Source organism: Devosia sp. (genome assembly GCF_014860165.1).
Lineage (GTDB): Bacteria > Pseudomonadota > Alphaproteobacteria > Rhizobiales > Devosiaceae > Devosia.
This window is the reverse complement of sequence record NZ_JACZKG010000082.1, coordinates 1-51,798: the sequence shown is the minus strand read 5'-3', so window position 1 is coordinate 51,798 and position 51,798 is coordinate 1. Positions and strand designations below refer to the sequence as shown.

55 protein-coding genes and 3 pseudogenes are annotated in these 51,798 nt (G+C 60.2%); 29 read left to right on the top strand and 29 right to left on the bottom strand.

The features are described 5' to 3' along the window. The 4 genes and pseudogenes from IH615_RS21260 to IH615_RS21245 all read left to right on the top strand — a co-directional run. Positions 1 to 108: pseudogene (locus IH615_RS21260) on the top strand (DUF736 domain-containing protein); the annotation flags it as partial. Between the two features lie 113 nt (positions 109 to 221). Beyond that, a complete protein-coding gene (locus IH615_RS21255; protein WP_291365159.1) occupies positions 222 to 449 on the top strand; it encodes a CopG family transcriptional regulator in 228 nt (75 codons plus the stop codon). Further along, positions 446 to 895, top strand: coding sequence for a TA system VapC family ribonuclease toxin (locus IH615_RS21250; RefSeq protein WP_291365157.1), 450 nt, complete (start codon positions 446 to 448; stop codon positions 893 to 895). The genes IH615_RS21255 and IH615_RS21250 overlap by 4 nt, the downstream gene beginning before the upstream one ends. Before the next feature lie 187 nt (positions 896 to 1,082). Continuing rightward, positions 1,083 to 1,232, top strand: a complete 150-nt coding sequence (locus IH615_RS21245) for a hypothetical protein (RefSeq protein ID WP_291365155.1) — start codon at positions 1,083 to 1,085, stop codon at positions 1,230 to 1,232. A gap of 85 nt (positions 1,233 to 1,317) precedes the next feature. Here IH615_RS21245 and IH615_RS21240 read toward each other — a convergent pair whose 3' ends face one another. From IH615_RS21240 to IH615_RS21225, 4 genes and pseudogenes are all read right to left on the bottom strand, one after another. Next, positions 1,318 to 1,590, bottom strand: coding sequence for a WGR domain-containing protein (locus IH615_RS21240; protein WP_291365153.1), 273 nt, complete (start codon positions 1,588 to 1,590; stop codon positions 1,318 to 1,320). Between the two features lie 251 nt (positions 1,591 to 1,841). Next, on the bottom strand, positions 1,842 to 3,752 hold the full coding sequence (traG, locus tag IH615_RS21235; protein WP_291365151.1) for a Ti-type conjugative transfer system protein TraG: 1,911 nt from the start codon (positions 3,750 to 3,752) through the stop codon (positions 1,842 to 1,844). Then, positions 3,742 to 3,951 (bottom strand): annotated as a pseudogene (traD, locus tag IH615_RS21230) (conjugal transfer protein TraD); the annotation flags it as partial. The pseudogene traD and the gene traG, both read right to left, overlap by 11 nt. A gap of 7 nt (positions 3,952 to 3,958) precedes the next feature. Further along, positions 3,959 to 4,204, bottom strand: coding sequence for a TraC family protein (locus IH615_RS21225; RefSeq protein ID WP_291365149.1), 246 nt, complete (start codon positions 4,202 to 4,204; stop codon positions 3,959 to 3,961). 247 nt (positions 4,205 to 4,451) lie between these two features. On the opposite strand from IH615_RS21225, the gene traA reads away from it, so the two are divergent. From traA to IH615_RS21205, 4 genes are all read left to right on the top strand, one after another. Beyond that, positions 4,452 to 7,754, top strand: coding sequence for a Ti-type conjugative transfer relaxase TraA (traA, locus tag IH615_RS21220; RefSeq protein WP_291365147.1), 3,303 nt, complete (start codon positions 4,452 to 4,454; stop codon positions 7,752 to 7,754). Continuing rightward, positions 7,754 to 8,290 carry a conjugative transfer signal peptidase TraF gene (gene traF / locus IH615_RS21215; protein ID WP_291365144.1) on the top strand — a complete coding sequence of 179 codons (537 nt, stop codon included), beginning with the start codon at positions 7,754 to 7,756 and terminating at the stop codon, positions 8,288 to 8,290. The genes traA and traF overlap by 1 nt, the downstream gene beginning before the upstream one ends. Further along, positions 8,202 to 9,437: a conjugal transfer protein TraB gene (locus IH615_RS21210; protein ID WP_366485410.1), complete on the top strand. Its 1,236-nt coding sequence runs from the start codon at positions 8,202 to 8,204 to the stop codon at positions 9,435 to 9,437. Before traF ends, IH615_RS21210 begins: the two co-directional genes overlap by 89 nt. Positions 9,438 to 9,803: 366 nt before the next feature. Beyond that, the gene (locus IH615_RS21205) at positions 9,804 to 10,688 is read left to right on the top strand and encodes a hypothetical protein (protein WP_291365142.1); all 885 of its coding nucleotides are present in this window, start codon (positions 9,804 to 9,806) and stop codon (positions 10,686 to 10,688) included. Positions 10,689 to 10,806: 118 nt separating this feature from the next. Here the strand turns inward: IH615_RS21205 and IH615_RS21200 are convergent, their stop codons facing one another. After that, positions 10,807 to 10,932 (bottom strand): hypothetical protein, encoded by a 126-nt coding sequence (locus IH615_RS21200; RefSeq protein ID WP_291365140.1) that lies wholly within the window; start codon positions 10,930 to 10,932, stop codon positions 10,807 to 10,809. A gap of 128 nt (positions 10,933 to 11,060) precedes the next feature. Here IH615_RS21200 and IH615_RS21195 point away from each other — a divergent pair, with 128 nt between their 5' ends. Both IH615_RS21195 and IH615_RS21190 read left to right on the top strand, forming a co-directional pair. Beyond that, positions 11,061 to 11,378, top strand: coding sequence for a VOC family protein (locus IH615_RS21195; RefSeq protein ID WP_291365138.1), 318 nt, complete (start codon positions 11,061 to 11,063; stop codon positions 11,376 to 11,378). Between the two features lie 748 nt (positions 11,379 to 12,126). Further along, positions 12,127 to 12,711, top strand: a complete 585-nt coding sequence (locus tag IH615_RS21190; protein WP_291365136.1) for a DUF930 domain-containing protein — start codon at positions 12,127 to 12,129, stop codon at positions 12,709 to 12,711. Positions 12,712 to 12,793: 82 nt separating this feature from the next. Here IH615_RS21190 and IH615_RS21185 read toward each other — a convergent pair whose 3' ends face one another. The 6 genes and pseudogenes from IH615_RS21185 to IH615_RS21160 all read right to left on the bottom strand — a co-directional run bounded on the left by IH615_RS21185 (position 12,794) and on the right by IH615_RS21160 (position 16,670). Beyond that, complete coding sequence (locus tag IH615_RS21185; protein ID WP_291365134.1) at positions 12,794 to 14,113, bottom strand: cation diffusion facilitator family transporter; 1,320 nt, start codon at positions 14,111 to 14,113, stop codon at positions 12,794 to 12,796. A gap of 8 nt (positions 14,114 to 14,121) precedes the next feature. After that, positions 14,122 to 14,388 carry a metal-sensing transcriptional repressor gene (locus IH615_RS21180; protein ID WP_291365132.1) on the bottom strand — a complete coding sequence of 89 codons (267 nt, stop codon included), beginning with the start codon at positions 14,386 to 14,388 and terminating at the stop codon, positions 14,122 to 14,124. A gap of 102 nt (positions 14,389 to 14,490) precedes the next feature. Next, on the bottom strand, positions 14,491 to 15,042 hold the full coding sequence (locus IH615_RS21175; protein ID WP_291365130.1) for a tyrosine-protein phosphatase: 552 nt from the start codon (positions 15,040 to 15,042) through the stop codon (positions 14,491 to 14,493). 67 nt (positions 15,043 to 15,109) lie between these two features. Beyond that, positions 15,110 to 15,310, bottom strand: coding sequence for a hypothetical protein (locus IH615_RS21170; protein WP_291365128.1), 201 nt, complete (start codon positions 15,308 to 15,310; stop codon positions 15,110 to 15,112). A gap of 6 nt (positions 15,311 to 15,316) precedes the next feature. Then, positions 15,317 to 16,068 (bottom strand): annotated as a pseudogene (locus IH615_RS21165) (hypothetical protein). 41 nt (positions 16,069 to 16,109) lie between these two features. Continuing rightward, positions 16,110 to 16,670 (bottom strand): Chromate resistance protein ChrB, encoded by a 561-nt coding sequence (locus tag IH615_RS21160; RefSeq protein ID WP_291365125.1) that lies wholly within the window; start codon positions 16,668 to 16,670, stop codon positions 16,110 to 16,112. Positions 16,671 to 16,731: 61 nt separating this feature from the next. On the opposite strand from IH615_RS21160, the gene IH615_RS21155 reads away from it, so the two are divergent. The 5 genes from IH615_RS21155 to IH615_RS21135 all read left to right on the top strand — a co-directional run bounded on the left by IH615_RS21155 (position 16,732) and on the right by IH615_RS21135 (position 20,143). Then, positions 16,732 to 17,328, top strand: coding sequence for a cation transporter (locus IH615_RS21155; RefSeq protein WP_291365123.1), 597 nt, complete (start codon positions 16,732 to 16,734; stop codon positions 17,326 to 17,328). A 406-nt stretch (positions 17,329 to 17,734) separates the two neighbouring features. Continuing rightward, entirely contained in the window at positions 17,735 to 17,905 is a 171-nt protein-coding gene (locus tag IH615_RS21150; protein ID WP_291365121.1) for a hypothetical protein, read from the top strand. Between the two features lie 74 nt (positions 17,906 to 17,979). Continuing rightward, on the top strand, positions 17,980 to 18,462 hold the full coding sequence (locus IH615_RS21145; protein ID WP_291365120.1) for a L,D-transpeptidase family protein: 483 nt from the start codon (positions 17,980 to 17,982) through the stop codon (positions 18,460 to 18,462). Further along, positions 18,459 to 18,752: a heavy metal-associated domain-containing protein gene (locus IH615_RS21140; RefSeq protein ID WP_291365118.1), complete on the top strand. Its 294-nt coding sequence runs from the start codon at positions 18,459 to 18,461 to the stop codon at positions 18,750 to 18,752. Before IH615_RS21145 ends, IH615_RS21140 begins: the two co-directional genes overlap by 4 nt. A gap of 1,088 nt (positions 18,753 to 19,840) precedes the next feature. After that, entirely contained in the window at positions 19,841 to 20,143 is a 303-nt protein-coding gene (locus tag IH615_RS21135) for a transcriptional repressor TraM (RefSeq protein ID WP_291365117.1), read from the top strand. 10 nt (positions 20,144 to 20,153) lie between these two features. Here the strand turns inward: IH615_RS21135 and IH615_RS21130 are convergent, their stop codons facing one another. The 13 genes from IH615_RS21130 to IH615_RS21070 all read right to left on the bottom strand — a co-directional run bounded on the left by IH615_RS21130 (position 20,154) and on the right by IH615_RS21070 (position 31,103). Beyond that, positions 20,154 to 20,861, bottom strand: a complete 708-nt coding sequence (locus IH615_RS21130; protein WP_291365116.1) for a LuxR family transcriptional regulator — start codon at positions 20,859 to 20,861, stop codon at positions 20,154 to 20,156. Between the two features lie 107 nt (positions 20,862 to 20,968). Further along, on the bottom strand, positions 20,969 to 22,264 hold the full coding sequence (gene trbI, locus IH615_RS21125) for an IncP-type conjugal transfer protein TrbI (protein WP_291365115.1): 1,296 nt from the start codon (positions 22,262 to 22,264) through the stop codon (positions 20,969 to 20,971). A gap of 9 nt (positions 22,265 to 22,273) precedes the next feature. After that, a complete protein-coding gene (gene trbH, locus IH615_RS21120) occupies positions 22,274 to 22,738 on the bottom strand; it encodes a conjugal transfer protein TrbH (RefSeq protein WP_291365114.1) in 465 nt (154 codons plus the stop codon). 1 nt (position 22,739) lies between these two features. Further along, positions 22,740 to 23,579, bottom strand: coding sequence for a P-type conjugative transfer protein TrbG (gene trbG / locus IH615_RS21115; protein WP_291365113.1), 840 nt, complete (start codon positions 23,577 to 23,579; stop codon positions 22,740 to 22,742). Next, positions 23,576 to 24,238, bottom strand: a complete 663-nt coding sequence (gene trbF / locus IH615_RS21110; protein WP_291365112.1) for a conjugal transfer protein TrbF — start codon at positions 24,236 to 24,238, stop codon at positions 23,576 to 23,578. The genes trbG and trbF overlap by 4 nt, the downstream gene beginning before the upstream one ends. A gap of 27 nt (positions 24,239 to 24,265) precedes the next feature. Beyond that, complete coding sequence (gene trbL / locus IH615_RS21105; RefSeq protein ID WP_291365111.1) at positions 24,266 to 25,441, bottom strand: P-type conjugative transfer protein TrbL; 1,176 nt, start codon at positions 25,439 to 25,441, stop codon at positions 24,266 to 24,268. 2 nt (positions 25,442 to 25,443) lie between these two features. After that, positions 25,444 to 25,641, bottom strand: a complete 198-nt coding sequence (locus IH615_RS21100) for a hypothetical protein (protein WP_291365110.1) — start codon at positions 25,639 to 25,641, stop codon at positions 25,444 to 25,446. 1 nt (position 25,642) lies between these two features. Next, on the bottom strand, positions 25,643 to 26,434 hold the full coding sequence (trbJ, locus tag IH615_RS21095; RefSeq protein ID WP_291365109.1) for a P-type conjugative transfer protein TrbJ: 792 nt from the start codon (positions 26,432 to 26,434) through the stop codon (positions 25,643 to 25,645). Between the two features lies 1 nt (position 26,435). Beyond that, positions 26,436 to 28,847 (bottom strand): conjugal transfer protein TrbE, encoded by a 2,412-nt coding sequence (locus tag IH615_RS21090; RefSeq protein WP_291365108.1) that lies wholly within the window; start codon positions 28,845 to 28,847, stop codon positions 26,436 to 26,438. Between the two features lie 10 nt (positions 28,848 to 28,857). Beyond that, entirely contained in the window at positions 28,858 to 29,157 is a 300-nt protein-coding gene (locus IH615_RS21085) for a conjugal transfer protein TrbD (protein ID WP_291365107.1), read from the bottom strand. Continuing rightward, positions 29,158 to 29,514 carry a TrbC/VirB2 family protein gene (locus tag IH615_RS21080; RefSeq protein WP_291365105.1) on the bottom strand — a complete coding sequence of 119 codons (357 nt, stop codon included), beginning with the start codon at positions 29,512 to 29,514 and terminating at the stop codon, positions 29,158 to 29,160. After that, on the bottom strand, positions 29,504 to 30,478 hold the full coding sequence (gene trbB, locus IH615_RS21075) for a P-type conjugative transfer ATPase TrbB (protein WP_291365104.1): 975 nt from the start codon (positions 30,476 to 30,478) through the stop codon (positions 29,504 to 29,506). The genes IH615_RS21080 and trbB overlap by 11 nt, the downstream gene beginning before the upstream one ends. 7 nt (positions 30,479 to 30,485) lie before the next feature. After that, positions 30,486 to 31,103: an acyl-homoserine-lactone synthase gene (locus IH615_RS21070; RefSeq protein WP_291365103.1), complete on the bottom strand. Its 618-nt coding sequence runs from the start codon at positions 31,101 to 31,103 to the stop codon at positions 30,486 to 30,488. Between the two features lie 414 nt (positions 31,104 to 31,517). On the opposite strand from IH615_RS21070, the gene repA reads away from it, so the two are divergent. The 6 genes from repA to IH615_RS21040 all read left to right on the top strand — a co-directional run bounded on the left by repA (position 31,518) and on the right by IH615_RS21040 (position 36,572). Then, the gene (repA, locus tag IH615_RS21065; RefSeq protein ID WP_291365101.1) at positions 31,518 to 32,738 is read left to right on the top strand and encodes a plasmid partitioning protein RepA; all 1,221 of its coding nucleotides are present in this window, start codon (positions 31,518 to 31,520) and stop codon (positions 32,736 to 32,738) included. A gap of 117 nt (positions 32,739 to 32,855) precedes the next feature. Next, entirely contained in the window at positions 32,856 to 33,863 is a 1,008-nt protein-coding gene (repB, locus tag IH615_RS21060; protein WP_291365100.1) for a plasmid partitioning protein RepB, read from the top strand. Positions 33,864 to 34,053: 190 nt separating this feature from the next. After that, a complete protein-coding gene (gene repC / locus IH615_RS21055) occupies positions 34,054 to 35,397 on the top strand; it encodes a plasmid replication protein RepC (RefSeq protein ID WP_291365098.1) in 1,344 nt (447 codons plus the stop codon). Further along, positions 35,394 to 35,717: an antitoxin Xre/MbcA/ParS toxin-binding domain-containing protein gene (locus tag IH615_RS21050; RefSeq protein WP_291365096.1), complete on the top strand. Its 324-nt coding sequence runs from the start codon at positions 35,394 to 35,396 to the stop codon at positions 35,715 to 35,717. Before repC ends, IH615_RS21050 begins: the two co-directional genes overlap by 4 nt. 151 nt (positions 35,718 to 35,868) lie before the next feature. Further along, positions 35,869 to 36,162, top strand: coding sequence for a plasmid stabilization protein (locus IH615_RS21045; RefSeq protein WP_291365095.1), 294 nt, complete (start codon positions 35,869 to 35,871; stop codon positions 36,160 to 36,162). Further along, positions 36,159 to 36,572, top strand: coding sequence for a type II toxin-antitoxin system VapC family toxin (locus tag IH615_RS21040; protein WP_291365094.1), 414 nt, complete (start codon positions 36,159 to 36,161; stop codon positions 36,570 to 36,572). The genes IH615_RS21045 and IH615_RS21040 overlap by 4 nt, the downstream gene beginning before the upstream one ends. Positions 36,573 to 36,859: 287 nt before the next feature. On the opposite strand, the gene IH615_RS21035 is transcribed toward IH615_RS21040, so the two are convergent. The 3 genes from IH615_RS21035 to IH615_RS21025 all read right to left on the bottom strand — a co-directional run bounded on the left by IH615_RS21035 (position 36,860) and on the right by IH615_RS21025 (position 39,048). Beyond that, complete coding sequence (locus IH615_RS21035) at positions 36,860 to 37,546, bottom strand: nucleotidyl transferase AbiEii/AbiGii toxin family protein (RefSeq protein ID WP_291365093.1); 687 nt, start codon at positions 37,544 to 37,546, stop codon at positions 36,860 to 36,862. Beyond that, positions 37,543 to 37,806, bottom strand: coding sequence for a hypothetical protein (locus IH615_RS21030; protein WP_291365092.1), 264 nt, complete (start codon positions 37,804 to 37,806; stop codon positions 37,543 to 37,545). Before IH615_RS21030 ends, IH615_RS21035 begins: the two co-directional genes overlap by 4 nt. Before the next feature lie 75 nt (positions 37,807 to 37,881). Next, on the bottom strand, positions 37,882 to 39,048 hold the full coding sequence (locus tag IH615_RS21025) for a site-specific integrase (RefSeq protein ID WP_291365161.1): 1,167 nt from the start codon (positions 39,046 to 39,048) through the stop codon (positions 37,882 to 37,884). A gap of 124 nt (positions 39,049 to 39,172) precedes the next feature. Here IH615_RS21025 and IH615_RS21020 point away from each other — a divergent pair, with 124 nt between their 5' ends. From IH615_RS21020 to IH615_RS20990, 7 genes are all read left to right on the top strand, one after another. Then, positions 39,173 to 40,129, top strand: a complete 957-nt coding sequence (locus tag IH615_RS21020) for a DUF1403 family protein (protein ID WP_291365091.1) — start codon at positions 39,173 to 39,175, stop codon at positions 40,127 to 40,129. Positions 40,130 to 40,143: 14 nt separating this feature from the next. Then, the gene (locus IH615_RS21015; protein ID WP_291365090.1) at positions 40,144 to 40,818 is read left to right on the top strand and encodes an SMC-Scp complex subunit ScpB; all 675 of its coding nucleotides are present in this window, start codon (positions 40,144 to 40,146) and stop codon (positions 40,816 to 40,818) included. Between the two features lie 319 nt (positions 40,819 to 41,137). Next, positions 41,138 to 42,316, top strand: coding sequence for a dsDNA nuclease domain-containing protein (locus IH615_RS21010; RefSeq protein WP_291365089.1), 1,179 nt, complete (start codon positions 41,138 to 41,140; stop codon positions 42,314 to 42,316). Then, the gene (locus tag IH615_RS21005; protein ID WP_291365087.1) at positions 42,313 to 42,882 is read left to right on the top strand and encodes a hypothetical protein; all 570 of its coding nucleotides are present in this window, start codon (positions 42,313 to 42,315) and stop codon (positions 42,880 to 42,882) included. Before IH615_RS21010 ends, IH615_RS21005 begins: the two co-directional genes overlap by 4 nt. Then, positions 42,879 to 44,792 (top strand): hypothetical protein, encoded by a 1,914-nt coding sequence (locus tag IH615_RS21000; protein WP_291365086.1) that lies wholly within the window; start codon positions 42,879 to 42,881, stop codon positions 44,790 to 44,792. Before IH615_RS21005 ends, IH615_RS21000 begins: the two co-directional genes overlap by 4 nt. A 164-nt stretch (positions 44,793 to 44,956) precedes the next feature. Continuing rightward, positions 44,957 to 46,144 (top strand): SIR2 family protein, encoded by a 1,188-nt coding sequence (locus tag IH615_RS20995; RefSeq protein WP_291365084.1) that lies wholly within the window; start codon positions 44,957 to 44,959, stop codon positions 46,142 to 46,144. Then, positions 46,141 to 48,807, top strand: coding sequence for a hypothetical protein (locus tag IH615_RS20990; protein ID WP_291365083.1), 2,667 nt, complete (start codon positions 46,141 to 46,143; stop codon positions 48,805 to 48,807). The genes IH615_RS20995 and IH615_RS20990 overlap by 4 nt, the downstream gene beginning before the upstream one ends. 102 nt (positions 48,808 to 48,909) lie before the next feature. Here IH615_RS20990 and IH615_RS20985 read toward each other — a convergent pair whose 3' ends face one another. Next, a complete protein-coding gene (locus IH615_RS20985) occupies positions 48,910 to 50,253 on the bottom strand; it encodes a hypothetical protein (protein ID WP_291365081.1) in 1,344 nt (447 codons plus the stop codon). Further along, entirely contained in the window at positions 50,250 to 51,485 is a 1,236-nt protein-coding gene (locus IH615_RS20980; RefSeq protein WP_291365079.1) for an AAA family ATPase, read from the bottom strand. The genes IH615_RS20985 and IH615_RS20980 overlap by 4 nt, the downstream gene beginning before the upstream one ends. A 237-nt stretch (positions 51,486 to 51,722) precedes the next feature. Between IH615_RS20980 and IH615_RS22280 the strand changes: the two genes are divergently transcribed. Next, the coding region (locus IH615_RS22280) for a transposase (RefSeq protein ID WP_366484651.1) at positions 51,723 to 51,798 on the top strand (76 nt) is incomplete at its 3' end.

The window sequence follows — 51,798 nt, the reverse complement described above, 5'->3', positions numbered from 1 at the left end:
TCGGTCTCGCTGAGCGCCCCCGAATTCGGGACCATCTACGGCAACATCGCCAACGCCCCCGGCGATGACGACGCCAAGAAAGTCATCATCTGGAACCCGGCCAACTGAGCCAACACCGGCCCCGCCAAAAAGCGGGGCCGGCGATCGGGCGTCCTACCTCTTGATCGATGGGAGATTTCCACCATATGATGCGTGATGTTTGATGCGAAGGAAACTCGCCGATGAGAACAACTCTGGCGATCGACGATGACGTCCTCACCGCGGCCAAGGCGCTTGCCAGGCAGCAGCATCGAAGCGTGGGCGAGGTCATCTCTGATCTCGCAAGACGTGCAATTCGCCGCCCGCAAGCCGCCGGGCAGCGCAACGGCATCCCACTCCTCTCGCCCCGGCCGGATGCGCCGTTGGTTACGCTGGAACTCGTCAATGCTTTGCGCGACGAGCTGCCGTGACGTTCCTGCTAGACGTCAATGTACTCATCGCGTTGATCGACCCAGGTCACGTTGCCCACAACGACGCCCATGCGTGGTTTGAAACGACCGGAGAAGGGGAGTGGGCAACTTGCCCGCTAACAGAAAACGGAGTCATTAGGATCGTCGGCAGCCCGAAGTATCCCAACTCTCCTGGCTCACCTGCTGAAGTTGCCGAGATCGTCAGAAAGCTAAGGGCACTTCCAGGCCATCAGTTCTGGCCGGACGATTTGACCCTTGTCGGTTCCGAGCATGTCGACGCAACGAAGATAGTGACGTCGGGACAGGTCACGGACACTTACCTTCTTGCTCTCGCCAAGGCAAAAGGCGGCCAGCTGGCGACATTTGACCGTAGGCTGTCTGTCGCAGCGGTGAAGGGCGGGAAGTCTGCTTTGCACCTCATCAGCACGAATTCGCAGCCGGCCTAAGCCCACCAACAGGTCACAAAGAAGACGATCCAGGAACGACACGAGCGCCCCGTCTTTCACATATTTCGGTTTGTTTGTGGACGCAGATGGGCCCCCGACAAGTCTGTTCAACACTTTGGATGAGGCTCGCAGCGCCGCCGAAGAGTTTAGCAGAGAGATTGTCGCACTTGGCGAACCGATCCCCGACATGTCGATTGTGAAGGTCGTAACCGTGCCAATCGATCAAGTCAGTCTCAGGAACATTCTCAACAAGTCGGGCGACGACTTGTTCCAGACCAAGGAGATGGTGGAAAGTGTCGCCAAGACCGTTAGGTCCGGCGCGGCGCCGGTCGGCTAACCTTGCTGAGGTGGCCCGCCAGTGATCCTCACGATATGTGCATTTTCCACGCATTAGGCCGTGAGGTCCCTATGCAAACGGCGTCTCAGGTTGTGCTAACCGACGACTTGAATGGCGTGACGTCGGAATAACCCCGGCGGCGCTTTGACCGCTCGATAGAATTTTTGATCTGCTTGGCCTGCTGCGTGTCGTCAAGAAGCTCCACCTTGCACTGACCCCTGGTGCCGATCCGTCCCCATTCACGGACCACCGAGCTGCCACCGAACAGGGTCGGTTGGATCGACAGCACGTAGAACCGGGCCATGTTCCGGCTAGGGTCAATGCGGCGCAGGTAGGTATCTCGGGCTTCGTCTGTCATCGGAAGATTCTGACCGCCGGCGGACTCGCCGTCCAATCAGAGTTTGGAATCGCCAGGTCGAAAGCGATTCAGATTGGTGATCGATGAAATTGCCGCCGGCTCTCTTTCCTTTGTCGTTTTCCAGCCCACGGGGCCGAAGCGGATCGTACGATCCGCGCAGCATAGCGGAGGCCGGAACGCGCATTTCGAATGGCGCCGAAGAGACGGCCGGAGCCCTGTGGAAAACGGCATTCGACAAAAAGTCTGCTGCCTCAGGGTGGCCCGAATCTGTTCGGGTCCACCTGGCTCCGCAGGTCTTTACGGCGAAACCAGATCGCGCGGCCACAGCGGATCGGCGGATTACCGGCGGTAAAGACGATCTGCTCGTCGGCGCGCATTTGTAAAACTTCGTGCGGCAGGATCAGTGGTCGCCGCGACAGTTGCTTTGATCGGGTTCGCGACGATCCTGAGGACCTGGTGCTAGTGCTGACCTGGCTGACCTCGACCGTCGTGTCGCCGCAGCGCTTGGAGATGTAGTCAGCAGTCTCAGGATCGTTGATCGCGGCGAACGACATCCAGGACGCGCTTTCGAACCATTTGCTCGTCGCGTCGCGGCCACCGTAGGCCTCGCGCATCTGGCCGATTGACTGGAACAGCAGCACCAACGTGATGCCATATTTGCGGCCGGCGTCACGCGCGGTTTCTAGAATACGCATGAAGCCAAGGCGGGCCACTTCATCGAGAAGGAACAGCGTCCGACCCTCGATCTTGCCGTTGCGATTGTAGATCGCGTTCATCAGAGCGCCGATGATCACTCGGGCGAGGCCCGGGTGGTTCTCTAGGGTCTTGAGATCGAGATTGATGAAAATGTCGGTGGTGCCGGCGGCCAGGTCATCGGTTGAGAACGTGTTGCCAGAAACGAGAGCGGCATAGTTTTCGTAGCTCAGCCAATGGGTTTCTTTGGCGGCTGAGGCATACACGCCTGAGAAAGTCTCGGGCGTCATGTTGATGAAGGGCGCGACGTTCTCCTTGACGAAGGTCGATCCGGAACCGTCATAGATCGACTGCAGCCGCTGGCGCAGTTTGGGTTCGGGCTCCGCAAGGTTGGCACGGACACGGCGCAGCGTTTGGTCCGCCGCATCGACGTGCCCCGACAGGCACACATCGGCGATCAGGGCGGTAAGCAGTTGCAGCGCTGCGCCACGGAAGAAGTCATCGCGGGCCGAGCCGATGCGCGGCGCCTCGGTGATAATCCACGAGGCGACTGCGGCAATGTCCTCCTCCTTGCTGCCACCGAACCGGCCAATCCAGTCGAGGGCATTAAAGCCGATGGTCGGGTTGGCGGGATCGAGCGCGACGACGGTTCGCCGCGCTGCCCGGCGATGCCGGCTTACCATCGGAGCGACCTCATTGGACGGATCGAGCACCACGAGGCCATGTCCCCATGTGAGGGCGGTCGGGATGGTGACCGAGGTGGTCTTGAAGCCGCCCGATCCAGCAAAGATGATGCCATGGGTCGAACCAAAGGCGCAGTCAAAACACAGTAGCGGCGCCTTGCCGCCCGCTCCCCAGCTCTCCCTGTCATCAGCGCGGAAGGCACGCTCCGCCACGACATCGGTATCGACCCTGTAGCCCTCTCCGATAACGATGCCGCCAGCTACTGGGAACAGGTTTTTCGTTTCCGCCTGGCCCATCCAATTAGATGCGCCATGGATCGCGCGAGGGCCAGATATCCGTTTTGGTGCTTTGCCGGCGAAGGCCTGATTGCCACGAACGCCTACCCGCAATCCGAATAATCCGGCTCCAAACGCGATCGCCGCGCCGACGGCTGTGGCCGGATCGGCGTAGCTCAGAAGTGTGTCGGGCGGCACAAGATCGGCAAAGCTGGCCAGCCTGTTCGCCTCGCGCCAGACAGCGATCCCAGCGGCGATCGCCGCACCTCCGGCAACGCCCCAGCCAGCATAGCGGATTGCCGGCGACCCGACGGTCCCGAACAAAATCACGACGGCCAGGACGGCTGCGATTGCATAAGGCAGGGCAATCCCAAGGCGGCCGAGGATTAGTTGGGTGTCAGCGGTCGTTCCCAGACTTGCCGTCCATTGCTCTATCCCCGTCATCATCAATACGATCGCCGTCATCAGCAGGATTGGGATCAGCAGCAACGTCAGCTTCTTGGGGGTCATTGCGGAAGGCTTCCTCTCCTATGGTCAACAGGCGAGCGCGCTCTTCGGCGTTACCGGCCAGATTGCGCTTGGCTTCGATCAGCAGGCCGAGCAGCAGAGCCCGCTTCTCGTAGCGAAGCCCGGCCTTGGCAATCAGACCGCCCAGCTGGATCTTCTCCCTGGTGTCCTTCTTGCGGTCGTGGGTCCTGGCCAATTGCATCATCCGCTCAGTTCGTTTGAGTCCCGCTCTCAGGCGCGCCAGGAGCGGGCGCCTTCGCACCGGCAGCCTTGCGAAACCTGATGGACAGCTCCTCGAACGATTTGACGAGGTCGCTGTCTACGATCTCGATGTCGCCTAAGCCGGCTCTGAGCGCGAGACGTCCAATGCGCTCGGCTTCCTTTGTCTCTGCCTGTTTGAGCTGATCCTGAAGCCTGGCAATTTCGTCGCGGAGTTTGATGACCGGTTTTTTCACTGTCGTTTTCCCTCAGTTCAAGATTGTCCCGAAGAACGAGGCGATCTTCCCTGCATGGGCGCGCGAGCGCAGCCTATCAAATCCGATAGGTCGGCAGCGCCGACGCTCTCTGCGATTATCCCGCCGTTCCGAAGGAATGGTTCCAAGGGCGCAGTAATACGTTGCGAGGCAACGTTGCGGGCTCCGCCGAAAGGCAAGGACCAGTTCGGGTGAACATCGATCTCTCTTTCGCGGAAGCTGCGCTGCCTTGGCCATCACCCACTTCACGCCTCAGCTCATCAGCCGTGGTTCCGGTCGCAGCGCGGTCGCGGCCGCCGCCTACCGGCACTGCGCGCGGATGGAGCACGAGGGCGAGGGTCGGGTGATCGACTACTCGCGCAAGTCGGGCATGGTGCATGAAGAATTTGTCCTTCCGCCCGACGCTCCGGTCTGGGCGCGGACCATGATCGCCGACCGCTCCGTGGCGGGCGCAGCAGAAGCGTTCTGGAACCGGGTCGAGAATTTCGAGAAGCGTGCTGATGCTCAACTGGCCAAGGAGTTCATTCTGGCACTGCCAGTTGAACTCAACACTGCGCAGAACATCGCGCTGATGCGCGCGTTTGTTTCCGAACAGATTCTGGCCCGTGGCATTGTCGCGGACTGGGTCTACCACGACGTTCCAAGCAATCCCCATGTCCATCTGATGACGAGCCTACGGCCACTGACCGAAGCCGGTTTTGGAGCCAAGAAGGTTCCGCTTGTCGGCGACGATGGCATGGCAGTCCGCACGAAATCTGGCCAGATCGCTTATCAGCTCTGGGCTGGCGACAAGGATGACTTTCTCGCCTTGCGGCAGGGCTGGTACGACTGCCAGAACCATCACCTGGCGCGCAATGGCCATGACGTGCGGGTCGATGGCCGCTCCTACGCGGAGCGCGGCATCGACATCGCGCCGACCATCCATATTGGCGTTGCCGCCAAGGCAATTCAGCGGCAGGCGGAGCTCGAGGGGCGTGACGCTGAGCTCGACCGGCTGCGGCTGTTCGAAGCGCAGCGCCAGAAATCGGCCCACAAGATTGAACGCAATCCCGCCGTCGTGCTCGACATGGTCGCCCAGGAGAAAAGTGTCTTCGACGAGCGTGACCTGGCAAAGGTCGTCCATCGGTATATCGATGGTGTCAGCAGCTTCAACACCATCATGGCGCGGATACTCCGAGACCCTGAGATCGTCCGGTTGGAACGAGAGCGCGTCGATCTCGACACGGGTGAAATCCTACGATCCCGCTACACCACTCGCGCCATGATCCGCATCGAAGCGGGCATGGCGGACACTGCAATGCGGCTTGCCGAACGCAGGGGCTTCGCCGTCGACCGGACAGTCCTGACAACACTGTTCCAGCGGCATACCCGGCTCTCCGGCGAGCAACGCTCTGCGATTGAGCATGTGACCGGAGACGAACGGATCGCCGCCGTAGTCGGTCGCGCCGGAGCCGGCAAGACCACCATGATGACGGCGGCGCGCGAGGCCTGGGAAGCGGCCGGTTATCGCGTCGTCGGCGCCGCCTTGGCCGGTAAGGCAGCCGAGGGACTGGAGAAGGAGGCCGGCATTGAAAGCCGGACCTTGTCCTCCTGGCAATTGCGCTGGAGCAAGGGGCGGGACCTGCTCGACGAGCGTACGGTGTTGGTGCTGGACGAGGCGGGCATGGTGTCCTCGCGTCAAATGGCGGAATTCGTATCGGCCGTGTCGGCGGCCCGCGCAAAACTGGTTCTGGTCGGGGATCCAGAGCAGTTGCAGCCAATTGAAGCCGGCGCGGCCTTCCGTGCCCTGGTTGACCGCATCGGCTATGCGGAACTGGAAAATATCTATCGCCAGACGCAGCAATGGATGCGCGACGCGTCGCTCGATCTAGCGCGCGGTAATGTGCGCGAGGCGATCACGCGGTATTCCGGTCAGGGGAGAGTGTTTGGCTCTGCTTTGAAGGCCGAGGCCATCACCGCCCTGATCGCGGACTGGAACCGCGACTACGATGGCGCGAAGTCGACTTTGATCCTCGCTCATTTGCGTCGAGACGTCCGGGAACTGAACGTTCTTGCGCGTGACAAGCTTGTCGAGCGAGGGCTGGTCGAGGCCGGCTATGCGTTCCGCACAGAGGATGGCGAACGCCACTTCGCCGCCGGTGATCAGATTGTTTTCCTCAAAAATGAGGGATCGCTGGGCGTCAAGAACGGCATGATCGCGCGCGTCGTTGAAGCGAGCAAGGGGCGGATTGTTGCGGAGATCGGTGACGGCCCAAGCGAGACGCGGCACCGGGTCGAGGTCGAGCAGCACTTCTACCGCAACATCGATCATGGCTATGCCACGACCATTCACAAGAGCCAGGGCGCGACCGTCGATCGGGTGAAAGTGCTGGCGACCCTGTCACTGGACAAGCACCTGACCTATGTCGCAATGACCCGCCATCGGGAGGATGTCGGGCTCTACTATGGCAGTCGTTCCTTCGACAAGGTCGGTGGTCTGGCCAAGGTCCTTTCCCAGCGCAATGCCAAGGAAACGACGCTCGACTATGATGGAGGCCGGCTCTATTCCGCGGCGCTCCGATACGCCACGACGCGCGGCCTCCATGCCGTCCGCGTTGCCCGAACCCTGGTCTCCAATCGTCGCCACTGGATCATCCGACAGAAGGCGCGACTGGAAGAGCTGGCAGTGCGACTAGCCACCATCGGTGCGCGTCTCGGCGTGATCAAAACCTCTCCGTCCCCAGCCAGCATGAGGAGTGAGCCGATGATCCCCGGCATAGGCAGTTTTGCGAAAACCGTCACCGATGTGGTCGAGGAACGCCTGTTGGCCGACCCAGCATGTAAGCGCCACTGGGAGGAAGTATCGGATCGTTTCCGCAACACATATGCCGATCCGGCAGGGGTGCTAGCAGCGATGAAGTTCGATGCGGTCATCAACGATCCGGAGCACCGCAAAGCTGTTCTCGACAAGCTCGAACAGGAGCCAGCAACGTTTGGACCGCTCAAAGGCAACGCAGGTCTGCTGGCTTCGCGACAACAGAAAGCAGACCGTGCAAGCGCCGAGCGGAGTGGCCCAATTATGCGGCTCGAAATCGAACGCTATCTGCAGGCACGGGCTAGTGCCGCGGTCCGGATCGAAGCCGAGGAGCAGACGTCGCGGGCACGGGTCCGCGTTGATATTCCAGCGTTGTCGTCAGAAGCGGTTGCGACATTGGAAAAAGTCCGCGACGCCATCGACCGCAATGATCTGCCGTCGGCGCTCGGCTTTGCCCTGGCCAACAGAATGGTCAAAGCCGAGCTGGATGGATTCAACGCCGCCATTGCCGAGCGCTTCGGGGATCGAGCCTTTCTCGGCATCAATGCTAATCGGCCCGATGGCTCCGCCTTCAATGCCATGGCCGCGGGTCTCAAGCCTGCTGAACGCGAAAAGCTCGCAACGGCCTGGCCGGCCATGCGGGCCGCTCAAAAGCTCGCCGCGCATGAAAAGACCGAGCAGGCCATCAAGGAACGCCAGGCGATTGAGAAACACCGCACCGTGACGAGAGGGTTGTGATGGTGCGGCAGCGAAAGATTGCTATCGGCGCCCTGGCACTGGGCGCTGGTATTCTCTCGGCTCTGGCCGCCGGCGGGTTTTGGGGCGGGCTGCGTCTCAATCTTACGCCGAGTTATCCACTCGGCATTTGGCGGATCCAGCCGATTGACCGAGAGGCGGTCATTGGCGATCTGGTGTTCATCTGCCCACCCGATACACCTGCATTTGTGCTGGGGGTCGAGCGCGGCTATCTGCCCGCCGGTTTGTGTCCGAGCGGCACCGCCCCGTTGATCAAGACGGTGGTCGCCGTCGTCGGCCAGGTCGTCGAAGTCGGAGACTCTATCGTCATCGACGGGATCGAGCTGCCGAATTCCAGGATCCGTTCAATGGACGCTGAGGGCAGGCCGCTATCCGTTTTCGCCGGTGGGCAGGTCCCGCCCGGTTCCGTTTTCCTCCATTCCGATTTTGATGGCTCCTATGACTCCAGATACTTCGGACCCCTCCCGGCCAGCGGCATTCTTGGCTTCGCTGCGCCGGTTCTTGTACTCGCCCCATAGAAGCGGACGCCATTCCATCTTGGTGGTGGCGTCTGCGACGCTGGGCATTGTCGGGTGGAGTGGCAATCCATTGACCTTGCCGATGGCCATGGTCTTCCCCGCTTTGTGGAGTTTGGCGGGTTCGCGGGTCGGCGCAGCGGTCATCGCAGCCGCGTATTTTCTTGGAGCCTCGCGCGGCCTGCCGGAAGGTGTTTCGATTTTCTTCGGCAGTGATCTGCTCCTCGGCCTGGTGCTTTGGGTGATAGCGTCGGTTGCCTTTGTCGCTGTCCATGCCGCTTGCTGGACAGCGCAAGATGGATGGCCCGCGCCATTCCGGTACTTCATCGCCAACGTATTGATGTCCGTGCCGCCCCTCGGCATCGTGGGTTGGGCAAATCCGCTAACGGCCGCAGGCATTGTGTTCCCCGGATGGGGCTGGTTGGGCTTGGCGATGGCGATGGCTCTGCTGATGCTGGCCACAACGAAACATCGATGGCCGGCAGTTGCTGTCGTTGGCGTTTTTTCTCTGGCTTCAGCGGGCCTCTGGGTAGAGCCGGAAAGTCGACCTGGATGGATTGGCATAGACACCAATTTCTCGGCGGGAAGGGAGCAGTATGCGGACCATCAGCAGCAAGTCGCGACCATCGGGCTTGTGAAAGCCGCCGCTGCCACTGGCGCCAGCTTTATCGTTCTGCCCGAAAGCGCACTGGGCATTTGGACGCCAACCACCGAGACGCTGTGGAGAACCTCCCTCGAGGGTGTGCCTGTTACGGTGGTCGGAGGGGGCGTCATGCTACAGGCCAGTGGCTACGAAAATCTCATGATCACGGTGACACCCGGGGGATCGGATGAAGCGTATCGGCAGCGCATGCCTGTGCCAGTTTCGATGTGGCGGCCTTGGTCGACTGGCGGAGCAGGCGCCGATTTCTTCAGCAACGCAGTTGTCGAACTTACCGGTGTTCGTCTCGCAATCCTGCTCTGCTATGAGCAACTGCTGGTGTGGCCCGTGCTGCACTCCATGTGGATGAAACCCGATATCATGGTGGCAACGGGGAATGCGTGGTGGACCGGCTCGACCAACATCTTGCCAATCCAGCGAGCCGCATCAGTGGCGTGGTCTCGACTGTTCAATGTCCCGTTGACGATGGCCTACAACGCGCCCGATTAAGCGGTTTTGGCCTGCTATATTGTCGGGCAACTGTGACTTTGGTGTTCTAGCCTGTCGAGCAGACTCGCCATACGCCGTGGGTTCGACGCTCACTGTTGCCCTCGGAAATCTTTGCTGCCATCGTTTCGCATCCAGCGGCGGATGCCCGAATGACGGACGGTCAGTTCGCCCTTCCGGTTCGAGGCGCGCCAAAAGAGGCAAACGGTATTTTCCGGATCGCGCGAACACGGCTAATCCGGGCTTAGAGGACCGGTGAGTCGGAAGATTCACGCAAAGTTTGGCATGTACATTGTCGCCCGATTAAGGCGGCGCGGAGCATGCTCCAGTCCGCATGGCAGATGGCCGTTGTAGGACCAGGATCGACGGATGAGAATTCCCCGCCACATGGCTCGTCTGGGCATAGCCGCACTCGTCCTCGTCCAGGTCTTCCCCGCGATAGCCGAAGTCGGGGCAACCAGCGACGCGGTCGAAGGGTTCGAACTCGCGGCCGACCCAACCCTGCCCGATGCAGACCCGACATTGATCGATGTCTCACCAACGCTTGGTGCCGAGATCTCTCCGAGCGATAATGGGGGTACCGATACGCGGACGAGTGCCGAGGGAGAAGTGGCGGCAGAAGTCGATGCGTCGACGCACGTGGCGTCATCCGCTGCTGGCTGCGTCATCGACATCACCTCAGCGCTGGAGGTCGAAGGCGCAGAAGATGCCCCTACGACCAGTGCATCCGTGGAACAAGCGGCGGCCGACGACACGCCGAACGGCATTGGTGGGGATGCCGAGCCCGAATGTGTCTCCATGGTGGATGCCTTGGTCACCCACGCAGACGGGTCCCAGCTCACGGCACCCGTCGATGGCATATCTACCACCGAGGCGCTGCTGCTCACACGGCTGAAGGAGCGGCGCTCGGACCTCGACATACAGGAAGCAACCCTCATGTTGCAGGAGGATCTGTTGCGAGCCGCCGAGGTGAGGTTGGAGGAACGGGCCGCCTTGCTTGAGGCCACTGCCAATGAGTTGGGGGCGGCCTTGGACGCGGACACCGCCAAGAAGGCAGAGGAGATTGCCCGGCTGGCAAAGTTGTTCGAGACTATGAAACCCAAGGACGCTGCAGCGGTTATGGCCGGCCTTCCCGACGATACCCTGGTTACGCTCGTCAAGCTCGTTTCGACCCGGAAGATGGCACCCATCATGGCCCAGCTGCCGCCGGATCGGGCGAGCGCATTGACGGTCATGCTTGCCCAGTCACCGTGAACGGGCTAAATCTCAAGTTCAGCGAAAGGGATGGGTATTGCCCGAATGCAGTTTCATCGCCCGGGCTTGGCCTACTAATCTGCCACCGGGCCAAGATTATGCTGAACGTTCAAAACCGCTACCCCGAACTTGCGTAGGAAAACGTGCCGCCCAGTTGCTGCACCATGGCGCTGATAAGCCGACTGCCCATGCTCGATTTCACCGCGTTTGGATCGGACCCCGGATCGTCGTCGGCGATGATCAAGTTGGCGCACCCATCGCCATCGTCTTCAGGTTTCGCTTTGGCAGGGCCGCTCAGCACCGTCGCCCCGAGAACCGCTGCTTCCACGCTTGGCAAATTCGTGCCACGTTCTGGGCAGCGGAGGACTTCCCATGCCAAACATGACGCTCGACCACGTCTCCCTAATGGTCCGCAGCCTCGAACCCAGCTCGAAATTCTATACCGAGGTGTTGGGCCTCGTGCCGATTCATAACGGCACTGAGAAGCGCAATATCCGCTGGTTCGGCATAGCTGACATCACCTCGCTCCACATCACCGAGGGTGACTTCGGTGACACGCGGCTCAAGAAGCAGACCCACTTCGCCCTGTGCGTCGACGACTTCGACGGCTTCGTCGCCGAGTTGAAGGCCAAAGGGAGAAGTCACTGGTCGACCCGACGGATTCCACCAGATCTACCTTGCAGATCCTGACGGCTATTGGATCGAGGTCAACGACCACAACCGCAACGTGGCTTGACCACCGTAAATGAGCGCTGGTTGCATTTCGACGGCCTCTTCCTTGGAGGAGGGCAAGCCTCTTTCAGCACTCTTCATGCCCTGCGAGCGGAGAGTCGGTGGCCCCGGCAAGACGGCCGACAGCGGTCATTCGATCTCCGAAGCGGTGCAGTCCATCGAAGCAGAGCCGTTTAACGCGTTTGCCTGGTCGGCCAGCGGCGTATATCCCCGCGAGGATAGCCAATCCCGCATTATGAACCTAACGGTATCCTGCCTGGAGACCATAGGCGCCACTCCGCTGACCATGAACGCCCCAACGCGTCGGAAAGGGAGGCGTCGATGCGAACCGTCACCCGCTTTTCCAAGATCATCCTCCCCGTTGTCGCACGTCTGTAGCACCATTCCTGGCTTTACCGACTCGGAGGGGTTGAGGGCAAGCCCGGGCGTGACTTGTTTCCGACAAGGTCTTAGAGACAACGGCAACAACATCCGCACGACTTCGGTAAGGTGCCGGTGACGGACTGTTCCCCGCCGGGGCAACGTGGCTGCCCCACCACGAGTGTGTCAGATGGGTTCGGCAATGGTCGGTTGGTCCGGCAGACTTCCGGCTCAGGCGGGCACTGGACTGGCGGTATCGCTAGGGGGCCATCTGCTCTTCCTGGCGTTACTATTGGTATTGCCGCCGGAAGCAGCCCCGGAAGCGCCGCCGCCACGTGTCATTCAAGTGGAGATCGTCTCCTCGGTCCCGAAGACCGTAACCGATCGTGTCTTGCCAGAGGCGGCAGCGCCGCCTGCTATCCCGGCGGGAGCGGGCGACCTAGCCCCGGTCCGGCCGCCGGCGCTCGCCCCCCGGCCGGCGGTTGTGAAACCCCAGACACCACCTCCTGGAGGGCCCGAGCCGGAGGTGCAGGGGCTGACCAGCGCCACGGCGCTCTACGCAGGAGAACTGCTTCGTAATCCCGCGAACACTCAGGTCCGGGACACGCTGCCATTGCTAACGCCCGACGAACGGATAGTACAGCTATGCAGTATCGAGGCGCTGGAGCAGATCAGGCTTTCGAGGGACAAGGGTTTCCCCGACTCCCTGGATACCTCGGCGTTCGAGGAGACGCAGATCACTGACGGAAAGCTGGTTGCGCCTTTGGGAGCCTATCGGGCAAATCGCGGTTGGTACTACGTCTCGTTCGAGTGCACGCCGGAGTCGGACCTCGAGAGCGTCAGGGAGTTCAAGTTCCGCCTCGGCGACCAGGTGCCCCGGGACCTTTGGGAAGGGCACGAACTGATCCCGGAAGATTTCGACGACGACTAGCACCCTCAGTTTCGAGTATGCCCAGCCAGCCACAAATATCGCCCGTCGCGGCAATGACGGTGAGGTCCGGCTGTTACGATTGCTAGTGGATATGTCCGGCCGGTTCGGCCATGACGAAGGACAATTCCTCGACTTCCGATCCGGATGCCAGCAGCAGCCGGGCTTGGAATTCGTGCGGTTCGGCGGGAGGGACGGTGCTTTCCATGATGTGGTGGTCGAGTGCAGCGGGCTTGAGCGCCAAGACCTCCTTCGCACCGTTGGCGCGTTCTATGGCTACCTCAGCCGATAGATCCGTTGCATGGCGGGACAGTCGGAGTCGCATACGTTCGCCGTCCGGCGTATCGACGATCTCGAGTAGACCGCCGGCGAGCTTCCCGTCCACGCGGAACGGCTTCGGAGCGTGGTGAGGCGCATGGTCCGCGCCCGCATTGGGCGAAACAAACGACACGATGGTCTCCTCCAACCCTGGGATGTGTTCGGCCAGCTCTTGTCTGAGTTCGTCGGCGATGCTGTTGGCTGCTCCGAGAAGAAGCCCGTCACGAAGGGCCAAGTCGATGTTCAGATGCAGGCGGTGGCCGATCCACCGTCCCCTGACGCGGGCCACCTTGTCGATTCCTTCGACATGGGCCGTCGCATGATGGACCTCGGCAATGGTGGCTGGTTCCACGCCGTCCAACATCCTGGTGAGAACGGCGCGCGCCGACTGCCAGACGATGCCGAAGATGGCGACGGTGATGAGCAGGCCGATCACGGGATCCGCGAGAGGGAAGCCGAGCCAGACGCCGATCGCGCCTGCGACCACCGCGAGGCTGGTGAGGCCATCCGTGCGCGCGTGATACCCGTCGGCGATCAGTGCTGCGCTGTTGATGCGCCGGCCGACGCGAATGCGCAGCACGGCCACGGCCTCATTCCCGACGAACCCGACAATGCCGGCGGCGACCAGCCAACCGAGTTGCGTCACCGGCTGGGGGTTGAGCAGCCTGTCGATGGCGGCGTAGCCGGCGACGATGGCGCTTGCCAGGATGATGAGGACGATGAGTATCCCGGCCAGGTCTTCCACCCGGCCCAGACCATAGGTGAAGGTCTTGGAAGGTTTCCTGCGGGCGAGGACAAAGGCGATCCAGAGCGGAATCGCGGTCGTGGCATCCCCCAAGTTGTGGATGGTATCAGCGAGCAGCGCCACGCTCGAGGAGTAATAGACCACGACGAGTTGCAGGACTGCAGTCACCGCGAGGATGACGAAGGACCATTTGATTGCGGATATGCCCTGCGACGTCGTCGGGATGCTGGCGTCGATGAGCCCGTGCGTGTGCCCGGCCTCCCCTTCTCCGTGAGAATGGCCGTGTGTCGTGGAGGGGTGGGCGGGGCCAAAGCCGAACCACGATAGGACGGAACGAAGCATTGGTATCCTCAAAGGTATTTGGTGATCTCGCGGAACACCGCGAGTTTCTCACGCATCTTCGGCGTCAGGCCCTCGTCGTCGCCGCCGAGGTGATGGTCGATGTGATCGATGATGACGAGCTGCTTGGCTTTTTCGAGCGCACCGATCACCGCCTGCATCTGCTGAACGATGGCGAGCCCGTCCCTGCCTTCGGCCACCATCTTCACGACGGTAGACAGGTGCCCCTCGGCGCGGCGCAACCGCTTGTGTATTTCGGGATCGTTGACATGACTCATGATGTCTTCCTATCCCCTAGGAGGGGATACTGCAAGTTGTATTGCGACGGTGGACGATCCCATGACGACCGGACATGGTTTGCTAGGCGCAGCCCCGATTTTTCAGGACCCGGTTGAGCCCGAAGATTGGTCAACGAGGCCCCAGAATGCTCGGTCCATTGCGCCGGTCTGGCTCCCGAGCCACGGGAAGTGCCCGTATGCGAACGAAAGGTGTCGCGCTGCGACGTCGGGGGGAAGCCCGGCGACCTCGAGCAGATACAACGCGGCGGCGAGGCCCGTACGGTCGGCGCCGGCTTTGCAGTGTATCAGGACAGGTGTCGGCGAAGTGCGTAGAGCCGCCAAGAGACGGGTGATGCTCGTAATGTCGGGTTCCTTGTCGTCCGCAATGGGAATGTCGACAAGGCGGGCGCCCGCCCCAGCCACGACATCGGCTTCCTCGCGATACCAGTCATCTTGCCGGGAGCCGCCGCGCAGGTTGATCACCGTGCGAATACCCTCGTCCTGCAGCAACGTTTGCAGCTGTGCAGCACGAAGCTGGTTCGATCGGAACAACAGGCCGGGGACCACCTCATGGATATTGCCCGTCGCCTGCAGATAGGCCGCCCATGCACCGGCGCCGCCTGGCAGTACGATTCCCGAAACGAGGAGGGCCATTGCCCCGCTCCGAATTAGCGACCGCAGCCCCTTCCCTCCCGCGCCGGTCGGGCGTAGGGCAGGCATGTTATCCACGCCGGATCCCCTTGACGGCACTGACCACGAGAACGGTCACGCAGCCCGCGAGCAGCGCGACCCCCACCAGGAAGGCTGGGGCGCGAACGACGAATGCCAGAGCGGCGGCGAACCCCACGACAGCGAGCAGTGCGACGGCGAGGAACTCGTCGTCGATGAACATGCCGACGAACTCGGCGAAAAACGAGCGCAAGGAGTTTCATGGCGCGGGCCTCCTGGCCTCGGTGGGACGAACCAACCGCGTCGTGGCCACCCCTACGAGAAGGAACGCCGCCGCGAACACAGGAATTGCGAGGTCATGGCCCGGCCAGTCCACTCCGAGCCCCTCACCCATCCAAAACAGCCCGAAGGCGGAGAGCATGACACCGACGCCGTACTTGAGGGTGTTTTCCGGTACCCGAGACAGGGGTTTGTGGATGATGAACCCAATCGCCAGGACAAGACAGCAAGCGGCCAAGGCGCCGAGACCGGCCGGTACGAGGAGCCCCCGTACGGCGCCCACCGCGATGACGATGAAGACCACTCCGAGCCCTTCCAGCACGACGGCCTTGAACGCCACCAGAGCCGCTATCCAGTCCAAGTGATCCCCGACACGGCCGGGGTCCACGGACAGGGCGGCGGCCTTGCTCGCATAGGCGGCAGTCTCGTCGTGAAGGGGATGACACCGGCCGAACGCAGCATGGCCTTGCGGAGCCAGCGCAGGCCGAAGAGGAGCAGCAGCACCCCGATGACCAGCTGCAGCGCCTGCAGCGGGACGCGATCAAGCACGGGGCCCAGTGCCAAGACGATGACCGCCAATAGAACCAGGCCTGCCGCGGTGCCGGCGAGGGCCGGACGCCAGCCGCGGATGGTGCCTACGGCCAGCACGATCGTAAAGGCCTCGACAACCTCGACGAGGGACCCCAGAAATGCGGCGGATACCGCTGGTGCCGCAGTAGCCCAACCGATCATGGATGCACCCGGCGCTCTTTGCACGACGTCAAGGTCATTCCTCAAACCTCATCCCTCGGACTGCGGTTCTCGTCCTGGCGGGCAAAAACCTGGTGGGCGTAGTTGTCGAGGAGGGCCTCGCAGTCGGCGATCCGGGAAAGAGCCTCCGGGGCCAGCGGGGCCTCGTAGAAATCGAGCGCCTTGATCTTGGCGTACCAGGTTTTGAGTTTCTTGAGGTCTTCATCGTTCTCCTCGACCTCGGCATACGTGAAATGGTCGGACGCGATCTCCTTGGCGATCTCTGCCTCGAAGTCGGTGCACTTGTCGACGAGTTCCTCGTATTGTTCGTTCCGCTCCGCCCTAAAGCGCGCCACGACCTTCTCGCTCTGTGTCACGTCGAGGGGCGAGGACTCAAGCAGTACGGCGTCGCCGCCCATTTCGGCGATCTCGTTCTCGATCACTTTGAGGGCCCGCAAGTGGTCGTCGGTTTTGGGCAGCAGGCATGTACCCCCTTGCAGGTAGACGGCGCCCAAGCCCTTCAACCTGCGCCATAGCGCGACGCGGCGCCGGTTGGGTTCTGCGGGAACCTTGTAGGTAAGGAGATACCAAAGATCTGTAGCCATGGGTGGTACGTTAATGTAACTGTCGTTACAACTCAAGTGTGCGAACGTTCGGAGGGCTTGGATGGCCGAGGTGGAGCGGATGACGGGGGCGTTGCGCCGAACTGTCTTGATAGTGGCGCTTTTGAACCTGGGATATTTCGGCATCGAATTCGCGGTGGCGACCACCATAGGCTCGGTTTCACTTTTCGCCGACAGCATCGATTTCCTGGAGGATACATCGGTCAACCTCCTGATCATGGTAGCCCTGACCTGGGCGCCAAGGGCACGGGCGCGCATGGGAATGACGCTCGCGATCATCCTGCTCCTTCCGGCACTGGGTACCGCTTGGGCCCTCTGGAGCAAGCTCACCACGTCAATGCCTCCCGAGCCGTTCGCGCTGTCCCTGACCGGTGTCGGCGCGCTTGCCGTCAACGTCTCCTGCGCCTTCCTTCTCGTTCGGTTCCGAACCCATAGCGGCAGCCTGACCCGCGCCGCGTTTCTCTCAGCCCGCAACGACGCCACCGCCAACGTGGCGATCATCGCCGCGGGCGTCGTCACTGCCTTCACCTTTTCCGTATGGCCTGATGTCATCGTTGGCGTGGGGATCGCGGCCATGAATGTCGACGCGGCCCGCGATGTTTGGCGGGCGGCGCGGGAAGAACGCGATGCCGCGGCCTAACCGCAGGCGAGAGGATCGAACCAGCCGCCCGCGACGTCGCTTGTCAGGGAACGATGCCGCGGTAAGCCCTGGCGATGGCGCGAGCGACCGGGACCATCCGGCTTGCCAGCCTCGTAAGCGGATCTGACCGTCGCATCGACGGCCACCCGCTCATTCATCAGGAAGCCTCAAGAGCCACCGTTGTTTCGCCGCCTTGCGCACGTGGTGCATCGGCGTCCCCACGATGCTCCTGTTAGGACGGCGCCGGAACATTCCTCACCCGGAGGGTCGCCTCCCGCGTCATCAGGGCTTGCCCTGGCGTTCGCCCGGGGCCAGAATCCGTATGGGGGTGCCCGGATGGTCGGCATTGATTAACGGCGAAGTACAGGTAACCTGCGGGCGACGGCGTTACCGGGCGACATACTTCATGAAAGGTGGACTTGTCGCCATCATGGGGCGCGGTGCTTCCATCAGCATGGCGGCCGGAGGTCTGCCCCCGGATACCGCAGCGAAGCTGACCTTGGGCCGATGGGTCGAGGAGGGAAGCGTGCAGGCCGAGCAGGACGACGCCGAAAGCGGTCCCAACACGCAGCGTTAGCCCCTCGGTAGCGGGTTAAGCACCGGCCGGTCTGCCGGTGAATGCCCGCTGGCAGGAACTGGTGATGGTCATGAATGCCATACCTGACGGAGCAGAAGATCCGGATTTTCGACGGCAGCGGCAACGAGTTGCAGCCCAGCCAGATCAATTGGCAGACCGAGGAGGCGGTGAATTGCAGCTTCCGTCAGGATCCGGGTCCGCTGAACTCGATGGGCAACGTGAAGGTCAACTTCCACAACCCCCACGCAGTTTATCTCCACGACACGCCGACCAAAGGCCTGTTCGGCGACAACGCCCGCTTTTATTCCTCCGGCTGCGTGCGTGTGGACCAGGTGCAGGACTTCGTCGCCTGGGTGCTGCGCGACAACGGCGACTGGGGCCCTACGGAGATCCAAACCGTGTTCACGACCGGAGAGCGCAAGGACGTGGACGTGAGCAATCCACCCGAAATCCACACCACCTACATTTCCGCCTGGGCGAACCGCAATGGCGTGGTCAGCTTCCGTGACGATGTCTATGAGTTCGACATGGCCGGCAAAGTGACCTTCGAGGCATGACCCGGGCGGAGAAGCTTACCTTTGCCATCACCGGGATGGGCTGCGTCGACTGCGTTGCGGCGATTGAGAACGCCGTGATGCCCATGGATGGGGTGGAATACGTTGGTGTCTCCCTTTCCTTGATGACCATGACGGTGCGTCCCGGGCCGGGGTTTGACCTTGCGGCCATTGCAAGCCGGGTGCGCCTGCTCGGCTTCGGGGTCGACGAGGAAATGAAATATGACGCCGCCCCCAGGTCGGGCTGTCCATGCCGGGTCAATTCGCGGCGACCCGTAGACAATAGCAGCTGAAGAAACCGTCGTTGACGAGGCTCTTCTGCGCCGCTGCAGAGGAGTCGAGGTGCACCGGGCTGGAGATCTGCATCATGCTGTAGTCTTCCTGGAGAATGACGTTTCGTGTTTGCTTGGCATGGCCTTTTCAATCAGAAGCTCGCTCACGCTTCCGAATAGTCCCGCTGATCATAGCATCGAGCGAAGCGGCTAGGTCGCCGAAGGCTCCGGGACGCGGATTGAAGATGCGGTGCACATTTCGCCGAGCCCCGAACCGTCACCACCAGGTCGGGCATGTCCTGGCAATGCCTCGGAGGCGCTCCTGCGCTGCATCGAAGAATGCTACGCCTGTTCCCTGACCTGCAACGTCTGCGCGGATGCCTGCCTAGCCGAGGAGATGGTCAAGGACCTGACGCAATGCATTCGCCTGAATCTGGACTGCACACACATCTGCGCTGCTACAGGCGCCACGGCCTCGCGCCGAACGGGCTCCAACGTCGACGTGCTTCGAGCGGCGATACAGGCCTGCACGGAAGCCTCACTTCAAATATCAGCCCGCCTCCGTGGCGCATTCAACAATGGCGGCAGAGTGGATGCGGTTTCGGCCGGCGCTTTTCGGGCGGTACAGCGAACTGTCCGCCGTCAAATTGACTCGGGCGAGGCTCTAACCAGACCGGCCGCGTTCGGGAAATCCAAATGCCTGCTCGAACGGCAGATATGGGGCGCGTTTCTGCCGGTCATCAGTTGACCCGCATCGCTTCCGGGGACCCCACAGACTTGCGAAGTTGGGAGCGCAAGAAAACCAGCCGACGTTGACTTTCTAAAACAGAAGCGCTGATCCAAATTGTAGCGTGGGCCATCGCCCTATGCTAATCAGGAAGCAAGGCCGTACGCGCGGTCCCGGGGTGTGGAAACCTCAATCCAGCGGTTGGTGCCTGCCGACAGGGCGCCACAATCCTTTGACCATGCGGTCGGGGAGCCTGTGACGTATGTCCAGGTGCCCCGGTGCTAAAGGTCACAGGAATCGACTGGATCGATTTTCCAACTCCCCGATCATGGGTTAGAGGATGTTTGCGGGGGCGTACCGCGGACCAACTCCTAGTGACGCGATGCCCCTCGATCCGATTTTTGGTACCGGAATTGCGCCGGCCGAAGCCAGTGTCCCACTGCTCGAGCACGATACGCTGGCCGCGATGCTGACCTATCGTTGCTATCTCCGCGTTGCTCAACGCCGTTTTGACCAACTGGACCGCCTTTCTCGGCTGGTGCCGGAAAGCTCCTCCCGGTTGGCACGAGCGCATGCTGCCTATGATTCGGCAGCGGCAAAACTGGAGAGACAAGAAACGCTGCTCGCCACGCTTGTCCAACAACTGGGCTACGTTCCGAGGATCGACCCCGACAATTTTCATTGAGATAAGCGGGCTAGATCAAGCCGTGGTCCGTGGCGGTGCCGATCGCTTGTTGAATGTTGTTGGCGCCAAGCTTGCGACGCGCCCCCTGCATGTGAAACCGCACGCTGGGCTCCTTAAGCCCCATCAGTTCGGCAATGTCCGCCGCGCAGAATCCGCGTTTGCACCATGCCAGAACCTTGGCTTCCTGCGGACTTAGTTTGAAGTCGGGGCCATCGAGTAGCGCCGCGCGGATCTTGGCAAAGGCGTGCAAGTAGATTGCGGCGTCACGCGTGACATCGAACTCTGTGATGTCTCGGCTGTCGGGCGCCAAGCTCGAAGAGGCAAGAGTCAACATTGCGGTGTGCCGGTAACCGGATGGGATGGGGATGCTGATCCCTGAGCGGATGCCAAAGTCTGCGGCGTCACCCATGAAGGACGATTGAACCTGGGACACGCGGATTGGCATCTGATCGACCGACCAAGCGAACGGTTTGCCCAGTTCCTTGGCCGTTCTGACCACCGGGTCAATGATCGACAGATCCTGACTCAGATAGTGGGCCACCCACTTATCGGGATAGTCCGAGATCCCACGAACATCGGTCCCATAGGCATCGAGATAGGCACACCACTCAAAACCCAGTTCACCCGATAATACCTGGAGCGCCGCCAAGAAATCTTCGCGCTTCTGTGCAACTTCGACCGCTTGGATGAAGTCGCCGAACCAGTTTGGGATGCCCATGCTTCACGGTGCTCCGTTTGCCGTAGGAGCAAAAACAAAATCTTTCCGCGGCGTCAAGGTATTGATGCGTCGTGTTTTTCGCATTGCGGGCATTATATTCTGACATGTTAGTTCAACTTTCCGAATGCCTTCGGGAACACCAAATCCTGGTCCACCAGCACATTGAAGATGTACCCGGGTCGGATCTCCAGGGTCGGCTGGACCTCCATATTCTGTCCAATCGTGCGGTCGGCGACCTCGCTGAAGGTTTCCGCAAATGATCGCCGTGCGGCGTCGGTGGCGCTGTTATCGGCCGAGCCCTGGTCATCGGGTAGAGCCATGTCGATGCCTGTCCCAATCGCCGCAATGAGGATCGCGGATCCGAATACCTCGAAGTAGTGGTTATCGACCTGATCGGAAAAGCCGCCAAAACCTTGCGCATCTGTACCGGCCATGCCACCGATCTGTAGGGTCGCGCCGTCCGGAAAGACAATGTCTGTCCAAATGACGAGGGCCCGTCGCTGCCCAAAAGTGACCTTCGAGTCATAGCGGCCAAAGAGCCTCGTACCCTGCGGAATGAGAAGGTGGTGGCCCGTCGCACTGTCGAACACGTGCTGGCTCACCTGGGCGATGATGCGCCCGGGGAGGTCGGAATTTATGCCCGTGATCAACGTTGCCGGAATGACTGAGCCGCGCTTGAGCTCGAAAGGCGATATTGGTGCCATCACCTGGTTGGGCAGGTAGCCGAGATCCTTCAGATCCTGATTGAAGAAGGCATCCTTGGCGTCCTGACCGTTGGGATCGGCATTCTGCGCCTCACCTCTGCCAGCCATTGCGGCAGCGTAGAGACTGGCAAGATCAGGCCTGCCTGTCCCGGTCTGGATTGCACCAGCGTCCGGCGGCGCGTCGTTCAACGCACCAAGGTTTATGGCCGTTGGCGAGTCGAAGGCGGCTTGATTGGCCTGAACGCTGGCCATGCGTTGACGATGCAGTTCACGCAGCAACTGCTCTTCCTGCTCCCGTTGCAACTCTGCCTTCCAGTCCTCTTCAGGTCCAACGACCGGGCCACTCGGCGTCGTAAGAGGATCCCTTGCCGGCGTGGGTTGAAAGGGGTTGGCGACCGGGGCAGGAGCCGCGGGTGCAGGCTGTATCCGTATCGGTTCAGATCGCGGCGCTTCGATGATGCCGTCGGGCACACCCTCTTTTAATCTGTCGCCAAAGCCGCCTGCCGGCAGGCCGTTGGCGTCATCCAAGTTGGTGCTAGCGGGTCCAAAAACTCCGCGTGTCGAAATGCCATAGACGATGACGACGAGGAAAATGACCGCCAAGGCAATAGCCAAGTAGACCGGCAAGCGGTTGATGCGCCGGATTTTCGGCGCGTCATCGCTCAATCGAGGCCCTGGAGAAATATCGAGTGAAGCCACAAGTGCCTCCTATGCGCGCTGCAGGACCGAGAGAGGACTTGTTGGCATGGCTCCCGTTTCGGTCAGGGCATAGGCGCGCCCAAGATCGACGGTGGCGGTAGAGAGCCGTGCCAGGACGCTGCCTTCGAAGCTGTCGATTATGAAAGCAACCGGGATTGCCGAGGTATCGTCCACCTTTTGATCGATGGCGACGGCATAGCCCCACGCTCGAAGAGACTTTTCCAAAGCGACCGCAAAGGCCGAGTCGTCCGGCTTCAGAACGACCGTGCCGGTCCCTGGTCCGACCACTTCTGCCAAATTACCCACCAGATCCTCAGCTATGACGCCGGCGGCTTCGGGCGAAACCTCCGCATTGTCGATGCTCGCAATCTGGGAAGAGGATCCACCAATACCAAAGGTTTGGCAGCCGGCCAGCGGCAGAGTTGCAGCTAAGAAGCCGAGCACCCGAAGTGCTGAACCGATCCGGATGTTCATTCTAGCCACCCCGCCTGATGGTGATTTTCTGTTGTTCGCGGCCAACGCCCGAGACCAGCACCGCGTGGTCGACCAGATAGTCGACAACCATCATGTTGTTCTGCAGCCGGTAGTTGACGATGCGATTTTCACCACCGGAAATGACAAACAAGACCGGCGCATCGCCGCCCGCTAGAGCCGAAGGGAACTGGATGTAGGTTTTGAGGCCATCGGTGTAGATGCGGGTGGGCTTCCAGCGCGCAGCCCCCTCAATGCTGAAACCGAAGTCCAGGTTCTCGGCCGGCACCCCTGCCCCGTCGATGACGCCGGCTTCCATCCGGGCGTTGATTTCGCCAAGCTTGGCGGCGACGTCGTCGGGATACTCAAAGCCGATCCGGGCCATGTATTCCGTGGCATGGGAGCGCAATTGCACGTGGTAGGTTCGACGCGAGGTGGTCACCACCATTGACGTTTCAATGCCGGCTTCAGATGGTTTGACGATGAGGTGGACCGCTTGAGCGCCGGCAGCCCCCGAGGTCGCGGGATCCACCTTCCAGCGGACGCTATCGCCGACAAGCACGTCACGGACGACTTCACCAGCCTGCAGTTCAATGTCGCAGACCTGCAAGGGCGAGCAAACGACCGACGGTTGGACTTCGCCGAAAAGGAAGACCACCTTGCCGTCGGGCCCGCGCGTTACCACCCCCTGCCCTTCCTGCCACTCGCCGGAAAGATAGGTGCCTTTCGCCTCGTTGGCGCTCATCTCTTGCGCGGAGACACTGCCGAGGCTGCACAGGGTGGCGGCCAGCACCAACGTGGCGCGCACTGATCGGCTCGAAATAGAATATCGACATTTCGTCATAGCTGGGCTGTCCAATCGAAGTCGCGGACGTAGAGCCCGATGGGATTGAGGCGGATCGTGGCTTCGTCGAGGGGCGGGGAAAGCGTTACCGTGGCGATGCCCCGGAAGCGGCGGGTTGCCAGTTCCTTGCCTTGCCGATCGCGTTCGAATTCGGTCCAGTCGATCTGATAGGACTGGTTTGAAAGCGCGACCACATTGTTGATCTCGATCGAGACGGTGGCCGTTCTGGCCTTTTCAAACGGGTTCGCGCCCCGAAACCAGGCGTTGACCTTCTCAGTGGAAGGGTCGGTCGTCCGCAGCAGGGCATAGGTGCGGTCGATGTATTGCTTCTGCACCACTGCGTCGGGCGTGATTGACTTGAAGCTGGTCACGAAACCACCCAGCATAGCGCGAACAACCCGGGGATCGGCGTAGTCGATCTGCGCAGGAAATCCTGCGGAAGCTGGCGTTCCCAGGCGGTCAACCTCGACGATGTAGGGCACCAGTTTGACCTGCGTGCTTTGGTAGAGCGCGTAGCTCGTTCCGATCAGCGCCATGGTCAGTGAAACCATCGCCACCACGCGCCAGGTGTTCGCTGCTTTGACGAAACCGCCATAGCGCTCGTTCCACTCAAGGCGGGCGGCCAGATACGGGTTGTCTGGTGGTATTTGTTTGGTCATGAGAATTTCCCGATGCTCCCGGCTGCTTTACGGCTTGCCGGATTTTGGGCCGGAAGAAGCGGGTTTAGGCCCACGCGCGTCGCTGGCGGCCAACTTGGCATTGGCCAGTCCCATGGTTGTGGTGCCGAAACTGCCCGGTCCCCCAATCGCCTGGTCCTTGATGGCCGAGGCGGTAGCGGCCAGCCCTCGAACGGCGGTGGATGCCGTGGCGGCCGTTCCCGCTGCGGTAGCCCCAGTGAACCCGCCTTTCTCAAATGCGCCAGCGGCCGCTCTCCCGCCGGCGCCGATGGCCGTCGCCCCCATTGCGGCGACGCCAGCGCCAAACTGGTACCCGTTCATCGTGGGTCTGGCCGCTTCCATTCCGCTGGTGACGGAGACCCCCTGAATGACGCCAGAAATCATGGGCGGCAGCAGCATCGAAACGTAGGCGATGACGATGGCGAGCCCCGCGATCGACGCAGGACCAATGAAGCTCTGGTCAATGTCAGGAGCGGCCGCCACATCGATCAAAGTACGGGCGCCAATGGCTGCGACCATCACCAGCACCATGATCTTCATGCCGACAGAGAAGGCGTAGATCAGGTATTTGATGGCAAAATCTTTGGTGTACGAAGAGCCCCCGAAGCCAAGCAGGATCATGCCGGCGAGTAAGCCGACATACATTTCGAGGATGACGGCGAGCAGGATAGCGGCGACCAGGCCAAAGGCTGCGATCACCGCCAAAGCGCAAACGCCGACGATGACGTTCTTGCCGAAGTCGCCTGGATTCCACCATGCCAATTGTTGCGTCATGCGGTTCGCGACGTCGATTCCTGCATCGAAGACGGCGGCGGGCGAAACGTCACCAGAGCCAGAGCCAATCTGAAACAGGCTGCTGACAACGGCTTTCGCCAGGTCCGGGCCGTTCGTCAGGACAAACAGAAAGAAGCCGATGAACAGGATGCGGCGCACCAGCTCGGAAAAGAAGCTTTCGAGTGTGCTGCCTTGTATTGCCAGCCAAACGGCCGCAATGCCGACCTCGATAGCGGCCAAGATCCAGAACAGGCTGGTGGCGTGCTGCATGAGCACCGTTTCCCAGTTTCGAGCCTGGGTAGTGATGGACTGCTGAACGGTTTCGACGACGTTGTCTGTCTGACCAAAGGCCTGCGTCGCAAAAAGGAAAATACTCAAGACCGCCAGGGCTCGGAGCGGGGCAGAATTCATCCTCACCACTCCGGTCTAAAGGGGGTTTCATTGCCGACCACGGTGTCCGAGCCGCGGGTGAAGGGATTTTCCTCATCGGCGGCAGGCGTAATGAGGGTGTCGGTCATCGGCTGGGCCGCCGAAGTCCAAAGCGCAATTCCAACAATGGTTAGAGACAGAGCGGCACACACAAACACGCCCACAATGATTGATGCCTTCATCTCACCACTCCGGAGCGAAAGGTGTTTCGTTTCCGACCCTGACGCCGCTATCCCCACCAAAAAAGAGCTCGTTCTCGGCCTGCGCATTGTCGCGCAGCGTTTGCTCGGACTGGTACCAGGTGCCCATCATGGTCATCTGCTGAGAAACAAGGCCGCGCAGCTTCTGCATCTGGGCGACCTGTTGCGCGGCAATCTGGTGACCGACCTGCAGCGCCTGCATCTGGCCCACGGAGGTCCCCGACATTGACCGCAATTGCTCCATCGTCCCCTCCTCGGAAGAGAACTGTTCGGCGGTCAGGTTGGCGGCTCTTAGCGTCCCTGCGATCGTGTCGCGATTGGTCTCGGACCAGCTCTGATATGCTGATGAGAAATCCGCGCCATTGAGCGGGTCTTCCAGAAAGTCGCTGTAGCTCTGGAAACGCTGTTTGAGGACATCATCGACGTTGCCCATTGAGAAGGCGATGCCCTCCCCCTGCCCTACGATCGATTGGAGTTGCGCAAGGTCGTCTTCAACCTGACCCCAAACCTGGTCGGGCAGCTTGAGCGTGTTCTGCAGCATGTTTTCGTAAATCCGCAGCTGGTTTTGAATCTGCTCGACCTGGTGCGCGATCTGGGTCACCTGATTGTCGATCTGGATACCGGACTGCCCCGCAAGGCCAACGAGCTCAGCATTGTTGAGAATTTGGGTGAATTCCGTGGCGCCGACGAGCTGTCCCGCGGCTTGAGCCGGCATTGCGCTGGCAATGCTGATGCAAAGACCGAAGGCGAGGCTAACTGGACGGTTGATGCGCATTCTAGATCCCTCGTTCTGAAAGCCAGCGAGTTGGCCACTCATCTCCAAACTGGTGATGTAAAGCGGTGATACGCCCAAGATCGTCCTTGCCGCTTGCGCCCACGAAACTCAGCGTCACCGGCCCGAGCGCCATATCGAATAAGCGCCGGCCGTCGGGCGAGACCACGTAGTATTCCCGCTTGGGCATAGCGCCGGCGACGATCTCGATCTGCCGATCGTTGAAGCCGATGCGTTCATAGAATTCGCGGGTGCCCGGCTCGCGGGCTGCCCCGTTGGGCAGGCAGATCTTGGTGGGACAAGACTCTTTGAGCACGTCGATAATGCCGGATCGTTCAGCGTCTGAAATCGACTGCGTGGCCAGCACCACGGCGCAGTTGGCTTTGCGCAGGACCTTCAGCCATTCACGGATTTTATCGCGGAACACCGGGTGCCCCAGCATCAACCAGGCCTCATCGAGGATGATAAGGCTCGGCGCACCCATGAGGCGCTTTTCGATCCGCCTGAACAGGTAGAGCAGAACGGGTACGAGGTTACGCTCTCCCATGTTCATGAGCGCCTCAATTTCAAATGTCTGGAAGCTCGAGAGCGTCAAGCCGTCCTGCTCCGCGTCGAGCAAATGGCCCATCGGGCCGTCGACCGTATAGTGCAGCAATGCATCTTTGATCTCGCGCAGCTGTACCCCGGAGACGAAGTCGGACAGTGAGCGGCGCTCCGTCTGGGCCATGAGGCCAAGTTGGCGAGAAATCGCGTTGCGATGATCAGGCGTAATCTTGACACCCTGCAGAGCAATCAGCGTTTCAAGCCATTCGGCTGCCCAGGCGCGATCGCCAGCATCGTCGAGCGCCGACAGGGGGCAGAATGTCAGCCCCTCCCCTGCCCCGACGTCATAGTGATCCCCACCTACGGCGAGGGTCAGCGGTAGCATCGAGCGCCCTTTGTCGAAGGCGAAGAGCTGGGCGGCCTGATACCGGCGAAACTGGGCAGCGATCAGCGCCAGCAAAGTAGACTTGCCGGAACCAGTCGGGCCGAAGATCAGGGTATGCCCAACGTCGCCGAAATGCAGGTTCAGCCGGAACGGCGTTGAACCACTGGCGACCTGCATCAAAGGAGGCGAACCCACCGGATAGAAGGGGCATGGACATACCGCGCTCCCCGCCCAAACCGTATTGAGCGGGATGAGGTCGGCTAGGCTTCTTGTATTGATCAAAGGCTCGCGGATGTTGGCGTACCAGTTGCCCGGCAAGCTGCCGAGAAATGCCTCAGTGGCATTGAGGGTCTCAATCCTTGCTGCGAAACCTTCCGATTGCACGAGGCGCCGGATTGCTTCGGCCTGCGTTCGCAGTTGCTGAGCGTCGTCGCTAAACAGGACGATGACGGGTGTGTAGTAGCCATAGGCCACCAGCTGCGAGTTGGCCTCGGCAATCGCATCCTCAGTTTCCGCCACCATAAGGGCGGCGTCCTGATCGATACTGTTGGACCGTGTTTGAAACAGCTGGTCCATGAACGGCCGGACCTTTTGCAGCCACTTCTTGCGGGTGCGTTCGAGTTTTTGCCGCGCGTCGACCGGATCGAGAAACATGAAGCGGCTCGACCAGCGGTAACTCAGAGGCATGGCGTCTAGGACGTTGAGAATTCCTGGCCAGCTCTCAGCTGGGAAGCCATCAATGGCGACGACTGCCAGATGGCGACTGTCGATCACCGGCGTCAGGCCGTGGTGAAACTCGGCCGACACCAGGAAATCGAGGTACATGGGGACGTCCGGCAAGCGTACAGGATGGCTCTCGCCAACGAGGCAAAACCGCACGAATTGCAGCAGCTCATCATATTGGGCGATCCGCGTGCCGCCGCGTTCTGAAGCCTCCTGCGTGACCATCCGACGTATGGAAACGACATTGGCCATATACTGCTCGAACTCGCGTATGGCCGTCTTGAAGGCGGCCAGCGCGGCATCGGCAAACCGTTCGGTTCGAGATTCGGCGTCCGAATAGATGTACCGGGTCAGACCAGACTTCCGGCGCTCAGGCTCGCGATAGGTCAGGATAATGGCGTGTTGGCTGTCGAAATGCCCGTCGGCAGTCTCAAACCGTGTGCGGCGTTCCTCGTCAATCATCGCGCTGATCGGATCGGGAAAATGTGACTGGTCCGCTTTGGCATAGGCCGTTGCTGGTATTCGCAATGCCTCGACCTGGATCATCCAGCCGGAGCCAAGCCGTGCCAGAATGGCATTGATCTGACGGGAGATTTCATTGCGCTCGATGTCGGTGGCGCTCTCGCTGTCGGGCCCCGCGAAATACCAGCCTGCCATCAGCGAGCCGTCCTTGAGCAGCAGGACGCCATTATCGACCAACCCCGCATAGGGCAGCAGGTCGGAGAAGCTCGGGCCGGTTTGCCGAAATTGCTTGAGAGAGACCATGGGGGTACCCCTAGTACCTGCGCCAGGGCGACGCGGTCGGTCGATACACTTGGCGGTAACGGATGTGCCGCAGGTAGACCTTGCGCATCAGAGGATCGGCCTTGCCCATCATCCGCAGCAGGCCAACGACGACAATCCAGATCGCGAAGCCGAAGACGGCGGAGATTGGTGTCAGGACCACGAAGATGAGGATGACGGCTGCCAATCCTGTTACGAGGACGAGCTCACGATCGGCACCGAAAAGCATGTTCGGTCGAGACAGAGCCCGGTGAAGCCGGACACGCTGAAGGCGACTACCGATCTCAGCCATTCAGGTGTCCTGAACAAAAGACGAACGAACGTCGGCTGTGTCGCCGATCGACGCGCCGCTTGAACCAAACAGGGCGACAATTTGGGTGGCGCCGAGCAGAATCCCGGCGACGAGCACCACATAGACAAGGCGTCGGGCAAAATCGTTCAGCTCGCCGCCGAAGATCAGCATGCCGCCGGCAATTGCCACGGCCGCCAGCGCGATCGCGGCAGCGACCGGACCGGTGATGGATTCCTGGATTTGTTGCAGCGGCCCTTCCCAGGGCAGGCCCCCTCCCCCGCTCGCTAAGGCCGGCTGCGCGCACAGGCACGCAAGAAGGACTGTGCCAGCTGCAAGCCGCAAAACTCTAGGCGACATTGAGCCGCTCCTTGTTCGATGAATGACTTTCGATTTGGTAGGCGCCGTTCCGAAATCCCTCGATATGCAGGATGTCGGAGACCCGCCGGCCATTCGGCGTGCGCTCGATCGCAACAATCAGGTCGACCGCCTCGCCGATGACCTCGCGCATCGGCATCTGGCTGACCTCGGCAACAAGCTGTTCCAGCCGCGTCAGCGCCGAACGCGCGCTATTGGCGTGAATGGTGGCGACACCACCGGGATGGCCAGTGTTCCAGGCCTTGAGCAGCGTAAGCGCCGCGCCGTCCCGGACCTCGCCCACAATGATGCGATCCGGGCGCAAACGCATGGTGGATTTCAGAAGCCGTGCCATGTCCGCGGCGTCGGAGGTGTGGAGCAGCACGGCGTTCTGGGCTGAGCACTGGATTTCCGCGGTGTCCTCCAGGATCACGACACGATGCTCAGGTACGGCATTCACCACCTCGGTGATGATCGCATTGGCGAGAGTGGTCTTCCCGCTGCCCGTGCCACCGGCGATGACGATGTTCATGCGCGCTTCCACGGCATTGCAGATAATTTCGGCTTGCTCTGCGGTCATGATTGCCTCGCGGACGTAGGCGGCGAGTGGGATCAGCATCGACGCCCGCTTGCGGATCGAGAACGATGGCTCGGCAACGATCGGCGGCAACAGACCTTCGAAGCGATGGCCGCCGATTGGCAGCTCACCTGAAATGATCGGGCGATCCTGGTCAGCTTCGGTCTGAAGCGCGTGGGCGACGATGCCGATAATAGTTTCTGCCGACTGCGCGTCGAGATCGCCCGCCAGGGTAATCCCCTGCCCTATCCGCTCGATAAACAGCTTGCCGTCGGGATTGAGCATGATCTCGACCACCCCTGGCTCATCCAGAGCGGTCCGAATGATCGGTCCAAGCGCATCCTGAAGCTTTCGCACAAGGCGATCCGCTGATGAGTGACTATGGCTCATGGGAAGACTAGGCCGCTTGAGTGAGCTTGGTGAAGGTGGGTTTGTATTGGCGCGGTCGGACCCGTTGAATGCTCCCAGTATCAACGTCGATGATGCCGGCTAAGGCCAAGGTGTTCCCAATGCGCGTAGGCTCGCCCAAGCGGCGCAGCGGCAGCCCGACCCGACGCAAAATACGCTCTAGCCGCACGTCAGTGACGGTAACGATCTCGGAATAGCCTCCAAGGTCTGCCCATTCGAGGATGCCGGCTATCAATATCATGGTGGCAAGGTGGATGCCGTCGGGGGTCAAGCGCGCTGTTGAAGTATCGACGCAGAACCGCGACGTTTCCAACATTCGCGAGTGCGGGGCAAAGGCGCCGTTGGAGGCCAGAAAACTAAAGGTTTCCGACAGCATCGTCGGACCTATCGCCGGCAAGACCCGAGTATGGCCAACTACCACACCGCGATCGACAACTAGGATGCTGGTTGGGTTCAGCTCATCGAACTGATCGAATTCCTGTCCATCGGTGACGGTGACATCCCACCCCATGCGTTCCTTGAAAACACGAGCCCTAAGACGGTGCATCTGATCGACCAGCAAAGGGTCACGGGAGAAGTCTTGTGGACCAATAGCGATGACTTCCATCGTCCTGCCTTGCGTTGATTGCCTGTTCGCAAAGCACCACAGCGCATGGCCTGCCGCACCCTATCAAATCCGATAGGAGGCGTGGTTGTCGGCCAGCGCATATGTTCATGAGGTCGCAGTTGCTGATGATCTGAGTCGGAGCTCCGACAGCCATATGAGTTGGAGTGTCTACCTTCACAGCCCACGGCTGGACGGCGCGTCCATACATTTTGGATAAAGCGGTGCAGATCAAGGTCATGGATCAAGCACGGCTAAGGGTCAGAAATATAACAACAAATGAGCTTGTGGAGGCCTATGCGCGCTATGGGACATAATAAGTCGTTAACCATTAACTCCTTGCACGCGCACGCAAGTTCGGTATCGTCACGGTAAATCGGCGTGTATGGTCGAACTTCCGTGACGAGAGAAATTCCCGTGAACACTAGCGCAGCTCTAGAGCCCCAGCAGAATGCCGACGCTGATGAGACCATCGGGGCGCATGCTGAACTTCTTAGCGCCCAGCTGCAAGCGCTGAGCCAGGCGATGTTTCCGCCGACGTCACAGAAGACCTTGCGTCGGTTTACCTCCGGTGAGGCCGCTCGATTGATGAAGGTCTCCGATTCCACACTTCGCAAGATGACACTCGCCGGCGACGGACCCCAGCCGGAGACCACAAGCAACGGACGCCGTCTTTATACGCTTGGTCAAATCAACGAGATACGCACCCTGTTGTCGGGTGGCACTCGGGGGCGCGAGGCGACTGACTTCGTTCCGCATCGGCGCGAGAACGAGCACCTTCAGGTCATCGCCGTCACAAACTTCAAGGGTGGTTCGGGCAAGACCACAACCTCAGCGCACTTGGCTCAGTATCTTGCTCTTCAAGGCTACCGGGTCCTTGCCATTGACCTCGATCCCCAGGCCAGTCTTTCGGCGTTGCTCGGTGTGCTGCCCGAAACCGATGTCGGAACCAACGAAACTCTCTATGCAGCGATCCGCTATGATGAGGGCCGCAAGAGTCTCAAGGACGTCGTCAGGAAGACCTACTTCGATGGCCTGGACTTGGTGCCCGGCAATCTCGAGCTAATGGAATTCGAACACACAACGCCCCGGGCCTTAGTTGATCGTAGCAAATCCGGAGAAGGCATCTTCTTCGCGCGCATCGCTAGCGCACTGGACGAAGTAGCCGACGATTATGATGTCGTTGTGCTCGACTGCCCCCCGCAGCTTGGATTTCTGACGCTTAGCGGCTTGTGTGCAGCCACATCCATGGTGGTGACGGTCCATCCGCAAATGCTGGACGTGGCGTCGATGAGCCAGTTTCTTCTGATGACCCGCGATCTGTTGGGCGTTGTCCGCGATGCGGGAGGTCGGCTTCAGTATGACTTTATCCGTTATCTCCTCACCCGCTACGAGCCGCAAGACGGCCCGCAGACCAAAGTCGCCGCCCTCCTCCGCAATCTCTTTGGCGACCACGTGCTGACCAACCCAATGGTCAAGTCCGCCGCGGTTTCCGATGCCGGGCTAACCAAGCAGACCCTTTACGAAATCGGGCGGGAGAACCTCACCAGGTCCACTTATGACCGTGCCATGGAAGCGCTTGATGCGGTCAACGGTGAGATCGAGCAGCTTATGAAATCCGCATGGGGCCGCACATGATGGCCCCCCTTTCCCCCCGCCAAGTGAAAAGTTGGGAGCTCCCAACTTTTGCGCTGAGGTCATCTCAAATACCAAAGTTGGGAGCTCCCAACTTTCTTAGTTCTATGGAGGTTAAGCATGAGCCGTAAGGACGCGCTCAACTCCCTCTTCCTTGCGAAAACAGCGCCGGCACCCGCCGGCGCATCGCCAGCAAAGAATCCGGATCGGGTCCGTAGCGGTGCCATTGGCGCCATGGGCACCTCCCTCCAGGAATTGACGCAAGGCGCGCGGGCGGCGGCCAAACTGCAGGAACAGCTCCTTACTGGGGACCATGTCGTCTCGCTTGATCCCGCGCTGATCGATCCCTCTCCAATAGCTGACAGGCTGTCGGCTGACTTGGATCCCGGCTTTGATGAACTTGTGTCGAGCATCGAACGCCATGGTCAACAGGTGCCCATTCTGGTGAGGCCTAGCCCGGCAACCGAAGGCCGCTTCCAGATTGCCTATGGTCGACGTCGCTTGCGTGCGCTTGTGCGTCTCAACCGACCTGTTAAAGCGATCGTACGTGACCTTTCAGACGATGAAGTGGTTGTTGCCCAGGGCCGCGAGAATCTGGATCGCGCCGATCTGTCATTCATCGAAAAGGCGCTGTTTGCCAAGCGCCTCGAGGATGCCGGCTACGAACGCTCGGTGATCATGTCAGCACTATCGACCGACAAGTCCGATCTGAGCCGGTACATTTCCATCGCCAGGCGCATTCCCGAGGAATTGGCACGGCAGATCGGACCGGCGGCGAAAGTTGGTCGTGCTCGATGGCATGCTCTGACAGAGGCCATCGACAAATCAAAAGCGACGACAAAGGTTGAAGAAGTCGTTGCGTCTGACAGCTTTCGCGCTGCCGATAGCGACGCGCGTTTCAATATGGTGTTCACGGCAACTACGCTGAGCCCTGAGCGCTCCACGAAGGGTGGAGCGTGGACCACTCCAGAGGGCCGGCGAGCGGCCCTGATAGAGCGGCGTGGCTCCCACACTGCGATCACCTTCGACGAAAAGCGCGTTCCCGCGTTCGCCGCTTTTGTGGCGGCGCGCCTGGACGCGCTCTATTCCGAATTTGCCAAAGACGAAGGAGACCAAGGACGGAAATAGGTGGGGTAGGGATGTTCCCTATGCCGACAACAGTCGCAAAAGAAAAAGGCCCCCGAAAGCGAATTCCGGAAGCCCTTCTCGACGTGTGGTAACGCGAGAATCGCACTTCCCCGAATCGCAGTCAAGACCCTCCTAGGGTCGCACCGCTTCAGCGGCCGAATTTCTTTTGCCTTACGCAAGGTGAAAGACAATGCAGACGCATACCGCGACGACGCCTTTTGGGCGGCGGCCGATGTCGCTTGGCATGATTGCAAGCCAAGTCACGGCCCAGAACGCGCCCGAGGGCGCCACAGTGCACAAGTGGCATGTGTTTAGGGACATTAAGGAAGCTCGGCTGGCCCTAGGGGCCACCGATCGGGCGCTGGCGATCCTCGATGCCCTTCTGTCCTTCCACCCTGAAACCGCATTCTACAGTGACGGCGCCCTGATTGTTTGGCCGTCCAATGAACAACTCATCGGCCGGGCCAATGGTATGTCGCCGGCGACACTGCGCCGGCACCTGGCCAACCTGGTCGACTGTGGCCTGATCGTTCGTCGCGATAGCCCCAATGGCAAGCGCTACGCTCGGAAAGGGCAGGGGGGCGAAGTCGAGCAGGCCTACGGGTTCGACCTGTCACCGATCGTTGCGCGAGCTGGTGAGTTCAAGGAACTTGCCGAGGCGATGCGCGCGGAGAAGAAGGCGTACAAGGTCGTCAAGGAACGGCTAACTATATGTCGCCGCGACATCGTGAAGATGATCGAAGCGGGCATCGAGGAAGGCGTTCCCGGCAACTGGGGGAGCGTGCATATCGAGTACCAGGCCATTATCGGCCGGCTCCCGAGGACTGCCCCACGCCAGGTACTCGAGGCCGTGGCGGCCGAACTCGACGATCTTTGGACCCAGATCCGTGACGTGTTGGAATCCTTCGTAAAATCACAGAATCTGAACGCCAATGAGTCTCATACTGAGCGCCACATACAGAATTCAAATACCGAATCTAAAAATGAATCTGAACGCGGCTTAGGAATAAAAAAAGAAGAGAGCGGCAGCGGCGGCGAAACTGACAACCTGCGGAGCTTGCCCAAGCGCGAACTGCCGCTGGGTATCGTGCTTGATGCCTGCCCGAACCTGCTTTGGCTGGTGAAGGGCGGCGGCGACATCCGCAATTGGCGCGACTTCCTCGCCACCACCGATCTGGCCCGCCCTGTTTTGGGGATTAGCCCAAGCGCCTGGGAAGATGCCAAGGTCGCCATGGGCGAACAGCAGGCGGCAATTACCCTCGCCGCCATCTATCAGAAAACGGACCAGATCAAATCGCCGGGCGGATACCTGCGAAATCTGACCGAACGCGCCAAGGAAGGGAAATTCACGACCTGGCCGATGATTATGGCGCTGCTTAGGGCTAAACTTGACGCGGCGAAGTCCGCGGGGGCCGGAGTTGAGGCCGCTGAAGGCGAGCTTAGTGCTGCGCAACGGCTCGATCGGACTGAGAAGCGACTTGAAATCAGCGACGCGCTGCGCATGTCCATGGCCAAACAGGATCGGGAAACATGACCGTCAACCCTGAATTGACCAGACTATCGGAGCAGCTCGGGTTAAGACCGTCGGAGCTCGCAAAGCTCGCTGGACTTGTTCCGAGCTCACTGAGGTCAAAGTGCAAAGCTCGGGAGCTTGACGCAACGTTGACACCGATCGCTCGTATTCTCGCCACTGCCACGGAGATGGCGGGTGACGAAAGTCGAGCGGCGATCTGGTTCAAGCATCAGCCGATCGCCGGATGGAGTGGCAAAACCGCCTATGATCTGGTCGGTGAAGGCAAGAGCGACGATGTTTTGGCCTATTTGGAGGCTGTTCGCGCCGGCGTTCATGCTTGAGGCGGTCAGCGAGAATTTCGGCTTGCTGCGTGTCAGGCGCAGACAAGCCTAAACAGGGGCAGAGCGCCGGGCTCAGGATTACCAGCCGGGTGAGCCGAAGCAGGTCAAACGCTAGCAAAATGGCAGAAGCCAGCTTGCTAGCAGCAGACGTATGGCTTATCTTGTGGTCAAGATAGCGCAGGAGACCATCATCGCCGCAGCTCAACCGCAACTTTCAGTCCGCAGCGCCAAGGCGCGCGATCTTGCGCGCCGGCTGGCACGACGCGAGAACCGCTCAATTGCTGATATTGTCGAGCGCGCGCTTGAGTCTTATGAGGTGCGGGAAGCTGGTCGAGAGCCGGCCGCCGCGTTCTACTCCCGCCTGGCCGTCCAGGTAGGGACGGATTTGGACCTTGAATCCGTGATCCGAGAAGGTCGCCGGCCCCATATCGGGGTCGATTTGTGATCTTTCTCGATACCAACGTCATTTCTGAGACCCTGAAAAAGGTCCCCGACGAGGCCGTCATCGCTTGGTTAGTGCGTTATGACGCTGAACTCGCCCTACCGACGGTAACTATCGCTGAAATAGCCTTTGGGATTGACAAGATCCGACCCGATGAGCGCGCGTCGCGGCTTGCCGAGGGGCTGATGAACTGGCGTAGGCGCTTTGCCGACAGGATTTTCGGGCTCACAGAGGAGGCGGCGCTTGCCTATGGCGAAATCATGGGCGGCGCGGTGCGGCAGGGCAGGCCGATGTCGGCGCCAGATGGCATGATCGCGGCAATTGCCAAGGTGAATGGTGGTCGGCTCGCCACACGAAACCTTGCCGATTTCGAAACGACGGGGCTCAACCTGGTCTCGCCCTGGGCGTTCTGAACGCCGCACCTACCAGGTGCTGACTCAGCCAGACTGCCTTGGTCAGCACTTTCAGTGCGCTCGATGCCGGCCAGAGTAGTTGCCGCTGGTGGCAATATTGGGCGTTCGGACGGTCGATCCGTTCAGCGCACTGCGGACCTGGTTTAGGGCAGGGGACTGCACAACTGCGGCGATAGCCGTGATGGCGCTACGCAGTCAACGGATCGTTGATGCCGATTTGTGCGAGGGAGCATCCCCGATGAACCTGCAAATTCGTGATCCGCGCGCCCATTTCGGCCCCTGGACGCCTACGCTCTCGAGAGCGCATCATCCAGAAGGTCATTGACAATCTCAAGACTGTTTGGCGCTACGTCCAGGTATTCTGGCATAATCATCAACTGTCCGATCGTTGATGCGACAAACGCCGGATTAAGTTGCTGGAGACGCGCCCGCGTGGCCGCGACATGATCAGGATATTTTCTTAGCGCGTGGACCACTTCAGCCCGATGGGTCCGTGCGGCAGCTGCAATGTCGAAGATATCGCGAGCTTGGGCCTGGCCTCCACGGTGGTAGACCTTCTTGGCAATGATCTCCGAAATCGTCTCAAGCCTCACCGGGCGGTTCTCGACGCCACGGATTTGGAAGGGTTCGTCGGTCAAGGCGCCCGCAAGAATGAAGTCGATCTCTCCCAAATCGCCAAAGGCGAACTTCTGAAACCTGGCACCATCACCCCCGTACTCAGCCAGGTTGGCCGGCACCGTCAGGCTACCTTTCGACGGGTCGAGAAATCCCAGCAACTGCGCATCGTCGAGAAAGATATCGACGTCATGGCTTTCGCGGTGACCGATCTGGATCATCATGGCGGTCCCGCCCCCGAATGACCACGTAAAGTCATAGCCTCCGGTCAGATACCGGACCTGATCAAGCAGTCCGATGGCAATACCAAAAAGCTGGCGCCACTCGGACGGCCGACGGTCAGAGCCGATATCGGTCATGCGGCGAGTTTATAGGTCTCACCTGTCCACTTGGAAAAGGTTGACGCAAATTTGGCGAGGTCGTCGCTGGAAATGTTGTATGCCGCTGCAAACTCAAGCTGCCAGTCGACCGGCACTTCGCCCAGAAACGACGAGACCTGCCCGGAAAACGTCTTGGCCAAGTCGAGGTCGGAAAGACAATGGGCAAGCCCGGCGCCATCCAGCTGTTTGCTGTAGGGTGCGTTTACGGTAGTCAGCACGGAAATCAGATGCTTGCTCATAATGGCGTCAGCTTAGTCAGTTTGGGGCTTTGCGGCAAGTTGCGCTCATTGGTGGGCCGGCAGGGGAGGGGGGCGCTATAGCCCTGCAGCTTTCGTCAGGTTGACACGAAACCGATCGCGACGACGCTGATAGCGCCGGGTCATCTCGGCCGAGGCGTGTCCGAGCTGCTTCTGCACATAGCGCTCATCGACCTCAGCTGACGAGGCGAGGCCGGCGCGCAGCGAGTGTCCAGAGAATTTTCCCTGGCGCTCGCCTTCCGAGAGATCGCCGCGGACACCTGCAGCAACGGCCGTGCGCTTGACCAGGCGCGCGACCTCCTGGTCACGGAGCCGTTCAGGTCCCACCTTCTTGCCCCCGCCCGTCACACGCCGGAAGAGGGGACCGTGAGCAATTCGCCCCAGTTTGAGCCAGGTTTCTAGCGCCGCTACTGGACAGGTGCTATCCGACGATCCCCGTCCAATCTCGACCTCACGCCAGCCGTTTTTGCCGCGCAGGGTCAAAACCATCCCGCGCTCTAAGATCTCGATCCAACCGCGCCCGTCCTCGGTTTGCTCATCAGCGATATCGAGCCCCACCACTTCCGAGCGCCGGAGGCCCCCGGCAAAGCCCAACAGCAGGATCGCACGATCGCGCAGTCCGCGCAGGCTGCCGCGATCGAGGGTTTCGAGCATAGCGATGAGATCCTCCGGCAGCACGGCTTCCTTCTGAACCGGTGGGCGGCCATGGGTGTTGCGGATGCCGTCGAGGACAGTGGCAATATGGCGGTCGCCGCGGTCGAGCCGCTCGCCAAGCTGGCGATAGTGCCAGGAGAGCGCGGATAAGCGCCGCTCGATGCTGGAGACAGCGGCCGGCTTCCGATTGCTCGTTGCGGCACCGGAGGCACAGGCTGTGATGTAGAGGCCGACAATCTGCGGGTCAGGCGGTTGCTGATCGAGACCCTGGCGCCGGCACCAGGCGCCGAAATGCTTCCAGTCGGAATCGTAAGCGCGGCGCGTGTTTGGCGAACTGGCTGCTTCGACATACTCTCGGGCGCGATCCGCGAGCGCTTCCAGATGTGCGGGCAGGGCAGACGCGCTTTGCGGGGCAGGGGAGAGCACCTCGGCCGAGGGATCGTCGTTTTCGGCCGTTTCGACATCGCCGATTGTTGCTGGTGAAATTCCGACGGGTAGAGGCGTGCTCTGTGGTCGAGCAGAGCCGTGCTGGGGGTCGTTTTCGGTGCTCGCGTCGAGATTTCGGGCCATTCTCTCTATAATGAGCAAAACGAATGATAATGCAAGATTATCGGTCATCCTAAATTGCCGACAGGTGGGGCGTTTATGTGCATAATCGATGGCCATAAGCGCCGTGACGTGTTAGCCTGCCGGCATGAAATCGCGCGCTGATTTGCTGGTTATCGATCCTTCGCTGATGCCCAAAGTGCCCGTGTGGGCGCGGCAGCGTGGTCTGGTGTCGCACGATGCCGATGCGGCCTATCTGGCTGGTGCAGCTCTGAATTCCTTGGATAATCTGGTGCGTCAAGACCTGCCCTGGGCCGGCGCGTGGCGGCAGCGGCTGGCCCTGCAGAGCGCTGCCGCGGCGGTGAATTTGACCGGCCGGCGTGAGGATGAATCAGCCCTGCGCGATACCTATTTTCTACGGGGCCCCGGCGACGATCCTGGCCCCGCGGGGCACATCCTGATGGCCTGGCGCCGATTGGCCAGCCGTACCACCGGATGCGATGAGGAAAAGGTGCGCCCGGTCGCCGAACAGCATTTTGGCCTGCACTGGGATGACGGTCTCGCCGAGGTCGTCGCCAATGCGGAGGATATGGTGGTGTCGTCGCGGCCGGCGCCGGTGCTGGCGGCCGAAATTGCCGCCACCGTCTATCGGGCCCGACCCGATGCCGAATTATTGGGCTTCTGGCTTGCCGACATGCTCCTCGCCCAGAAGTTCAGATGGTCCGTTCCGGTGCCGCTGCTGATGGGACAGGCGGTCTCGCCGGTCTTCAAGTCCGGCGAAAACAGGAAGCGCATCCGGCCGGGAGCGGAGGGGTGGGGCAGGGCGGTGTTTTTGGCTTGCGCGGCGGCGGCGGCAGAAGCCTGCGATCTCGGCGCCGATTTGGCGCAGCGAGCCGCAAGACTGACGGAGGTGGCGCCAAAGCTCCGCGCCAAGGGTTCTGGTGACGTCATCAAACTTCTGTTGTCGGATGATGCGGTACCGGGCTCTTGGTCGAGCCCAAAGCTGTCGGCGCGCGGCGCCCGACGGCTGTTCGATCGGCTGGGCGAGCTCGGTGCGGTGCGTGAACTCAGCGGTCGGCCGACGTTCCGGCTTTACGGCTTGTGAGGCAGGGCAAATCAATGGCAAGGCGCAAACGCACGGATGCCGAACCGCCAATCTTCGATGCCGAGTTGGCCGATATGCCGGCCGACCTGCGCTGGTGCGAATGGATGAACCGCATCGAGGCGGTGCTGTTCGCGGCGCCAAAGCCGGTGGATCGCGAAGCCCTGGTGCGGGTGGTTGGACGCGACGCCAGCATTGACCTGCTGATCGACGACATCCGCGAAGCGCTGCGCGGCAAGCCCTATGACGTGGTCAGTATCGCTGGGGGCTGGGCATTCCGCACCAGAACTGCCTATGCCGATGCGATTGCTACCTCTGCTGCGGTGCCGGACAGGGCGGTTGATCTGACCCAGAACGAGGCCATGGTGCTGGTGTCGATCGCCTATCACCAGCCGGTGACGCGGGCAGGGGTGTCGGAAATCCTGGGACGCGAGGTGTCGCGCGACGTAATCGGGGCGCTGCGGGACAAGAACATGATCACCGCGGGACCGCGCAGCCCGACCGCGGGAGCGCCGTTCACCTATGTGACGACGAAGGGGTTTTTGGAGCATTTCGGGCTCGACACTTTGCGTGAGCTGCCCGGCCTGAATGAGCTAGAGGATTCCGGGTTGATCGGCTCAGCCGGAGTGAGCCGCGAGTACATGTCGGCTGCGCTGCGGGCGGCAGACGATGCAGCTTCGGACGGTCGCTAGATGGCCATAGCAGAGCGAAACGTCCTCTGTGCGTCGTCAAGGGCAGTAGCCCAGATTAGAGCCTGCTGTGCCCCGCCTGAATTTATGGTCAAGAAGGAAGAGTAATCGTCATTGGCCGTAATCCATCCGATCCGACGCCCCGTCGATCAAAGAACTTGCGCCGATGAAATAGTTGCCCCAAGTTTGAACAGTGGGGGAAAATGTGCAGAGTTAATGAGTTAGCCATACAAAGGCATGCGAACAGCGGCCCGACAGCTCGGGATTCGTCAGACCACCCATTCCATTGGCGAGGCGAGAGCTCGCTCGTCGAGCTGTCATCGTGACGCATGGTAACCAAGCTGATCTGGCTACTGTGGAATGGCCCTCAGTCGATCTGGCTAAGCCCGCAGAAGAAGGCGGCCCAAACGCCCGAGCTGGGTTTAATTATCAAGATGAAATTGCGGTCGGATTCTTCCTTGAGATGTTGGAGCTGCCATCTCTCCTGAAAATTCACTGTGAAACTCATGATGACATTGTGCTGGTTCGTCAGGGTGACACCCCGGCTGGCTGCATAGCTGAATTCGTCCAGGTTAAGGCAAGCGAGCAAGACAAGCTTTGGTCTGTCGCTGATCTGTGTCAGCGAAAAAAGAGCAAAGCGGGGACGTCGATTTTCGAAGGATCGCTGGGGCGAGACAAGCACAATGAGATCGCCCGATTTAGGCTAGTAACTCTGCGACCGGTCGTTACCGCCCTAGAACCGCTCACCTTGCCGTTGACGGCAGCCGCTCGGGACGTGACCTCTGAAGAAATGGTAGCGTTAAACTCTGAATTGACGTCACGATTTCCCGACTTCACCTCGCCCAAAGGGAACGTTTCACTGTATTGGCTGCGGAATTGTCTTTGGGATCAGCGGCACAGCGAAAAATCAGTCCAAGATGATAACTTGGTGCGACTGGTGCGGCATGCATTGAAAACCGGCGCTAACATCCTTTTCGAGCAGGCCGAAATTCTGCTGCAGGATCTCCGCTTGTGGGCCAAAACGGCCGGTGATGCCAAATGGGACAAAGACCCTGCCAAGAAAATCATTACACGAGACCAACTCCTGTCTTGGTGGGAAAGCCGTATACAGGACCTAATTGACGGCCTCTCTATGGCCGCCGGGGGAAAGCTCGCGGATAAGATGGACGACGCGCAGCTGCCGGACGAACTTGTGGGCCTGGCATTGGACCTTCGACGGAGCTACGCCGCGGAGTCGCGGGCGCCACGATACTTGGATCCGGGGGATGTGGAGAGGCTGCAGCGCCGTGTGCAGTCTGAAGTTATGTCCCTTCGTGCGCGCTATGTGGCGGGACAGATTGATGTCGAAGGATCAGCGTTTCATGCGCTTTGCCTTGATCGAATGGACGAAGTGAACAGTGAACGCAGTGCTGGTGAGGAAGATCGCTCTGCCTTCCTAAAAGGCTGCATGTACGACATCGCTGATCGATGCCTTCTCCGCTTCGCGAGACCGGGGCAATGAGGGCTCTTAACCGGGTCGGCATGCAACCGGCCAGCCTGCCCCTCTCGGCAGACGACATCGTAGAATTTCATGCCGCCAGGTTACTATTATTGCTCCATGTTTGTGGAATCTCAGGCCGCATCGATGGGCTCACTAAGATGGCCAAACTGGACTTCTTTTCGCGCTACCCGGATTTCTTCGAGACCGCAAGTCTAGTCGTAGCATCGGGAGTTGAAGAACAAGCAGACGCGGCCGGAAAGTTCAAAGCAACTGTAGAGTCTGCGATGGTCAGACATCACTATGGTCCATGGGACAAACGTTACTACCATGTTCTCGCACATCTCGAAGCGAAACGGCTTATCTCGGTCGCTAAGCACGACAATTCCTATCGCCTTGCGTTGACAGAACTAGGGAGATCTCGGGCAAAAGATCTCTCAAACCGAACATCATTCGGACCCTTGGTGGAAAGAATGCGAGATATAAAGAAAGTTTTTGGCAGCAAGAACGGTACATATTTGAAAAACCTAATTTATCGGATCTTCGACGAGGAAGTTGGACGTCGGCCCATGGGGGAACTTATCGGATGACCACGTCGAAGTTTCTATCACTTGCTAGTTTGGAGCGACGTTTATCGACCGGTAACATGGAAAGCCTGGACTTCAAGACGGGCGTGAATTTGCTCGTTGGCGCACCGAACACCGGAAAGACGAAGTGGTTGCAGACACTCGATTTTTTGTTGGGGGATACTGGTGACAATCCCTTTGACGCGGAGGAAACTGGGCTCGCAGCCAAATACGATGCCGCCGCCGCCCATGTTCTGATCGCTGGTAAGTCCTTCTTTATCGAGCGTCGCTGGCGAGAATCCGGCGCCAAGACTAAGGTTTTCGTTGATGGAGCGGGGATGCCGCTCAAGGAGTTTCAACATTGGCTTTTGGCGCAACTCGGTATCCCTAGCCTGAACTTCCCCAAGGGCAATCCCATGTCGGGGCAGACATGGCCCGAGCTGAGTTTTCGCATGTTGCTACGCCACATTTACCGCCAGCAAAGATTCTGGAGTGGCATCGCTGATCAGCAGCCAGACGGTGAACAGCACGCGAGCCTTCTGCAGTTCTTAGGTCTCGCAGAGCAGATCTACACTGATGATTATGGGCGGCTGATCACGCTCAAAATGGAGGTAGAGCGACTGAAGTCTCGACGCGAGCAGTATAGCAGTACTTTAGAGGATCTGGCCCGAGACATTCTCTCCGAACCCGGGATGAGCGTCAGCGTGAACGCCGGCACAATCCGTGCTGCACATGAGCGGCTTGGGCGCGATGTGGAGCAGCTCCGCGCCCAACGCACCAGCGTTTTAGAGGACGCTAGAGACACAGCTGTTTCTTCAGAACGTCTCGGACATGTCCAATACTTGGGCGAGAGGCGAGCCGATATACTCGCGAGATTGGAGCAAAATCGCCGGCAAGTTGTTGCCGTCACGGAGCGCTTGGCTGACTTGGATCGGTATCGCCATGATCTAGCGGACGAGTTAGACCGCATCGCGCGCGCTGAGGACGCGGGAGAGATTCTTGCTGACCTCCGTATCACCCACTGTCCCGCTTGTGATCAGGCTGTGGCTGGGGACAAGGGCGATGGTCATCACTGCTTTTTGTGTCATCAACACCTGCCTGCGGAACCGCTTATTGAAGAACTTGGAGCTGTCCGCCTTCGCTTTGAGCGAGAGCGTATCGCTGCCGAGTTGCAGGAAGCAGACGAACTTCTCCTGGTTCTCGGTAAGGAGGCCATGACCCTTGCTAACGAGGCCGCGGACGCTGGTGAGGTACTCAGAGGTGTCGAAAATGAATTGGCTCCTGTGCGGAGTGCAGTTGCTGCACTGGCCCAAGAGAATGTTAGCGCTATTGACATGGCTCTTGGCCAGGCAAGTGAACGAGAAAGACAAATTGGCCGTATCGCCTCTGCCTTTGAAATCGGTGACGACTTAACCGCCCGCGTTAAAGAGGTCGAGGAGCAAATTGAGCCACTTCAGCGGATCGTGGATGAGGCGGCGCGTGCTTCGGATTTCGACGCGGCGGCGGCTAGGCTTGAGGACGGGATGAATGCGTATCTCAACGCACTAAACGAGTTACGCCCGAATGTGTGGCGGCACAGCCCTGTGAAAATTGACCTATCGAGATGGAGTTTCACGATGCGCGTCGGCTCTAAGCGTTGGAACTCCGCGCTTGGGGGCACAGATACACTCTACTTTCTGATGGCCTATCATTACGGGCTGCTCAGCCTCAGCGATGGTGCAACGAGCCACTACCCCGGACTTTCGATAATCGACGTTCCCGGTGAATTCTCTGGCGAGGCCGTAGAAGACAAGGAAAATTTCATCGTGCAGCCCTTCATCGACCTACTGCAACAAGAGCGGTTCGCCGGGGCTCAGCTGATAATGACCGGTGCATCGTTTGCTGGGTTGACTGGCGTGCACTCTCACCGCCTGACTCATGTTCATTTGGCCTGAGGGATGTAGATCCCAGCGGCCGATGCTGCACTGGCTCGGGGCCGGTAGCGTGCGGCCCAAAGATCGCTGCTAAAATCGGTCGTACCTATGACTGTTCGTCCCGCTAGCGTCGGAACGGTTCGCTGAACAATAACAATTCCGATGCAAGGTTGAAGGGGCAGCGATTGGCCGAAACGATTTTTTTGAAACCCGGGCTGCCTGCATTGCCGGCGGATTTAATGCTTGCTCGGGACCACGGCGAAGTTCTCTTCATCGTAGGTGCCGGCGTGTCCTATCCCGATCCGTCCTCGCTACCGGACTTCGGCGGCCTGGTGGCGCAAATCTATGCAGAGGTCGACCCGACAATGTCGGAGCCGATAGACCGCATAAGAGCCGGGGGGGAGCAGTGGGCCGATATCGAGACCATACTGACCGACCTGCAGCGAACCGAGCTGAAGTTTTTCCAGCAGAACGAATTCGACGTGGTGTTGGGGATGCTGGAGCGCCGGATCGATGACGACCCGACTAAGGATGGCAGGATGCGGGCGGCAGCCGAAAAGGTCCTATCCAAGGCGCGGGCGCACAACGCGTTGCACTCCGCGCTCGTGACCCTTGGACAACGGTTCGGCGAGGCGCTGCTGGTTACCACCAATTTCGACAGACTTCTCGAGGCCGCCGCCAAGGCCGCAAGGATACCCTTTTCCGCATCGGCATTGGGCCAGATGCCGAACCCGAGTCGAGCCAGCGAGTTCTCGGGGATCATGCACATACACGGGATGTTGCCGCATCACCGGCAACCGGGGTCGCAATTGATCCTGACGGATCGAGACTTCGGCGATCACTATCTCAGGCGCCATACCGTCACGTCGTTCCTGTACGACGCCGCGAGGATATTTAGTCTGGTGCTTGTCGGGTATAGCGCCAATGACTCGCCAGTCCGCTACTTGCTAAACGCCATCGCATCGGACGAGCGTCACTTTGTCGATCTCAAACCCCGCTACGCTTTTGTCGGTTGCGATCCGAACGACACGCGTACGCCGGCAGAGTGGACTGCCCGTGGCATAATTCCGATCGCTTACAACAGGGCCGACGGGCATCGGGCGCTTGGTGAAGTGTTGACGGAGTGGTCGCGGGTGATCCCGTCCGATCAAAACAAGAAGCCGAACAGGGCGCGATTGAAGGAAATCTCGAAATTGTCACCCGGCGCCCCGGAGGCAGAGGTGGCCAAATCCTTGCTTTGGTACCTCGTTCGTCGGTCCAATCCGAGCGAGCGCATCGAGTTGATCGAAACTCTGTCGAAATTCGGCGCCGACCCGCTCTGGCTGACTTTCGTCAACGGGGTGATACGCCGACCCGAAGAGGGCCCGCCATGATGCGCAGGATGGCGCCGGCCGATATTGAGAACGGAGTCGCGCAGGTCACTTGGACATTTGTCAAAGATCGCCTCGCCAGCCGTCCGATGCTGTTATGGGCGATTGACCTAACATCCGAGGACGTGACAGAGCGAGGCGCCATCCGCGAGGCCTTCGATCGCAGTGAGGCGAAGCTGCCCGAGCCTTATCGCCAGGCCTGGCGGCAGATGTTCCAGTTCTGGGCTCGACCGGACTCCGCCTCCGCATATGACCGATTGCTTCTCAAGAAGAGCATGGTAGAGCGCGGAGCATTGCGGGAGAATGTTCGGCTCATTGTCGACGCCGTCAGGCCTTGGGTGAAACTGGAACCCAGGGACAGGCTCGAAGCCTTCTATGGTAGCAAGAGCCCCAAAACGCCGAAGAGTGTCGGCGATCTATTGTGGGCGTCGATCTCCAGCGGCGATGCGCTCACGCCGCAAGAGCTGGAGATGAACTCAATCGATGACGTGGCTTTCCTGGTCGAATTGGGAAAGGCGCTGGACGCCGCATTGTTTAGCGGACTGTGCTCAGCTCGGGACATCGACTCGATCACCGACGACTTCGACATAACGCGGGTTAGCGTCCGGCGGGTGTATTTCGTGGACGTTTCCGAGCACCCGCCGGGAGGCGGAGAGCCCGATCGCCATGCGAACGGGTTTGCCCCTTGCGCTAAGCTGCTGTCCGCTGTCGTGGAGCGTCTTGCCGACCTCGATGCGACAGCTGCCCGTAGGTTGGTCGCGTCGTTCGCCGTTGAGAGCTGGGAATTGTATAGGCGCTTATGGGCTGCTGCCGCTCGAGATACTTCGCTCGCCTCGCCACCGGAGGTCCAGAGCTTTTTGAAGTCCCTTTCGGACAAGGAATTCTGGGTTGCCGACAATTACCCGGAGATCGCCGAGCTGCGCGCAATCCGGTGGAGTTCCCTCTCCGACATGGCCAAGGCCGAATTGGAGGGGCGGATAAGGAAAGGGTTCCCGCGCAATCTGCTATCGAAGCGCTTGTCGAAGGAGGAGCTCTCGATGACGAGTGTCCGGCGCGCGGTCGCCGAGTTCAGGCGCATCGAACTCGCGGGCAGCATCCTTTCGTCACGTTCCGCATCGTGGATCGAAAAGCAGGTTGCCGCTATGGAGTCGCCGGTGGTGATGTCATCGGTAACCGCCGGTTTCAACGCCGGCGTCAGAATAGAGTCCCAGCCTCTTCCGAGCGGAGGGGACTTCGAAGCCATGGGCCGTGACGAGTTGCTGCCGGCAATCGATGCCGCACTCAAGGAAAGCGATGATTGGGACGATCGCAGCGTAGGGGCGTCGAGATTCCTGGGCCGACATCTGGATATCGCGCTGGAATTAATCGCAGAAGCCGGCGATCGTACCGACTTGTTGCGCAGGCTATGGAAGGCCATCGGCTACTATTCGCGCCCCGCAGATCTCAATGCGATGCCCGACAAGGCGGATCAGGCGGCGTCGGAGACTGCCGAACTGGCGGAGCGAGTCCTGTCCGCTATCGTGGGCATCGACGATAGCCTGGCTTACGACGTCATTGACGCACTCGCCGCCTGGATGGACAGCTGGGATCGAATGCTCGGCAAGACGAGCAGCTTTCTTCCTGCGTGGCGGATGCTCTGGCCATTGGCGGTCAGGGCGGTGAACGCTACCGACGTGGAGGATCGACCACTTCGCGAACGTTCCTTTTCGTCGCCCGTCGGACGGCTTACCTCCGCCCTGGTGCAGGCGCTACCGGACCTGACCTCGGATTCCAAGCTGCTCGACGCGGAGCCTTGGCCGACCATTCTCGCCGAGGTGGGCGATGCCGGTGACGAGGCAGGCCTGCAAGCCCGCTTTAGGTTGGTGACCTCGATCAGCTACTTCTACCACGGCAGTCCAACCTGGACCTTGGCAACGTTGGTGCAGCCGTTGCGGGGGGCCAGCGGGAATGCCCTCGAGCTTTGGGGCGCCTTTGGCGAGGCCCGGTTGCCTCAAGCCGAGGTAATGCAGGTCGTCGGGCCCGCTCTGGCATTGGCTGCCGCGAATTCCGATTTGGGCGACGACGATCGGAGACGCCTGTCGGCACATGTAATTTGGTCCCATCTCCTGCCGAGAGTACCGAAGCCATACTCGGCCTCGGTACCCGTAAACTTGACCCAACAGATGCTTCGCATGGGCGGCGACGTCGTTAGGGCTGCCGCGATTCGGGCTTTAAAGGATTTCTTGGCGGCCGCCAAAACACTTAACATGACGGGGGGCACGGCATTTACCTTGGTCAAGAGCATATTCGAGCAGGTATGGCCTCAGGAACGGACGTTGAATTCCGCAAAAGTTTCAGATGCGCTCGTGGAACTGCCCGCAGCGGCAGGCGACGCTTTTGTGGACGCGGTGGCGATGATCCTACCTTACCTCACGCCGTTCGATTGCTGGTCGCTGTGGGAGTATGGGGTATGGGCTCATCAGGACGACGAGAGGGCAATTCATCACGTCGATACGCCGGAAGCAGCCGGGGCATTCCTGGCCATGCTGGACCGCACTATCGGCCAACAAGATGGCGCCAGGGTTCCCAATGGTCTCGACCGAGCACTCAATCATATTGCGTCTAAAGCGCCTGGCCTTGAAAGAGATCCCAGGTACCAGCGACTTCTAACGCTGTCGCGCCGGTAACTCCGGCCTAATTCCAGACACGGGTCGTCGCTGCGCAGGTAACAGTCGTCTGATCGAATATGAGTAAGCGCCGCTCTAACGGCGCCGGTCGTCCTCCACTCGTCACCAATATATGGCGACCACCTCGACATCCAGCAGGGCGGGCGGCTGCTCCATGTTCGGCTCCAAGTGCGCCACATTGCGAGAGCGGACCGCCGAAGCCGTTCCGGATACTGCCTGTTTGCGGGCGGACTGCCTCAAAGCCAAGTCTTGCTCCGGACTGATTGCCAGCGGAACCCAACTCTCGACCAACTGCCTCATCATTCGGAAAGCCTGACGCTCCTGAACCGCGTTCAACTGCTCCGAGCAGCTGTTTTCGATGAATTCAGTTACTACGGCCTTCTGGTCCTTGCTGGCGGTGTACTTCGCGACCTTCAGCAGTTTCGTCGAGTAGTGCTTCAAAGCTCGGCGGATGACCTCGTTCACCGGAGCTTGCGCGTTCGGTCGTTGTTGGGGGTTTACCGAGAGCAGGCTCGCTTCATTGATCTGTTGGACGAAATCGGGCGCGATCGTTTTGAACAGGTCCGCCAATTTGACCGGCGTCCATGTGGGCTGCAGTAAGCTGCGGGAGACTCGACAGAGGATCGTGAATTCGGCTTGGGAGAACAATACGCGCCGAATGTCTTTCCAGTACGCCAAGTGCTCGGTGACCCCTACGATTATCAAATGTCGGCTGGGTAGATCGAACTTCTCAGCGATCGCCTTGTGCACCAGCCATTCCTGTCCGCTCACTGTCGCCACGCGGTAATCAACAGCCTCGCCGCGGATGGGAATGAGCCCGGCAAGGAGTTTGCTCAGGATCCGGTTCAATGGTTGCACTTCAGCGAGCGCCTTGCCGGCATCAGGCGCCAGTTTGCCTGGGAAGTCCTCGGCCATACCGGCGAATTCCGTGACCATTGTGCTCATGTGGAACACCGGGTCCGCGGAGAGCTTCACTCGAAATTCCACCAATTCGCCACGGCGCAGGTGTGCGGCGCCTATTGCGCCTGGCGAAGGCGAGCCAGCAATCACCTCGTCCAACTCTGCGGCATCCGGCGGCGCCTCCGCTACTTCGATCAGGCGAAGGCCGTCAATGGCGAGTAGTTCGCGGAACCACGATTGCACGGTGGCCTTCCGCGAAGTCTGAAGCGTGCTGCTGTTGCTGGTCTGATATCTGGATCCGACCTCAGCGTTCAACACAGGCGAGGTGGCCCCAAAGCCGCCGGTTATCTCCGCTTCGGCCGCTCTCGTAATTTCATCGGAAGTGCTGTCGGTGACCCCACCAGTCTGCGAAGAGAGCAAGCTTCGCAGACTGACCTCGTCGAGATAGACGAACTCTCGCAAGAGACTGCGATTCAAGACAACGACAGGGGGAGGCGCAGGTTTTCTCTTGCTGAATAAACGCTTCAACCGCTTCAGGACCCTCATGCGGAGTCTCCCGCGGTTTCGCCTCGCCTGGGACGAGAAGCAACGCGTTCGAAGGCCTGATCCATATCCTCCCCCGCAATGAAATCCCGTTCATCTCCGGCCGCAATCAGCGCGGCCTCGCTCCACAGCGAGGTGAGTTTAGCAGCAGCCCATCCCTCAGTGGCGCGGGCTATTTCGCCGAAATGAAGGTCATCGGATATTCTGTGGGTTCGTGCCGAGACGAGTAGGATCTGAAGCCTATCCTCCAAAGTCGGCAGACCGAATTCGATCTCCCAGTCGAAACGTCCCGGTCTGGTCAATGCGGGGTCGAGCGAATCCACGCGATTGGTAGCAGCGATGACCACGAGGTTGCGCCCTTTGTCGTCGAAGCCGTCCATCAACGTCAGCAATTGCGCGACGAGCCGCTTCGACGCCTCGTGCGAGTCCCCAGTTCGCCGCTCCGCGATGCTGTCGATTTCGTCGAAAAAGATTATGGCCTTTTCGCTTGGATGATCTGCCGCGTCCTCGAATATCCTGCGTAGCGTACCTTCCGAGCCACCGACCCATTTGCTCACTATCGAGGGCCCGCTCACCAGAAAGAAAGCAGCTCCGGATTCGGCGGCGACGATCCTGGCCAAGAAGGTTTTCCCCGTTCCCGGCAGACCTGTGAAAAGAACCCCCTTCACGGGCCTTGCGCCGATCTTGTCGAGAAGGTCCCGCCGGTTCAATTGCGTTTCGATGAGTTCGCGAGCACGATCGATGACGTGCGGATACCCGCCGAAGTCCGCGAACGTCAGTCGGCTGGCAACGCTTTCGACCAGAAAATCCGAGGTCGAATAGTCAATCTCCGGCTGACCCCTGGCACTTCTGATCGGCTGGTCCGAGAGCGACCGCACTATGCCGTCTATGTCGTTGTATTCAACGGTGCTTTCCGGAGCGACCACGATGTCCAAGGGGTTTGGGATCGGCACGATCCGAAAACCATCATCGAGCAGCACAGTACCGTCCTCCATCACGGTCTTTACGATCGCGGTGGAGTTGTAGGTCGTCCAGGCATCCGAGTCGGCTTGCCGCCAACGATTCTCGGTCAGGAGGAGAACGTCACTGACCTCTGGCAGGTCTCCGGTCATGCCCGTCCATTGCACCGTGCGCCCGTCGAGCAGACGGGCGTGCATCACGCCGGCTCGGTGATCGATCTTGACGACCTTTGCCAGATTGCCGGTGACGGGTGGAGAATCCTCTTCATAGTCCACGCAGTCACCTTGATCGTGAGGGAAGCTTTCGCTGGCCGTGAATAGTGGCGCCGCTCTCGGGCTGAGTGGGTGAAAATATCGAACCAAGAGCAGAGCTGCTCGACCTACCAACAACTTAGACGGACCGATGGGACGAATGCAATATAGCCGCATCGTGCGTCGGTCGGACACGCTGACGTTGCCCCCTGCGCCTAATCCAGTTTGAAGTAGGCTCTGGCCCCATCAGAAGGACCAGAGATGAAGCGAAGCAGGTTCACCGAAGAGCAGATCATTGCGATCTTGAAGGAGCAGGAGGCCGGGGTCCCGGTTGCCG

Bases quoted from the DNA above. Each gene is read 5' to 3' on its own strand.
- IH615_RS21255 (WP_291365159.1), top strand. From the start codon at position 222: ATGAGAACAACTCTGGCGATCGACGATGACGTCCTCACCGCGGCCAAG.
- IH615_RS21245 (WP_291365155.1), top strand. From the start codon at position 1,083: ATGTCGATTGTGAAGGTCGTAACCGTGCCAATCGATCAAGTCAGTCTC.
- IH615_RS21240 (WP_291365153.1), bottom strand. From the start codon at position 1,590: ATGACAGACGAAGCCCGAGATACCTACCTGCGCCGCATTGACCCTAGC.
- traG (WP_291365151.1), bottom strand. From the start codon at position 3,752: ATGACCCCCAAGAAGCTGACGTTGCTGCTGATCCCAATCCTGCTGATG.
- traF (WP_291365144.1), top strand. From the start codon at position 7,754: ATGGTGCGGCAGCGAAAGATTGCTATCGGCGCCCTGGCACTGGGCGCT.
- IH615_RS21210 (WP_366485410.1), top strand. From the start codon at position 8,202: ATGGCTCCTATGACTCCAGATACTTCGGACCCCTCCCGGCCAGCGGCA.
- IH615_RS21205 (WP_291365142.1), top strand. From the start codon at position 9,804: ATGAGAATTCCCCGCCACATGGCTCGTCTGGGCATAGCCGCACTCGTC.
- IH615_RS21195 (WP_291365138.1), top strand. From the start codon at position 11,061: ATGCCAAACATGACGCTCGACCACGTCTCCCTAATGGTCCGCAGCCTC.
- IH615_RS21185 (WP_291365134.1), bottom strand. From the start codon at position 14,113: ATGCTTCGTTCCGTCCTATCGTGGTTCGGCTTTGGCCCCGCCCACCCC.
- IH615_RS21180 (WP_291365132.1), bottom strand. From the start codon at position 14,388: ATGAGTCATGTCAACGATCCCGAAATACACAAGCGGTTGCGCCGCGCC.
- IH615_RS21175 (WP_291365130.1), bottom strand. From the start codon at position 15,042: ATGGCCCTCCTCGTTTCGGGAATCGTACTGCCAGGCGGCGCCGGTGCA.
- IH615_RS21160 (WP_291365125.1), bottom strand. From the start codon at position 16,670: ATGGCTACAGATCTTTGGTATCTCCTTACCTACAAGGTTCCCGCAGAA.
- IH615_RS21155 (WP_291365123.1), top strand. From the start codon at position 16,732: ATGGCCGAGGTGGAGCGGATGACGGGGGCGTTGCGCCGAACTGTCTTG.
- IH615_RS21150 (WP_291365121.1), top strand. From the start codon at position 17,735: ATGAAAGGTGGACTTGTCGCCATCATGGGGCGCGGTGCTTCCATCAGC.
- IH615_RS21145 (WP_291365120.1), top strand. From the start codon at position 17,980: ATGCCATACCTGACGGAGCAGAAGATCCGGATTTTCGACGGCAGCGGC.
- IH615_RS21140 (WP_291365118.1), top strand. From the start codon at position 18,459: ATGACCCGGGCGGAGAAGCTTACCTTTGCCATCACCGGGATGGGCTGC.
- IH615_RS21135 (WP_291365117.1), top strand. From the start codon at position 19,841: ATGCCCCTCGATCCGATTTTTGGTACCGGAATTGCGCCGGCCGAAGCC.
- IH615_RS21130 (WP_291365116.1), bottom strand. From the start codon at position 20,861: ATGGGCATCCCAAACTGGTTCGGCGACTTCATCCAAGCGGTCGAAGTT.
- trbH (WP_291365114.1), bottom strand. From the start codon at position 22,738: ATGAACATCCGGATCGGTTCAGCACTTCGGGTGCTCGGCTTCTTAGCT.
- trbG (WP_291365113.1), bottom strand. From the start codon at position 23,579: ATGACGAAATGTCGATATTCTATTTCGAGCCGATCAGTGCGCGCCACG.
- trbF (WP_291365112.1), bottom strand. From the start codon at position 24,238: ATGACCAAACAAATACCACCAGACAACCCGTATCTGGCCGCCCGCCTT.
- trbL (WP_291365111.1), bottom strand. From the start codon at position 25,441: ATGAATTCTGCCCCGCTCCGAGCCCTGGCGGTCTTGAGTATTTTCCTT.
- IH615_RS21100 (WP_291365110.1), bottom strand. From the start codon at position 25,641: ATGAAGGCATCAATCATTGTGGGCGTGTTTGTGTGTGCCGCTCTGTCT.
- trbJ (WP_291365109.1), bottom strand. From the start codon at position 26,434: ATGCGCATCAACCGTCCAGTTAGCCTCGCCTTCGGTCTTTGCATCAGC.
- IH615_RS21090 (WP_291365108.1), bottom strand. From the start codon at position 28,847: ATGGTCTCTCTCAAGCAATTTCGGCAAACCGGCCCGAGCTTCTCCGAC.
- IH615_RS21085 (WP_291365107.1), bottom strand. From the start codon at position 29,157: ATGGCTGAGATCGGTAGTCGCCTTCAGCGTGTCCGGCTTCACCGGGCT.
- IH615_RS21080 (WP_291365105.1), bottom strand. From the start codon at position 29,514: ATGTCGCCTAGAGTTTTGCGGCTTGCAGCTGGCACAGTCCTTCTTGCG.
- trbB (WP_291365104.1), bottom strand. From the start codon at position 30,478: ATGAGCCATAGTCACTCATCAGCGGATCGCCTTGTGCGAAAGCTTCAG.
- IH615_RS21070 (WP_291365103.1), bottom strand. From the start codon at position 31,103: ATGGAAGTCATCGCTATTGGTCCACAAGACTTCTCCCGTGACCCTTTG.
- repB (WP_291365100.1), top strand. From the start codon at position 32,856: ATGAGCCGTAAGGACGCGCTCAACTCCCTCTTCCTTGCGAAAACAGCG.
- repC (WP_291365098.1), top strand. From the start codon at position 34,054: ATGCAGACGCATACCGCGACGACGCCTTTTGGGCGGCGGCCGATGTCG.
- IH615_RS21050 (WP_291365096.1), top strand. From the start codon at position 35,394: ATGACCGTCAACCCTGAATTGACCAGACTATCGGAGCAGCTCGGGTTA.
- IH615_RS21045 (WP_291365095.1), top strand. From the start codon at position 35,869: ATGGCTTATCTTGTGGTCAAGATAGCGCAGGAGACCATCATCGCCGCA.
- IH615_RS21035 (WP_291365093.1), bottom strand. From the start codon at position 37,546: ATGACCGATATCGGCTCTGACCGTCGGCCGTCCGAGTGGCGCCAGCTT.
- IH615_RS21030 (WP_291365092.1), bottom strand. From the start codon at position 37,806: ATGAGCAAGCATCTGATTTCCGTGCTGACTACCGTAAACGCACCCTAC.
- IH615_RS21025 (WP_291365161.1), bottom strand. From the start codon at position 39,048: ATGGCCCGAAATCTCGACGCGAGCACCGAAAACGACCCCCAGCACGGC.
- IH615_RS21020 (WP_291365091.1), top strand. From the start codon at position 39,173: ATGAAATCGCGCGCTGATTTGCTGGTTATCGATCCTTCGCTGATGCCC.
- IH615_RS21015 (WP_291365090.1), top strand. From the start codon at position 40,144: ATGGCAAGGCGCAAACGCACGGATGCCGAACCGCCAATCTTCGATGCC.
- IH615_RS21005 (WP_291365087.1), top strand. From the start codon at position 42,313: ATGAGGGCTCTTAACCGGGTCGGCATGCAACCGGCCAGCCTGCCCCTC.
- IH615_RS21000 (WP_291365086.1), top strand. From the start codon at position 42,879: ATGACCACGTCGAAGTTTCTATCACTTGCTAGTTTGGAGCGACGTTTA.
- IH615_RS20990 (WP_291365083.1), top strand. From the start codon at position 46,141: ATGATGCGCAGGATGGCGCCGGCCGATATTGAGAACGGAGTCGCGCAG.
- IH615_RS20985 (WP_291365081.1), bottom strand. From the start codon at position 50,253: ATGAGGGTCCTGAAGCGGTTGAAGCGTTTATTCAGCAAGAGAAAACCT.